We start from the raw sequence: 57,671 nt of genomic DNA on the forward strand, positions 1-57,671 counted from the left end.
ATGCTTTGGAAACTCACCTGGGTGATTCTTCTTTTTATGATCAAATGCTTTTCCTCGACCCACATTCAACACTTCCTTTCCTAATTTTTCATAGTGTTTGCTACGTACTGACAAATATTCGGCACAAATTAAAAGAATCAATGTGATTTTGTTCACAATTTATACATAGATTTAAAAGGAAAAACGTATTATAATAAGTATTGTTAAGACATTCACATAGAATGTTTAGAGCCCTCCCCTAAATTATAAAATAGAGCGAAAGAAAATAGTGCCCTTCCCCCAGAGGGTATTATTTTTTTTGCTTTTTTTAAAAAAAGTTTTAAATGACGATGAAAAAACTAAAGAAAGTTGAAATAAGGTCGAAATATACTATGTCGAATAAAATAAAATTGTACTCTTATATAATAGATTTATGAGATAGGTGATACATAGATGGATATAGCATCAGTAATTGGAGTTGTTTTAGGACTTATTGCGGTTGGAGTCGGAATGGTGTTAAAAGGAGTAGATACCACTGTTCTTATAAATCCAGCTGCGATATTAATTATCATTTTAGGAACAATTGCTTCTGTAACCATTGCATTTCCAATGTCTGAATTAAAAAGAGTACCTAAGCTGTTCAAAATTCTTTTTACTAACCCGAAAATGACAAATCCTGCCCAATTAATTGTATTATTTTCTGACTTAGCTCAATTAGCCCGTAAAGAGGGATTACTTGCCCTTGAAGCTCGTATTCATGATATTAAGGATCCTTTTTTAATAAATGGCTTAACATTAGCTGTTGATGGACAGAGTGCAGACTATATTCGTGATGTCCTATCTGAGGAAATTGAGGCTATGGAAGAACGACATCGAGCAGGTGCCCAAATATTTACTCAGGCTGGTACCTATGCTCCAACACTGGGAGTATTGGGGGCCGTGATCGGTTTAATCGCAGCACTTGGAGATATGAGCGATACGGTGACATTAGGTCAAGCAATTAGTGCTGCCTTTGTTGCAACGTTAATGGGAATCTTTACTGGTTATGTTCTTTGGCACCCCTTTGCAAACAAATTAAAGCAAAAGTCTCGGATCGAGGCACAATATAAATATATGATGATTGAAGGAATCTTATCGATTTTAGAAGGAGAAGCACCAAGAATAATTGAGCAAAAACTTGCTTCCTATCTTCCAACCAGTGAAAGGAAGAGAATTCTTGAAGGCAGTGTGAATAACAATGAGTAGGCGCCGAAAGAAAAGTAAACACGAAGAACATGTAGATGAATCATGGTTGCTTCCATACTCTGACTTATTAACCTTGCTGGTTGCTTTATTTATTGTTCTATTTGCTAGTAGTTCCATCGACATGCAAAAGTTTCAATCACTATCGAATGCTTTTAATGCAGAACTAACAGGTGGATCGGGATTTTTTCAATATCCAAGCCCGATTCCAGAAGGAACCCATGGAACGAGTGATGAAATGCCTGAGGCAGAAAAAACACAAAAAGAACATTATAAAAAAACTCCTGAATTAACGGCGGAGGAGAGACAAGAACAGGAAAAATTGTCCGAGATTCAAAACAATATTAATGCATATGTTCAAGAGAACGGATTGTCACAACAATTAAACACATCGTTAACAGTTGAAGGGTTATCATTAACGATTCGAGATAATATCTTATTCGACCCCGGGAGTGCAGAAGTACTTCCCGAAAATATCCAGGTAGCTCAAGAAATATCAAAGTTGTTAGAAATGGATATATCGCGAACAATTATTATAAGTGGACACACAGACAATGTGCCGATGCATAATGATGAATTTGCTTCTAATTGGGAGTTAAGTGTAATGAGAGCCATAAACTTTATGAAAATCTTACTCGAAAATCCAAATCTAAAGCCCGAATTATTTACTGCCAGGGGATCTGGGGAGTTCCAGCCGATTACATCGAATGAGACGGCAGAAGGAAGAGCAAAAAATAGACGGGTTGAAGTTTTAATTCAGCCTGTTATCGACGGGGGTCAAGAAGCAAGTAGGGAATAAACATTTCCTACTTGCTTTTTTTGAAGGAGATTCTTCGGTCTTTAAGAAGAACAAGTTTGTTTCCACGTAAGAGAGCCCGATTATGTATAATAGCCAGCCTTAAGTGGATTGATTTTATTGACTCTCCTTCCATTTCGTAAATTCTAGAAACTCTTTAAATTGATCCTTAGACACCCCAGAATCCATCGCTTCTTGAACTAATTTTATCCATTCAGAGTCTAGGTTCTCTTTGTTTGGTTGTTCATGAATAATATTATGAACAGGGACCCCTAATACGGCAGCAATCTTCTCTAGAAACTGAATGGAAGGGTTTGTTTGTAAATTCCGTTCAAGTGAACTTAAATATGACTTTGCTACTCCTGCTTTTTCGGCAAACTCCGATAATGATAACTTTTTTTCCTGGCGTAATTTTTTAACACGATTACCAATCATTGTTATTCACCACTTATATTTGAAATTTATAGATCCTATACTAAATTATTGATCTTAATTATTATTAAGAACTAAATATCCTTTTTCATAAAAGTACTGTATTATATTTAAAATACGATTACTAAGAAACTTGTTATTAAAAGGCCCAATTTATCAGGCTTACCGGGCAGTACCTCCACCCGAAGGTTCTGAGTACAATAAAAGAATATTGCTGGGGGCGACTGCCTGTAAAGCTTCGAAACTTGAACACAGACTAAAAACACCGACGGTAACGTCTGTGTGAATAGCATCCTTTGGCCCGGCTTTCATCAATAGGGCTGAAAGAAAACCCCACTGATGAAAGTTTTACTTTATCTCGGGCTTGAAAAAACATACAATCGGTATAAAATATAGGTTACTACCTTCAAAGAATAGAACTTAAGGTTCCGGCGGATACCCAGATTTATCGAGTGAGCTCGATAAATCTGGGCGCAAATTCGCTGAGGCGAATGTATAGAAGAGAGGCTCAGATGATGATTGTATTAAAATCAGCGAGAGAAATTGAACAAATGAAAGAAGCAGGGAAAATTTTGGCTTCTGTTCATAAGCAGTTGGTTAAAATGATCAAGCCAGGGGTGACAACCTGGGAGATAGAAGAATTTGTAGAATCTTATCTTAAAAAGAACGGGGCAACCCCTCAGCAAAAAGGATACAGGGGCTATAAATATGCTACTTGTGCTAGTGTGAATGATGAAATTTGCCACGGATTCCCAAGAAAACAAGCATTGAAAACAGGTGATATCGTGACAATTGATATGGTGGTGAATTATCAGGGAGCATTAGCTGATTCAGCTTGGTCTTATGGTGTCGGGCAAATATCAGATTCAGCCGAGGAATTACTCGATGTCACTAAAAAAGCTTTATATATCGGAATACAACAAGCTCAAATTGGAAATCGAATTGGCGATATTGGCCATGCGATTCAAACGTATGTAGAAGGTGAAGGATTTTCAGTTGTTCGTGACTTTATCGGACATGGGATTGGTACAGCGATTCATGAAAAACCTGATGTTCCCCATTATGGGCTTCCTGGAAAAGGGCCAAGAATAAAAGAAGGAATGGTCTTTACCATCGAGCCTATGGTAAATGTCGGAACCTACCGAATAAAAATGGATAATAACGCTTGGACAGCAAGAACAGAGGACGGAAAATTATCTGCTCAATATGAACATACGATTGCCATTACTAAAAGTGGCCCCATGATATTAACTGATCAAGATGAAATTTAAAAAAATGCAAGCAAGGCCTTTCTAGTTAGAAGGACTTTGCTTGCATTTTTTGTTCGTTATATCAGTCATATAGTTAAAACATATCGAATATATGATTATATAACAAAAAGTGGGGGATCAATTTATGGGAACTAAGTCTGTATCGGATAGATCTAAAGCATTAAATTTGCAACAAAATGGATCAAATTTTATGAATGAAACAATCAAAAGGATCCCTAATATTCAAAATACCTTTATGAGACCTAGAATTGTTGTCTTTATCCCAGCACATAATGAGGAACAATCCATTCGTGATTGTTTAGCAGGATTACAGGATCAATCTTTACCGAAAGAACTTGAAATGGATGTTATCGTCATTGCTGATAATTGCACCGATCAAACAGAAGAAAGAGCATTTGAAGCAGGGAAGGAGTTTGGATTAAATCTCGTTGTCCTTAAAACAGTGAAAAACAAGCAAAGAAAAGTAGGGGCCTTAAATACAGCGTGGAAACATATTTTTGGAGACCCTCTTGATATATACAACCGAAAACTCTCAACATACCAAGAACTTTATAAACAATCTATAAAAGGGATTCTCGGAATGGATGCAGATAGCAGGCTAGCGCCAGGGTCATTGAAGTACCTATGGGAAGGTTTGATGAGCTCTAGAAACATAGGTGGGGTGATGGCTAAATATACGATGCGGATACCGAAAAAGAAAAGTTTAATCTCAAAAAATGACCCCTATTACGAAGAAAAACTTGATAGCGGCGAATTTGGAGGACCGATTACGAGATGGTGGACACATCAACAAAAACAAGATATGGCAAGTTGGTTATTAAATCTCCAATATCATGGTGGAAGTACATATGTTCTTGGAGGTCAAGCAACTCTTTTCCGTCCAGAGGCCTTGCTGGATGTGGTTAATGTCAATAAATTGGATGGGCCATGGCAAGATGATAGTGACGTAGAGGATATGCTTTTGACTTGGCAACTCCAGCGGTCAAAGTGGAAAACATTGATCAGTCCTAAAGCAAGATGTTTTGTAGATGCGATGAGATCCTACCATACGTTCCGTCAACAACGAATTAAATGGCAGTCAGGTACTGTTGACTTATTAACGAACCGTGATATAGGTGTTGATACACGCCATAAAAGTAAAATATGGCGGTCTCAAATGAAAATGACAATGGATTTAGTGGTCCGAGTATTATTTTTAATATTAATTGCGATTGCTCTAGTTACAGATCAATTTTATTGGTCTTGGATTTGGATAACTCCTGTCATACTAGCCTCAGTTCTAAATACGATATTGGCTATAAAAACTCCTATGCACAGGTCAATTGATGTAGTGATGTCAGCTACATTAATTAGTCCTGAAATGTATCTATGGGTCAATATTATAACCCATTGTCAAGTCTGGTTAGAAAAACTCTCAGCAAATAAGAAAGATGGTTGGTCAAATCAGTATAATGCAGAGGCGGGAAAAACCAAAAGTAAGCTTGGCCTAGGTTTTCTAGTAGCTTTCCTCATAGTAGGCATTATTGTATACCTTTGTCTCATTTTCAGGGACTATTTGACAAGCTCTCCTGTGCAAATGGCCCTTGCCCCATATTTAATGAATGGGTGGATACTCTTAACGGTCTTAACGATTATTTCCTCTTTAATTATGCTCTACCAAATTTGGACTTTGCGCAGCAATAAATATAAGGCTTAAAGTTTTAAGGCACCTTTCAAAATGAACTGAAAGGTGCCTTAAACTTTTTAAATTTACTTTCTTAATGAGCCTAGTTCTTCTACAATTGCTTGCATTTCATTAGGGCTGAATACATCCTTTTTCATGACAAGTTCGTATATATCAGATAATTCTTCGTACATATTTTCATCAAAATGAGACGGCTTAATCGCTCCTAAGTTCATCACCTTTAATTTTTCTTTGATTTTTTCAATCATGAATTCAACATTTTCAACTGATTTTTGTGATAAGTCCATTGTCCCCACCCTTTGTTCTTCAATATTGTTTTTCCCATCTTTTCATGTCCAGTTTGAAAAGTCAATCTAATTTGATTATGTTTTAGATGATTGTTTTGTCTTCATGATCATTTTTCGATATGATGGAAATGAATTTGATTTATAGGAGGAATAATTGTGGTTTCTGTATTATTTGTATGTCTTGGAAATATTTGCCGTTCCCCGATGGCAGAGGCAATCTTTCGGGATCTTGTTAAAAAAGAAGGATTAGAAGGAAAAATTAAGATTGATTCGGCAGGAACAGGTGATTGGCATATTGGACACCCCCCACATCAAGGAACAAGAGATATATTAAAGAAATATCAAGTGTCAGATGAGGGAATTTTAGCGCGCCAAATTGTATCAGAAGACTTAGGCCAGTTTGATTACATAATTGGGATGGATGATCAAAATATTACAAACATCCAAAAACTGGGGGACATCCCTTCACATGTTAAAGTAAAACGTCTTATGGATTTTGTAGAGGACTCTACTCAAAAAGAGGTACCAGACCCTTATTATACAGGAAAATTCGATGAAGTATATGAGCTTGTGACAGCTGGTTGTTCACGACTTTTAGAAGAGATCAAAACAGAACTCAGTCATGAGGGGAAATAAGGATGAGTAAATCAAAATTCTGGAAAGGGGTTTTACTTGGTGCTCTTGCAGGTGGAGCCCTCAGTTTATTTGATCGTGAAACGAGGAAGGTAGTTGTGGGAAATTGTCAGAAGACTACTGACAAAATTACCTATTATGCGAGGCATCCACAAGAAGCTGTTGACCAATTAAAAGAGTCGACAAGTAAAATCCGCCAAACGATAGAAGAGGTAGGAGAAGAGGTTTCGTTTATTGCTGAAAAGATAGACGAGTTGAAATCGATGACCCCTCAAGTTACTGATTTTGTTAAAGAAACAAAGGAGACATTTATCGAGAAAGAGGTTTAAATGGATGTGGAATCAGGGTAAACAAATAGGGAAAATAAGTATATTTTTCATTTTTTAATCTAGGATAGGGGGTAGACGAATTTGACTAGGGGGGAAGCTGTGACATTTTTCAAGCATCTTTGGAAAAGGTTTAATGAAGATGATTATTCGGGAATTCCAGCTCAGTTAGCCTATTTTTTCCTATTATCACTGTTTCCGCTTCTAATCGTTATTGTCTCACTATTCCCATACTTGCCCATTACCTCAGAAGATTTATTAGTTACCGTTCGTGATTTTGCCCCAGCAGGTGCAATTGACCTTATTGAAAAAGGACTGGCAGAAATTTCGCAAAAGAATGGTACGTTGTTATCTTTAGGGATTATTGGTACCCTTTGGTCTGCGTCCAATGGAATTAATGCTATCGTAAAAGTGATTAACCGTTCATACAATATTGATGAAGACCGAACCTTTATTAGAAAACGGATCATGGCCATTTTATTAACGGTTGCAATGATTGTTGTAATCATTGTGGCATTAATTTTACCTGTTTTTGGAAAGCACATTGGCATTTTTTTGTTTTCACAGTTCGAATTGTCTTCTCAATTTCTTACGATTTGGAATGCGTTACGTTTTATCGTCAGTGCTGTAATTATTTTTCTAATTTTTATCGCCCTGTATTGGATGGCACCTAGTAAACGGTTTGCCTGTAGAACAGCCATTCCAGGAGCAGTGTTCGCTACTATTGGCTGGATAATCACTTCTTTTGCCTTTTCTTATTACGTAAGCAACTTTAGTAATTATTCTACAACTTATGGGAGTATTGGGGCAGTTATCGTTTTAATGATTTGGTTTTATATTTCCGGTGTAATTATGATTATTGGTGGAGATATAAATGCTTATTTTACCATTTATCGAAAAAAAGACTGTTGATTAGCCTAATATTTCCTCTATTATTTCCTCGGGTTTTGTGAAAAATAGGACTAGGGCGACAAAGCCCATAACATTACGGGGAGGATTCATCATGGCGAAACATACGAAAAAAGATGGCGGTACAAAACAGCAAAAAAATAAAAACCAGTCTAGTAAAAAAACGTCTAGTTCTGCTAACGGTTCAAACGGCTATCATTAAAAAAGGCTGTCTCCAAAGGTGTCAGGCATTAAGTCTGGCACCTTTTAATTGGAACAGCCCATAATCATGTTAAGACCGTAATAACCTCAGTCCGTTCAGGATCACTAAGATCGTACTTCCTTCATGTCCAATAACACCAAGCGGCAGGTCTACTATTTGTAGAAAGTTAGAGCAGATCAGAATGGTAATAACAGTAATGGAAAAAATAATATTTTGTTTAATAATTTTATTCATCCGTTGAGAAAGCTGAATCGCCTCAGATATTTTAGGTAAGTCATTTTTCATTAAAACCACATCTGCTGTCTCTAAGGCGACATCTGTTCCACCGCCCATTGCAATTCCAACATTGGCTGTAGCAAGTGCAGGTGCATCATTAATTCCGTCACCAACCATAGCAACCGTACCGTATTTTTGATTTAACGCTTTAAGGTGATCTACTTTATTTTCTGGCAAGCATTCAGCGATAAACTCATCTACATGACATTCAGCAGAGATGGCTTGAGCGGTTGTCGACGCGTCTCCTGTTAACATAATTGTGTAAATCCCTTGTGACTTTAATTGGTCAATTGCCAATTTCGTTTCTTCTCTTACTTGATCTTTAAGAGCAATAATCGCAACGACTTCTCCATTTTTTTGAACAAAAACAGTTGTTTTGCCTTCGTTTGCAAGCTTATGAACAGCTCCTTGTGCAAACTCCTTGGCTCCTTCTATTCCAACAAAGCTAGCTTTTCCAACCTTCCATTCATCAATGCCAATCATGGCTTTTACTCCCCAGCCAGCAACGTCTTTTATTCCTTCCGGGGCTAGGAGTTCGACCTCAAGTTTACCCTTCGCATATTGAACAATAGCATTTGCCAGTGGATGATTGGATTGATTTTCAATCGATGCAACATAAAGTAAAATTTCATTTTCATCTAAATGGTCTTCAACAACAACATCAGTTACTTCAGGCTTCCCTTTTGTTAATGTACCTGTTTTATCAAAGGCAATTGCTTTAATATGGTTCAAGTTTTCTAAGTGAATGCCACCTTTGAATAAGATCCCATGTTTCGCTCCATTTGAGATCGCTGATAATGTAGCAGGCATAATCGATGCAACAAGTGCGCAAGGTGAGGCTACAACGAGTAATACCATGGCCCGATAAAAGGTTTCTGTCCAGCTCCAACCTAGTAAATAATGAGGTAAGAACATCATAAGGACAACCGCTGCCAATACAAATTTGACATAATTGCCTTCGAAGCGCTCAATAAATAACTGGGAAGGAGATTTTTCACTTTGGGCAGACTGGACTAAATCAATAATTTTTTGAAACAGTGTATCATTAGACAGCTTTGTAATTTCAACCGTAATCGATCCGTTTAGATTGACGGTTCCCGCAAATACATCTTCTTCTAATCCTTTTGTTACAGGAATTGACTCTCCTGTAATGGCAGCTTCATCAATGGTAGTCATGCCTTTTACAATTTTTCCGTCTGAAGGGATTCTTTCACCTGGTTTAATAAGAATGAAATCTCCCTTATTAAGTTGGGAAACATGAACCAGTTTTTCTTTCCCATTGGTTAATAATAATGCTTCATGTGGTTGCATTTCCATTAGGGAAGAAATGGCCTTTGTACTTTTATTCATCGCATAAGTTTCCAAAGCACCACTTAATGAAAAGATAAAAATTAAAATCGCACCTTCTGTCCAATACCCAATAATTGCGGAGCCAATGGCTGCAAGAATCATGAGCATTTCAACATTTAATTGTTTGTTTTCAATCGTATCAATGATTCCTTCTTTTGCTTTTGCATAGCCTCCGATGATAAAAGCAAGAATATAAATCATAGTGGAAAGGGTCGTTTCCTCGTAATGGGCAAATAACCAACCTGATAAAATTAAAATTCCACAAATAATCGCAGCAACTAATTCCCCATTTGCCTTCAATTGTCCCAACAGAGTTTCTTTTTCTTGTGAAATTTCTTGAATTCTTTCTAATGCTTGGATTTCTGTATTCAATGTAACTCCCCCTTTTCTAACAATTCCGTAGTGGAATGTTCCTTAATTGAGAAATAGAATCATAATCATTACCCCTAAAAAACACGAAAGCTGCCACCAATACGGCGACAGCAAAAAATACATTTATTTATTTGCTTTAAAAGTACCATAAAAACATTAATTAGAAAAGATAATTGCTCTAATTATATGTTCTTTTTAAATGGTAGTAATCAATTTAATGGATAATCTTTACTAACTACGAAAACAATATATGTTGATGTTGAATTAAATCATGCATGTCATTTGAAAGGAGTTCAATATGAAGATTAAGGTCGTGTATTTACTCATTGGGCTTATGTTTATGGTAAGCTTTCTACCTTTAGCCCAAGCTGAAAAGAAACCAGAACATGAGGAGACGGTCCCTAAACAAACGACGATTACGGTTCCGGATTCAGTAATGAATATCGCTAAGGAAAATACATTTCCTAATACAACTAATGATATGCCAAGATTGGAACCGAGTGAACTAACAAAAGAATTAATTGATACGTCTAAAACGAAAATTGAAAATCCCGAACTTATCCGTATGCTCAACGAAACAACTGTGAATAGTACTCCTTTTGCGCTTGGTTATAAAGCCATTGTATACCTTGGACAATGGCCACTTAATTATGAATCAGTCGAAACAGCTCCAAACTGGGAATATCAAAAAGTTAATACGAATTATTATGATAACCGCAGTGGCACTGGGGCATATAAAATCCATTATGTACAAGAAGCTCAAAAAATAGTTCGCGGCGGTTTAACAGCAAAAGTTGCAAATGCTGACCAAGTAAAGGATATGATGCTAATGAAAGCGATGCAAAAATCAAATTTACCTTTAGCATTTGAAACGATTATTGGAGCGGGTACAAAGAAAGATCAGGTGTATAATGTCAATCCAAAAATGCTTGGCTATTTGCACGGCTATGCACCTGCAATTAATGAAAAAGGGAAAGTTACATATGGTGAAGTGTATCTCATGCTTAAAGGACGCAAGCGGTCAATTCTAGTCAAAAATGTAACCACCCAAGGAATCAGTGCTTGGATTCCGATCCAAGACCACGTGACTTTTAAGTTTAGTGCAAGTGAACAGCCACAATAAAATGTTTACTAAGTAGATGGTCATGAAATGACGTATTCGGAATTGGCATGAGAGAAGGTTAATATAAAGTCCGAATGAGGCTGTCATTCGGACAGGCCGGCGGGAAAAAGTTAAGGTAGAGTCCGAAACAGCCTGTCATTCGGACAATTCAGTGAGAAAAAGCCTAGGAAGAGTCCGAATGAGCCCGTTATTCGGCCAAGCCACTGAGAAAAAGCTAAGGTAGAGTCCGAATGAGCCTGCTATTCGGCCAAGCCAGTGAGAAAAATCCTAGGAAGAGTCCGAATGAGCCCGTTATTCGGACAAACCACTGAGAAAAGGCTAAGGTGGAGTCCGAATGAGGCTGTCATTCGGCCAGGACGGCGGGAAAAAGTTAAGATAGAGTCCGAAACAGCCTGTCATTCGGACAATTCAATGAGAAAAAGCCTAGGTAGAGTCCGAATGAGCCCGTTATTCGGCCAAGCCACTGAGAAAACTCCAAGGAAGAGTCCGAATGAGCCTGTTATTCGGCTAAGCCAGCGGGAAAACTCCAAGGAAGAGTCCGAATGAGCCTGTTATTCGGCCAAACTTCTGAGAAAAAGCAAAGGTGTGGTCCGAATGTGCCCGTCATTCGGCCAAGCCACTGAGAAAAATCTTAGGTAGAGTCCGAATGAGCCTGTTATTCGGCCAAGCTTCTGAGAAAAAGCTAGGGTGGGGTCCGAATGAGCCTGTTATTCGGCCAAGCCTTTGAGAAAAATCCAGGGTAGAGTCCGAATGGACCCGTTATTCGGACAGGCCAGAGGGAAAAATCCAAAATAGAGTCCGAATAGTCCCGTCATTCGGCCAACCATGGGTTCTTATAAAATGGATTGTTTTCCCTGAAAATCAATATCATCATAGTATCGATTTTTCACCAAAACATTCGGCCCTAGGCATTGGACGCTTGGGCAATGGCAATTTAAGGACCTCGCAAGCTTTGAACTCATCCATTTCTCATATACATCAACTAGACGATCGCTGACAATATTCCCAAGTGCCGGTGTATCACTGAAATCAGTCACAATGACCTCCCCTGAGAAAATATTTACATTTAAACGAGAGCGGCCATCAGGGTCATTACGAACAGTAACGTTTTTTGCATCCCTCAATTTTTTTATAAGTTCTAAATCCTCATCGTTTCCAATACAAGAATAGAAGGGAAGGGTCCCAAATAACATCCAAGTCTCCTCATCACGAATATCAAGCAGGTGATGAATACAAGCCCTTATTTCCTCCAAACTTAACGTTTCCAGTGATGAAGCAAAGTCTGAAGGGTACATTGGGTGAATCTCATGTCTCGTGCATTTCATTTCTTTAACAATTTGATTATGAATATGTTTAAGATGTGGTGCTGTTCGTTTGTTTAACATCGTTTCTGCAGACACCATCACCCCTCTATCCGCTATGGACCGACTATTTTCAATCATTTTATTAAATAGTTTTCTCCGTTGTTCCTGAGAAGGCTTTTTTGCCATTCTTGCAAAACCACCCTCAATAAAATCCTCCTCAGTTCCCCAATTATGTGAAATATGAAGTACATCTAAATAAGGAAGGATTGGTTCATACCGTTCTAAATCTAATGTTAAATTAGAATTTAGTTGTGTCCGAACACCTCGCTCATGAGCATACCTAAATAATGGCACAACATAATTTTCAACCGATTTTCTAGATAAGACCGGTTCTCCACCTGTAATACTTAATGTTCGTAAATGTGGAATCTCATCTAAGCGTGTAATTAGTGTATTTAATGGTAGAGCATCCGGATCTTTTGGTTGCAGTGTATAGCCAACCGCACAATGCTCACATCTCATATTACATAAATAAGTTGTTGTAAATTCAATATTAGATAACGTTAATTTTCCATGCTCCTGTACGTCCATATACGCTTCCCATGGGTCGTAACTCGGTGACAGTTTCGCTTTATCAGAAATCATGCTAATCTCCCTTCAAAAAAACGTACTTAATGATACTTATGTATGATTATCCCTTGTCATTATTCATTTAATAATTTGGCCTGTCAATGATAAAACTTTAACCAATGTGGTAAAGATAATAATGAGGAATGTGAACTGCTAAATGGTATTGCCTTCTTCTAAAATTTCCGATAGGATGGAATACGTATTGAAAGGAGAGAATGTTTTTTGGGAAGTCCGATTCTTGATAAACAGATGCAAGTGAGCTTTTTAAAACAACGATTAAATATGTTTCTTGAAACACTAGATTCAATTAATCCTGAAGACACTGATTTAGATGATATCGATCGATTAATTGCAATGGTTGATGACCTGGAAGCAAAAGTCCAAGAATTTAAATATCGTGAGTAGCAAAAGAGTCAATTTCGATTGACTCTTTTTTTATTGGGACCAAATTCTTTTAAAATAAAGATTTTCCAAGTATAATTAAACTGTCTAAATTATCGAAAAACTAACTTCATTCTGTCAATAGCCTTTCATTAGGTTTATGACAGTATACAAGTCCACTTCATTTAAAAGTGGTAGCTGAATGAAGTTAAGTCTCCAGCGGCTGCCTCGGATTTATATAGATAATTATATCGATATGGCCCGATAAAATCCGGGCACAATTTACCGGAGCGAATTTGATTAAGGGGAGGAGAAACACGGATGAACATTGAAAAATTTCAAGAAAGTATGTACAAGTTGATAGTAGAAACGTCCACACAACTGCCAAAAGATGTACGGAGAGCGATTAAAGCAGCAAAGGAAAACGAGAGCTTTGGCACAAGATCTGCGATGGCACTTGGAACAATAACGAATAATATTAAAATGGCAGATGACAATGTATCTCCCATTTGCCAAGATACGGGTCTTCCAACGTTTAAAATTAAAACACCAGTTGGGGTGAACCAAATCCAATTAAAAGAAGCGATCTATCAAGCAATCGCTGAAGCAACGAAAAATGGGAAGTTGCGACCGAATTCTGTAGATTCGTTAACAGGGGAAAATAGCGGAGATAACCTTGGTGGGGGTACACCGGTTATTAAATTTGAACAATGGGAAAAAGACAATATTGACGTTCGATTAATACTAAAAGGTGGCGGTTGTGAGAATAAAAATATTCAATATAGTCTTCCTTGTGAACTAGAAGGACTAGGTCGTGCAGGTCGTGATCTTGATGGAATACGTAAATGTATTATGCACTCGGTATACCAAGCCCAGGGACAAGGGTGTTCAGCTGGCTTTATTGGGGTGGGGATCGGCGGGGATCGTTCCTCTGGTTATGATTTAGCAAAAGAACAGCTTTTCCGTTCCGTCGAAGATGTGAATCCGAACGAAGACTTGCGTAATTTAGAAGAATATGTCATGGAAAATGCCAATAAATTAGGAATTGGGACAATGGGTTTTGGTGGGGAAACGACTCTACTCGGCTGTAAAGTTGGAGTAATGAATCGAATTCCAGCGAGCTTCTTTGTTTCTGTCGCCTATAATTGCTGGGCATTCCGTCGTCTAGGTGTTTCTGTCGATGCGAATACAGGTACGATTAAAGAATGGATGTACCAAGAAGGCGAAAAGATTGAATTTACCGAAGAACAAGCGCAAAAGGAAACAGCTGCAACCTCTGAAACGTCTGTGAATGTGGTTGAATTGCAAGCTCCAATTACAGAAGAACAAATCCGGCAATTAAAAGTAGGAGACGTTGTGAAGATCACTGGAAGAATGTATACAGGCCGTGATGCGATCCATAAATATTTATCTGAAAATGACTCCCCAGTAGACTTAAATGGACAAATTATTTATCACTGTGGCCCTGTTATGTTAAAGGATGATGACGACAAATGGCATGTTAAAGCTGCCGGCCCAACGACAAGTATACGTGAAGAGCCTTATCAAGGGGATATTATGAAGCGATTTGGCATTCGTGCTGTGATTGGAAAAGGCGGGATGGGCCCGAAAACTTTAGCAGCTCTCGAAGAACATGGCGGAGTTTACTTGAATGCGATTGGCGGAGCAGCCCAATATTATGCGGATTGCATCAAATCAGTCGATGGTGTTGATTTAATGCAGTTTGGTATTCCAGAAGCAATGTGGCATTTAACAGTAGAGGGATTTACAGCAGTTGTGACTATGGATTCTCATGGCAATAGTCTTCACAAAGATGTTGATAAATCTTCTCTGGAAAAATTAGCTCAATTTAAAGATCCTGTTTTTAAATAAATTCCCAAAAAATGTCCTTCATTTTTCGCTCATGAAGGACATTTTCATCCTATAATTGCCAATTGAAATCGCGCATTGAATTGTCTTCCGAAGTCACAATAAATATGAATAGAACGGAAGGAGACAAATCAATGAAGCTGCTTAAACAGATGGTGATTATAGGGTTGTTATTTTTATTAACAAGTTCTTTTGCTTTAGCAGAAACCTTCTCCAATCAACCGATTCATTGGGGAATCAAGCGAGCAACAGATGAAATTCCTCCCGATGCTGGACAAGCTTGGAATGGGATACTGAAGAAACATGGGGCCTTCTACAAAGGAGATCCTAATAAGAAAGACATTTATTTAACTTTTGACAATGGGTATGAGAATGGATATACCGCACAAATTTTAGAGGTATTAAAAAAAGAAAAGGTACCTGCAACCTTCTTTATCACGGGCCATTACTTAGAAACCGCACCTGAATTAGTGAAACGGATGGCTAAAGAGGGACACATTGTGGGGAATCATTCGTGGAGTCACCCTGATTTAACGCAAGTAAATGATGAAAAAGTAGTTGAAGAACTTGAAAAGGTCCGTAAAAGTACAGAAGAGCTCACAGGAATCAAAAAAATGAAGTATTTGCGACCACCGCGAGGGATTTTTAGTGAACGAACAATGGCGATTGCCAAACAACAGGGGTATACACATGCTTTTTGGTCCTTAGCGTATGTTGATTGGAATACAGATCAACAAAAAGGTGCTCAATATGCATATGATAATATTATGTCGCGTATTCATCCTGGGGCAATCCTTCTGTTACATACAGTTTCTAAAGACAATGCTGACGCTCTAGAAAGTGTAATCAAAGATTTGAAAAAGGAAGGTTATACATTTAAAAGTCTAGATGATCTAGAAATGAAATAGGACTGGAAAGGCTGACTCTATGGAGATAATTTCTGGATAAGAGTCAGCCATTTTTAAAACAGGGAACGTTAATTGATACGTATTATTACCTAATTGATTCTAGAGTATCATCCATTATTATTTGAGGGTTTAAACAAGTTGATATTTTTTATGAGATACGACGGTAATTGGGGTTTCAATATTCATAACTTTAGCGTCATTTTGGTTAACTGATACTAAGACACTTTCTTCTTTTACTTTCACCACTTCCCCTACAAACTCTCTTCCTTTCCGGTGAAAAATTACTTTATCCCCCGTATTAGCTAGTTTTTTTTCTTCCATACATTTCTCTCCTTATATGAAAAGATTAAATGGTACATGTTGAACCAATTATCACGATTAACCGACGTGAAATGGACTGAAACATGAAACTAGGGTCAAGTATGGCATTTATGTATATTAAGTGTCAAAGAATATGCTGACTTTTGGTTCATTATTCCAATATGTTATGATAATAATGAGGTGATCGTATGTCTGATCATGAAAATAAGCACTTGGTTGGAACATATCCATATATCCCAAAACAGGAAAGAGCGCAGCAAAAACGGAAATCCTTGCTTGAAAGTGGATTGCAATTATTTATTCATCATGGATACGAACATACAACAGCGAAGGAAATTGCCTTACATGCAGGTGTGGCAACGGGAACCTTTTATCGGTACTTTTCAGATAAACGTCAACTGCTCCTTTCTCTATTGGAAGATAAATTAGAGCACTTATTGCCGCCTGAACCAAATTGGATTCATTCAAACCCAGAAGTACTAGCAAAGCTTCTAGCACAACACTATGAACAAATTGAGGGATTCCAATTGTTTCGCGTATTACCTGAGTTAGTCATTAGAGATCTAGAATTAGCGCATGTATTAGATGAATTAAGGCTAAACTGGCATAACCGAATTTTTATTGGCCTGCAAAACGCGAAGCAACAAGGTTTAACATGGGATGATCTTGATCTTAATTTGGTGGCTTGGTCGATATTGGTTTTATTAGAAAATATCCCTAAATACCAGCATGGAAAGGATCAAGTAGATTACTATGAATTAGCAAAGGTAATTTGCCGTTTAGTCTTTCCGCCAGAGGACCATGAATGAAAGAGAAGGATGACCGCTTTGCGCATATAACAAGGGAATGAAGCTAGCAAAGCGGTAAATGTCTATAAATTTAAGATGAGCGGGTGAATGACTTGAAAACGATACAAATTAATGGACCCTACAATTTTGACTTTGTCTTAGATCGACTTACCCGTGATCCACTTCATATTGTAAATCTTCAAGAGAGGATGGTAAAAGTTCCTCTTAACTTCAATGAAACTCCACATGTAGCCGTTGTTCGGGCCATCGAAACAACGGAAAACCCAACTTTTGAAATAACAGGCACAAATGATCACGGAATCGCTAAATTAAACAAGATTTTTCAATGGGAAACAGACTTAAACGAAATTTATTGTCATTTTCAACATACAACGTTAAAATCAATATTCCAAGCACACTATGGTACGGCACTTGTCTTAGAATTTAGTCCCTATCGATGCTTACTAAAGTGCATTATTCATCAACAATTGAATACTTCTTTTGCCCACACATTGACAGAGCGCTTTGTAAAAAAATATGGCTATGAGATTGATAATGTATGGTTTTACCCATCACCCGATCAAGTAGCAAATCTAACAGTAGACGAGCTTCGAGAGTTGCAATTTAGTGGACGAAAGGCAGAATATGTCATTGGAATTGGTGAAAAAGTATCAGAAGGGGAACTTGATTTTGATACAATGGAAAATCAATCAGAACAAGATATATATAATGAATTAATCAAAATCCGAGGTGTGGGTCCATGGACTGTTCAAAACTTCCTGATGTTTGGTTTAGGACGTCCAAATTTATTCCCAATGGCTGATATTGGGATTCAAAACGCATTGAAGAGACATTTTGAACTAGACGAAAAACCGAGTAAAGCAGACATGGAAGAATACAAAAAGGATTGGGAACCTTATTTAAGTTATGCTTCCCTTTATTTATGGAGAAGTATTGAAAAGGAGTAATAGAGAATAATGCAAAAAGAACAAATAACGAAAGTGCAGCAGGGACAAACCTTTCCATTAACAATAAAAAGATTGGGGATTAATGGAGAAGGGGTCGGTTATTTTAAAAAACAAGTCGTTTTTGTCCCAGGAGCATTACCAGGTGAAGAAGTGGTTGTGGAGGCAACAAAGGTTCAGCCTAAATATGCGGAGGCACGGATCAAAAAAATACGTAAGAAATCAGAATATCGTATTGAGCCACAGTGTCCGGTATATCAGGAGTGTGGGGGCTGCCAGCTTCAGCACCTTAGCTATGATGGACAGCTAAAAGAAAAACGTGATATTGTCATTCAATCATTTGAACGTCATACGAAACTGCCAACCGAACAGTTAGACATTCGGGAAACAATTGGAATGGAAGACCCATGGAATTATCGTAATAAAAGCCAGTTTCAAGTCGGACAGAAGGACGGAAAAATATTAGCTGGCCTTTACGGCATGAACTCGCATCATTTAATTAACATTGACCAATGTATGGTTCAACATCCGAAAACAAATAAAGCAGTGGGAACGGTCAAGAAAATACTACAAAAGCTTCAAATCCCAATTTATAATGAAAAAACAAGAAAAGGGATTGTTCGCACGATTGTTGCAAGGGTTGGAGTTGGAACAGGTGAGCTGCAAATTGTCTTAATTACAGCAAAAAGGGAATTGCCGAAAAAAGAGCAGCTAGTGGAAGAAGTCAGGAAAAGATTGCCTGAAGTAAAGTCCATTATGCAGAATATAAACGGTCAAAAAACTTCACTTATTTTTGGTGAAGAAACGGTTCATTTAGCTGGGAAAGACTTTATCCAGGAAACATTGGGAGACTTAAGTTTTGAGCTTTCGGCAAGAACCTTTTTTCAACTAAATCCGGAGCAAACCGTCAAGCTATATAATGAGGTAAAAAAGGCAGCAAACCTTACAGGGAAGGAAAAAGTCGTTGATGCATACTGTGGTGTCGGAACGATTGGGCTCTGGGTTGCAGACCAGGCAGTTGAAGTGCGCGGCATGGATGTGATTAAGGAATCGATCCAAGATGCGAAGAAAAATGCCAATCGCCATGGAATTAAACATGCCAAATATGTTATCGGCAAAGCGGAGGTGGTTTTACCAAAATGGGCAAAGGAAGGCTGGGTGCCTGATGTTGTCATTGTAGATCCACCAAGAACCGGAATGGACGAGCAGCTTTTGAATACACTTTTAAAAGTAAAACCGAAAAAAATCGTTTATGTATCATGTAATCCGTCCACATTGGCAAAGGATATTAGCGTGTTGTCGAAAAAGTATAAAGTGGAGTATATTCAACCTCTTGATATGTTTCCGCAAACCTCCAATGTAGAAGTAGTTACGAAGTTGGAGCTTAAAGTGTAAACACAATCTGACCCTGATTTTCACCAAGTTTTTCTGTGAAGTCAGGGTCTTAAATTTGGCTAACTTCTATTATTACGATCCATTCAAAAATGGAGAAAGTTGTTTCTCGAGTTCAGCCAATTTTTTTGCATGGTGATCACACATATTTTTAGCTTCATTCGATTGGGCCTTTAGAGCGAACAGCTCTAAATCAGCTTGGCATTTTTTAATCATAGCCATTAATAATGGTCGACTTTGAACGGATGGGACTTTTATTTGATCATCATACAAGTCAACCGTTAATTCCCCGTATGAATCTACTTGTCCTATGAAAACATTATCTAATGATACCTCAAGTTTATCTAATTCGGTATTAAGCCAATTTCGGTCCTTCCCAGCTGCTGCCATGGCATCATTAATGATCACCCCGTCCATGATAACTGTTTGCGGTACTTTTTCACTCGCTGTCTTTAAATGGATATCTTTCGGGGTCAGTGGTCTATTTTCTTTTTTTAATAGAACACTTATATCTCCCTTTGGTTCAAGAAAGGCAAACTCTACGTCCGCTAGATTAAAAACATTTTTCTGCCGGAGAAGGGATTCCACCTCTGGTATGGAGTATTTTTCTTTTTTTAAATTCTCCTCCATGACCTTTCCATCTTTAATGATAACAGTTGCCTTTCCTTCAATTAAATTTCTAAACTGTGGGCTTTTTAATGCAAAATAGTCAACAAATAGAGTAATAAGCGCAAAAATAACAATGGCAAGGATTCCGTGACCAATATTCCTTTCTAAACCCATGATGACCTCACCAGCAATACTACCAATAGTAATACCAGACACATATTCAAAAAAGCTAATTTCTGATATTTGTTTTTTGCCGAGTAATCTGGTCATTACCATTAACACAACAATAAAAATAATTGACCGTATAAAAATATCGAACCACTCAGACATTAATTCACCCCTAGGTTGTTATATTATGGTTTTTCCTTTTGGATCTCAACTAGCCACTTGTAAAGATCTTTCTGGATTTCTTCTACTGTTAACATTGATTCATGAAAGGCTTTTTGCGCCACCTCGTCTTGGAATTGTATAGCTAGTGTAGATAATTGGGCTTGAATCCCATTGAGTGTAGCAATACATTGTTTTACATTTAAAGGATTAGTCATTTTTATCAACATCCTTTTATCCCTTTTTAGATGTAAAATAAACCGGTTCACATAGTGTAACCGGTTTTGGAGGCGTTAATGTTTATTTCTTGTAAAGGGATCATCATGTAAGGTTCCACTTTCTTATTAGATTCATAATCCAACTGATATTATTAACCTTCTGATTAAAATTATGTATTGATTTGTTGAGTTAGTTAATTCTTTTTAATATGTTATCTTGAAAGTATGATCATCGATAAATAAAATAGGAAGAGACCGAATCCATTTTATGGTTCAGTCTATTTCTGTATTACTAAAGTGTAAGGATTATAAATCCCTTGTTGTTACTGCTTTGTTATTGATTATACGAATAATAGCTATGATTGACCGACAAATTAAAAATTTACCCGCCATAGCAAAAAAAGAATGATACCATGACCAACCCCTTCGCCAGTGTATTAGATTTGTTTTTTTGGCAGCCATTGTTTCAAAAATGATTTGGGGAATAATAAATGGAAATAATTTTAATAAAATTCCTTTTAAATTACTATTTAAAGTCCATTGATTATAGTAGAGCAGCGCTAACGGATAATGAACTAAATCAAAGGGCAGATGGATTGAAAAAATTTTCGGCATAGGTCTGATTTTGTACTTCAAATATCCTCTAGTAACAAGATAATGATCAGCCAATGAGTTACCAAGTACGCTAACTAAATAGACAATGATCCAGTCTTTAAAGGAACGCTTAACTATGGCAAAGGGTAACAAAAGAATTCCGATTAAAGTAATTATCAATAAAAATGTTTTATCCCCTTTTTGACTACGCATAATGTTCACCTCTATTTAAATTATTCATGATCTAACTCCATAGGTATCTAACTGGAGCACAATGAGTATTTCCTGTTCAATCATAAACACAAAAAAGAAAATTAAATTATCAGCAGTTATAGAAGGTCAGTACCAGCCGCTGTATCCGGCCGGTGCCTGGACTTTTCTAAAACATGCTTAAACGATACTTTTTGGATAGTAGTTCCAATAATTTAATTCCTGCAATGCTGTTTCCTTTTTCATCTAGAGCGGGTCCAAATATGCCTATCCCAAATTTTCCTGGCACTGCTCCCATAATACCTCCCGATACTCCGCTTTTTGCTGGAATCCCAATTTTTATGGCAAACTCCCCAGATGCATCATACATGCCACATGTAACCATAAATGTTTTACAAATCCTGGCAACATCTACGGGTATTATAACCTTGCCACTTGAGGGATCGACTCCGTCCATCGCAAGTACTAATCCAATTCTAGCTAAATCTAGGCAGTTCATTTCAATCGCGCACTGCCTAGTATAAAGGCCGAGTAATTGTTCGATATCCTCATTAATTAGTCCATGTTGTTTTAAAAAATATCCTAAAGACCTGTTCAAATAAGCCGTTTCGAATTCAGATTGGGCTACATTTGTACTGTATCCAATCTTACGGTTATCAGCGATGTCATGAATAAAATTTAGCAGGCGCTGAAACCTTTCTTCTACGTTATTTCCCTTAATCATATGGGTCACCACCAAGGCTCCAGCATTAATCATCGGATTTAAGGGCTTGGCCACATTTGCCCTTTCCAATCTGGCAATTGAATTAAAGGGATCGCCTGTGGGCTCCATTCCAACACGATCAAATACATATTGGTAACCTCTATCCATTAGTACTAAAGCCAAACTTATGACCTTTGAAACACTTTGCAAAGTAATTTTACGTTCGACATCTCCTGCAGAAATGCAGTTACCATCAGGATAATGAATGGCAATAGATAAATCATTGCCATTTGCCTTGCCGAGTTCAGGGATATAATCTGCTACCTTACCGAGCGAAGCCACTTTCCTTGCATCATTTACGAGAGTATCCAACTCCTCATTTGATTTACAAAACATATACATCACCATTATTAGTATGGATCAAACAAGGTTTCTTGCCTCATACCATTTTATGGGAGGTCCCCCCTCCCTAATTTTTAGAGGCATCTGACATCTGCCATTTTATGGAGAATAAACCTTGACATCTTATAAAAAAATAATTGCATTATGCTATAGTAAAAAAGTGTTACTGAAAGGAGATACATTTATAGTGGAAAACTCAATAGTGAAGAAAAAATCTCTATATAATTATGTGCTTATTATTGGAATTATTTTTGTGGCATTTAATTTAAGGCCTGCAATTACCTCAATTGGTCCGGTCGTTGGGCTTATTCAAGAAGATATGGGTTTAGCACATTGGAGTGTGAGTTTGTTAACGAGTTTGCCGCTGATCGCCTTTGCGGTCATTTCTCCGATAACTCCTAAAATGGCCACATGGTTATCAAATGAGAGAACTTTATTAGTTGGATTGATCTTAATTCTAATTGGGATTGTGATTCGCACGGCTACATCCATTTATATCCTTTTCTTTGGGACATTTTTAATCGGAAGTGGCATTGCAATTTGTAATGTTTTATTACCTGTTGTTATTAAAGACAAATTTCCCTTGAAATTCGGATTAATGACAAGTGTATACTCGACAGCAATGGGTTTAATGGCATCAGTTGCCTCAGGGGTAACGGTTCCCTTAATTAGCGGAATGAACGTTGGCTGGCAAACAGCACTGCTCGTTTGGGGAATTCCTGCGATCTTAGCTGTTTTACTTTGGGGTTATTTATCGAAAAATAACAAGAAGCAGTCCTTTGAAGTTAAGAGAATTCCACCAGTGACGAACATTTGGCGCTCACTCCTTGCTTGGCAAATCGCTCTTTTTATGGGATGTCAGTCGTTATTATTTTATGTCACGATTACATGGCTTCCAGAAATCTTGCGAAATCTTGGGGCTAGCTTAGCAACTGCTGGGTGGCTGCTATCTTTTACACAGCTAATAGGATTGCCGATCGGATTTATCGTACCTGTTCTTGCTAGCCGCTTTCGAGAGCAAAAAGGACTTGCGATTATTTTAGGCCTCTCAAGTGTTTCTGGTTTTAGTGGTTTATTGTTATTTGGGACTAATGATTTTCTAATGATGGTTAGTATCGTTTTAATTGGTATAGGCTTAGGTGGAACATTCCCGCTAGGATTGGCTTTTTTAGGATTACGAAGTCAAAATGCAAGGCAAGCAGCTCAATTATCAGGAATGGCCCAATCTATAGGGTATATTTTAGCGGCAGTTGGTCCGATTTTAATTGGATCAATATATGATTTTACTCAAACATGGACAGTCCCACTGATTACATTAGTCATTGTCGGTTTTATAATCATTTTATTTGGGGTTGGAGCTGGACGAAATCGTTTTGTATAGACAATCTTCAACTCTATTATTATATTTTCTGTTAAGTATACGATCATTTTGCCGATATAAAGAATAAGCGAATGATCGTATAAAGGGCGTGTGGATAATGATCGAAAGAATTCATAATCAAAATTTTAATCATTTGGCAAAAGTAACAGAAGTAGAGAAAGTAACCCGGTCGAAAAAGGTGGAGGAAGTATTAACTAAGCCTGACCAGCCAACTCCCCAAGAAGCCGCTAAATTTGATAAGGAAAAAATACAAGAAGTTGTTAAAGGGATCAATGACTTTTTATCTCCTATTAATACTTCAATTAAATTTGTTTTGCATGAAAAATTAAATGATTATTACATAAAGGTCATAGACGAAAAAACGAATGAGGTTATTAAAGAAATCCCTTCCAAAAAGCTATTGGATATGTATGCAAATATGATGGATTATGTTGGGTTGCTTGTAGATAAAAAGATTTAAGCGAAAGAAAAGAGAACTTAAAGACTAGCAAAAACAATGATTTCGAAATTCATTGTACTGTCAACTAGTTTATCGCCACCTTCTTATTTGTCAATAATTCGACATATTTTGAAAAGTTTTGATGATTTAGCAGGAGAATTGAGGGGTAAAATAGAAATGTAAAGATATAGGATTTTAAGATAAACAACGGGAAATAAGTTAAATGGCAAAGGGTAAATAACCTTATCCAAACACTTGTATCTCGTTTGAACAAAGAAAAGGAGGAGTTCACTTATGAACTACAACATTCGTGGTGAAAACATTGAGGTAACTCCAGCAATTAGAGAGTATGTTGAGAAAAAGATCAGCAAGTTAGCGCGATACTTCACAGAAACTCCAAATGCTAGTGTTAATGTCAATTTAAAAGTTTACAACGATAAAAAAGCGAAAGTTGAAGTAACAATTCCAATACCGCAATTAGTTTTACGTGCTGAGGAAACTCACAATGATATGTATGCAGCAATCGATTTGATTACAGATAAATTAGAACGTCAAATCCGTAAGTACAAAACAAAAGTAAACCGCAAAGCTCGCGAAAAAGGTAGAATCAGTGAACTATTTGTAAATAATGTTCCTGAACATCCAGAGGATCCGGTTGTGGAAGAAGAAACGGATTTAGAAGTTGTCCGTCAAAAAAGCTTTGATTTAAAGCCGATGGACAGTGAAGAAGCGATCCTACAAATGAATATGTTAGGTCACAATTTCTACGTATATACTAACGCTGAAACGAACCGTACAAATGTAGTTTACAAACGTAAAGATGGACGTTACGGTCTAATTGAAACACAGTAAGTATTTAACATATGAACGCAGCTCTTTAATAGGGCTGCGTTTTACACATTATTTTTAATAACGAGTTCAAAAATCATCGTTTTTGATTAAAGTCTCCAATAAGCTTAATAACATACCTCCTTATCATTAAAATCTCCTCAAGGCCTCACTTTAACAAGTTGTCACTGATTTATGGAAGTGTTATGATTATAAAGGAAAAAATGTGATAAACTATCAAGTATTTGAAGCAGAAAAAGTATCTCTTTGTATGAATTGTAGAACGTTAACATTTAAGTGAAAATAGATCTTGATTCAAAATAAAGGAGCGTTTGTATGGCAGGGATTTTAAGTAAAGTGTTTGATCCAAATAAGCGGGAGATTAAACGCTTAGCGAAAATGGCAGAGCAAATCGATGCACTTGCCTCCGATATGGAGAGACTTTCCGATGATGAATTAAGAGGGAAAACGGAAGAATTTAAGTCTCGTTATCAAAAGGGTGAAACGGTTGATGACTTATTAATTGAAGCTTTTGCTGTTGTTCGTGAAGGCGCAAAACGGGTATTAGGCATGTATCCATATCCTGTTCAATTAATGGGAGGCATTTCCTTGCACGAAGGGAATATATCCGAAATGAAAACGGGGGAAGGGAAAACCTTAACCTCAACGATGCCCGTTTATTTAAATGCATTAACTGGCAAAGGTGTTCATGTAGTAACCGTCAATGAATACCTAGCTAGCCGTGATGCCAGTGAAATGGGGCAACTCTATACATTCCTTGGTTTAACCGTTGGACTGAATGTAAACAGTTTGACAAAAGAAGAAAAACAAGAAGCATATGCATGTGATGTTACATATAGCACAAATAATGAGCTGGGATTCGATTACTTACGAGATAACATGGTTCTTTACAATGAACAAAAGGTCCAACGTCCATTGTACTATGCTGTAATCGATGAGGTTGACTCCATTTTAATTGATGAGGCTCGTACACCGTTGATCATATCCGGTTCAGCACAAAAGTCTACACAACTCTATATTCAGGCTAACGCTTTTGTCAATACGTTAAAAAGGGAAGAAGATTATACGTATGATGAAAAGACAAAAGGAGTTCAATTAACTGAATCCGGCATGACGAAAGCAGAACGTGCTTTTGGAATTGATAATCTTTTTGATCTCAGCCATGTAACCTTGAATCATCATATTATTCAAGCGTTAAAAGCACATGCAAGTATGCATCGCGATGTGGATTACGTTGTACAAGATGGGGAAATTGTAATTGTTGACCAATTTACAGGGCGTTTAATGAAAGGCCGTCGATACAGTGAAGGATTGCACCAGGCAATTGAAGCAAAGGAAGCTTTAGAAATCCAGAATGAAAGCATGACTCTTGCAACAATAACGTTTCAAAACTATTTCCGGATGTATGAGAAATTAGCAGGAATGACAGGTACAGCAAAAACAGAAGAAGAAGAATTTCGCAATATTTATAATATGAATGTCGTTATGATTCCAACGAATAAACCGATTATTCGTGACGACCGCCCAGATTTAATCTATGCGACAATGGATGGTAAATTCAGGGCAGTAGTTGAAGATATTGCCGAACGAAATAAAAAAGGGCAGCCCATATTAGTCGGTACGGTTGCGATTGAAACATCGGAAATTATTTCTAAATATTTAACGAAGAAAGGCATTCGCCACAATGTTTTGAATGCAAAAAACCATGAACGTGAAGCTGAAATCATTGCAGAAGCAGGTCAACAGGGATCTGTCACCATTGCGACGAATATGGCTGGACGTGGTACTGACATCAAGCTTGGTCAAGGTGTAAAAGAAGTTGGTGGTCTTGCAGTAATTGGAACGGAGCGCCATGAAAGTAGACGGATTGATAACCAGTTGCGTGGACGTTCTGGACGACAAGGGGATCCAGGGGTGACACAATTCTATCTTTCCATGGAAGACGAGTTAATGCGCCGATTTGGTTCTGATAATATGAAAAATATGATGTCCAAGCTCGGGATGGATGATACGCAGCCAATCCAAAGTAAAATGGTCTCCAGAGCCGTTGAATCTGCACAAAAACGTGTAGAAGGCAATAACTTTGATGCACGAAAACGTTTATTGGAATATGATGATGTGCTTCGTCAACAACGTGAAATCATTTATGCCCAGCGTAATGACGTTTTAGAATCAGAGAATTTACGCGGTATTGTTGAATCGATGTTGCTTTCTTCTGTACAGCGTAATGTTACTGCACATATGGCCGGAGATACAGAGCAAAGGGATTACCTAAGCCTTATCGATTATATTCAAGGAAATCTTCTTCAGGAAGGGGAAATAACTGTAGAAGATATTCGTGGAAAAGATGCTGAAGGAATTACCGATACCATCATGGCAAAGGTAATGGAGCACTATAATACGAAAGAAGAACAACTAAGCGAAGAACAAATGCGGGAATTTGAAAAAGTAATTGTCTTACGTGCGGTTGATTCCAAATGGATGGATCACATTGATATGATGGATCAACTTCGTCAAGGAATCCATTTGCGGGCTTATGGTCAAATTAATCCCCTACGTGAATACCAGCAAGAAGGATTCGCTATGTTTGAGGCAATGGTTGAAGCTATTGAAGATGATGTAGCAAAATACATTATGAAAGCAGAAATTCGCCAGAATCTTCAACGTGAAGAAGTGGCAAAAGGCCAGGCTGTGAATCCTAAAGAGGATGGCGGTCAAGTGAAGAAAAAACCAGTTGTAAAGCAAGTTCAAATTGGACGTAATGATCCATGCCCGTGCGGAAGTGGAAAAAAGTATAAAAATTGCCACGGGGCAGCAGGTAATTAACGGATTAATGAAAAGGACAAAATAAAATGGTTTTGTCCTTTTCAGCGCCAGAAAAATAAATTTACGTTCTTAGAAAATACTAATATTATTATAGTAGTAATAAGAAGATTCTATGATAAGGGTTCTAAAATTTATATATATGAAGGGGAATGAGTATGGAATTAGCAGAAGTCCGAAATGAGTTAGAAACTACAGCTAAAAAGTTAGCTGAATTTAGGGGGTCCCTTTGACTTAGACAACAAAGAAGCCCGAATTGCTGAGCTTGATGAAGAAATGCTTCAACCAGAGTTTTGGAATGATCAGCAGAAGGCACAAGGTGTTATTAATGAATCGAATGCTCTAAAAGATCAAGTGAATGAGTTCAAAGAGCTGTTCGATATCTTTGAAAACTTGGAGATCACTTATGAATTAGTAAAAGAAGAAGACGATCAAGATTTGCGAAATGATCTTGAAGCCGAGCTTGAGGAATTGACTGGTCGCTTAAGTCAATTTGAACTACAACTTCTTTTAAGTGATCCTTACGATAAAAATGATGCCATTTTGGAATTGCATCCAGGTGCTGGAGGTACTGAATCACAAGACTTTGGTTCCATCTTGCTGCGAATGTACACACGATGGGCAGAGAAGAAAGGTTTTAAAATAGAGACATTGGATTATTTACCTGGGGAAGAGGCCGGGGTTAAAAGTGTAACCCTTGCGATTAGAGGTCATAATGCCTATGGTTATTTGAAAGCCGAAAAAGGAGTACATCGACTTGTTCGGATCTCACCGTTTGATTCATCGGGACGCCGTCATACATCCTTTGTTTCCTGTGATGTCATGCCAGAATTTAATGATGACATCGATATAGAAGTGCGCACAGAAGACATAAAGGTTGATACGTACCGTGCAAGCGGTGCAGGGGGACAGCATATCAATAAAACAGAGTCAGCAGTTCGGATTACTCATATCCCAACAGGAGTAGTCGTTGCCTGTCAATCCGAACGTTCCCAGATCAAAAACCGGGAAACAGCTATGAAGATGTTAAAGTCAAAGCTTTACCAATTAGAGGTTGAGAAGAAAGAAGAACAACTGGCGGAAATTCGTGGGGAGCAAAAGGAGATTGGCTGGGGAAGTCAAATCCGTTCCTATGTTTTTCATCCCTATTCCATGGTCAAAGACCATCGTACCAATGTGGAATCAGGAAACGTTAATGCCGTAGTAGATGGAGAAATCGACGAATTCATCGATGCTTATCTACGTTCACGTATCTCATAAAACAGCAAGAGTGCCAAGGACTTTCTATTTTGAAAGGTTCCTGGCACTCTTTGTGATATTTTGGAATATTAAAAACGATCTTAATATTATTATTATGGTATAATGTAGCTAGTAAAGAAAGTACTGTTGAAAGGGGGAGACTTTATGCGGGGGAAATTAGTTAGTTTGCTAATGGGAGCATCACTCGTATTGGCTGCTTGCGGAGGGAACGAAGAGACATCAGGAGATACCGTCTCAGCTGGAGATCCAGAGAAAATTTACACTCAAAAATGCTCTTCTTGCCATGGCGTAGAACTAAAAGGACAAGGACATTTTCCGGACATTAGTACAGTAGGAGCTAGATTTTCTCAGGAGGAGATTGAGAATGTCATTCTAGAAGGTAAAGGGGCAATGCCGCCTCGGTTAATCAAAGGAGAAGAAGCGTCCGCTGTAGCAGAATGGTTAGCAAGTAAAAAATAATTAAGAATCTGACTCACTATGCTAGTTACTAATATGCCTATAAAGGTAACGCTCTATTCGGTGAGTCAGTTAAAATCAAACCTTACTTTAATATTATCTATCATTATTTAAAACTTCATTTAATTTCCTCTATACTACAAATCTTTATTATTTTCCACCAATTCAGCAATAATTGCCAAACTTACTATTTTTCATAGAAAAAGCGGTATATTTCACTATTATTACGGATTTATTGATTTCAGTAACTTGTTTTTAGCGAAATTGAAAAGAAACTGTAATATATTATGGGGTATTCATAGCAAAATATGATGTTATAATGGGAAGTGTGGAAAATAGCAAAGTTTTTGCTGGTTTTTGTCGAGGCTGACAATCTATTAATTTCCAAAAACACAAAAAACATTGGGTGATAACATGATTGAAATGCAAGATGTTTATAAGAAATACCCGAATGGTGTTGTTGCTGTTAATGGCATCACTGTACACATCAAGCAGGGAGAATTCGTCTATGTCGTCGGCCCAAGTGGTGCCGGAAAATCCACTTTTATTAAGATGATTTATCGTGAGGAATCGCCGACAAAAGGCGTTGTTAAAATAAATGGGGTTGACTTAACTACATTGAAGGAAAAGAAAGTACCTTTATTAAGGCGTCAAATTGGCGTTATTTTCCAAGACTTTAAGTTACTTCCTTCACTAACAGTTTTCGAAAATGTCGCTTTTGCCCTAGAGGTAATTGAAGAGCATCCCGACCAAATCAAAAAGAAGGTCATGCAAACACTCGAGCTAGTGGGGATAAAGCATAAAGCACGTATGTTTCCTGATGAACTTTCAGGAGGAGAGCAACAGCGTGTATCCATTGCGAGATCCATCGTTAATTCACCAAAGGTAGTAATTGCGGATGAGCCAACAGGTAACCTTGACCCTGATACATCATGGGATATAATGAATATCTTTGAGGAAATCAACACAAGAGGGACAACCGTTGTAATGGCGACTCACAATAAACAGATCGTGGACACGATCAAACACCGAGTAATTGCCATTGAATCGGGCCAGATTGTCCGTGACGAACAGAGGGGTGATTACGGGTATGAAGGCTAGAACTCTTAGGCGGCATGTAAGGGAAAGTTTTAAAAGTTTAGGAAGAAATGGATGGATGACATTTGCATCCGTAAGTGCGGTTACGATCACACTCCTTTTAGTAGGCGTATTTTTGGTGATTATGATGAATTTAAATCATATGGCAAATAACATTGAAAATGATGTTGAAATCCGTGTTCATATTGATGTTGCGGCGACAGATGAGGAACAAAAAGCACTAGCTGCTCAGATTGGGAATTTGGATCGTGTTGATTCAGTTGCCTATTCACCGAAAGAAGACGAGTTAAATCAGTTAATGTCCAGCATGGGAGAAGAGGGTGAAGCTTTTGCCATGTTCGAACAGGACAACCCTCTGAACGACGTATTAGTAGTTAAAACAATCGAACCACAGGACATTGCTTCGGTTTCCGAGCAAATTGAAAAGATGGACTTTGCTTCTAAAGTTAAATATGGGCAAGGTAGCGTTGAGAAAATATTCGAAGCAACAAATACAGGACGTATCATTGGAGCTATTTTAATTATTGGACTCTTATTCACAGCGATGTTTCTAATTTCTAATACTATCAAAATTACAATTTTTGCTAGAAGAAAAGAAATTGAGATTATGAAACTTGTTGGTGCTACAAATGGATTTATTAGATGGCCATTTTTCTTAGAAGGTCTAACACTTGGTATACTAGGATCAATCATACCAATTGTTACCGTCGGTGTTACGTACTATTACTCACATGATTTGATATCACAAAAGCTTGCTGGGGATTTCCTGCAACTACTTCCATTTAATCCAGTTGTTTATCAAGTATCGGTTGTATTAATTTTAATGGGTGCTGTTATTGGAGTATGGGGAAGCTTAATGTCCGTACGTAAGTTTTTAAAAATATAAAAAAAGAATAGATTTGGCACCAATGAGTGGTTTATATCATTGGTGCTCAGCTTTATTTGGAACATTATTTAACCAGGATACATAGAAATTTAAGTTGGTATTTTCAGATTTTTATAGATATCATCTATGAAAAAGAAGAGCTAGCTAGGGATTTACAGACAGGAGGAACAATTTTTGAAGAAAACATTTGTTACATTGTCTATGGTGGCTACAATTGGCTTAGGAACGATATTTACAGGTGCACCTGCTTCGGCAGACACACTAGGCGAGTTAAATCGACAAAATAATGAAATTCAAGGGCAGAAATCGCAAGTAAATCAGCAGTTAAATCAAACAACAGAAAAAATTGGCGAGATTCAGGCAGAGCAAAATCTAATAACTAATGAGATAAAACGAATTGAATCAGAAATAAATGATACGAATGCCCAAATTGCTGAAAAAAATCAGCAAATTGAAGATAAAAATAGAGAAATAGAACAATTAAAAATAGAAATAGAAGAACTCAAGAATCGTATTGAGGCTCGTAATGAGGTGTTAAAAGACAGGGCTCGTGCTTATCAAGAAGGTGGCGGGTTTGTTAATTACCTTGAGGTTATCGTCGGTGCTCAAAGCTTTAGTGACTTTATCGACCGTATGAGTGCGGTAGCGACAATTGTAGAGGCTGATCAAACCATTTTAAGAGAGCATAATAATGATAAGCTTGAGCTAGAAGAAAAGCAGGCAGCTGTTGAACAAGACTTAGCTCAATTGACGAAAATGCAGCAGGAATTAGAATCCTTAAAATCTACTTTGAGCGGCCAACAGGAAGAACAAGAGAATTTAATGGCATTGCTTGAACAAGAAAAAGCAGAAGCGATTGATATGCAAATTAGTTTAGAAGATGAAAGAGCAGCTCTAGTAAACCAAGAAGCAGCCATTCAAAAGGCGATTGAATTAGAAAAGCAAAAACAGGCAGAGTTGAAAAGACAACAGGAAGAAGCAGAGCGAAAGCAGCGAGAAGAAGCGGCTAGAAAGCAACAAGAGGAAGCTGCTAGACAACAACAAGAGGAAGCTGCTAGACAACAACAGCAGCAACAGCAAACTCAACAGCAACAACCAAAACAGGAACAACCAAAACAGGAACAACCAAAACAATCACCACAACCTACAACAACTACTAAGGCAGCAGAATCGAATAATCGAAGCAGTGAAAATACGGCTGTGAAGGTTTCATCAAGAAACTTTATTCATCCTGCGCAAGGGTATGTTTCATCTGGTTTTGGCTATCGTACTCATCCAGTTACAGGTCAGCGTTCATCATTTCATTATGGAATAGACATTGCTAAAGCAGGTAATGTTCCTATCGTAGCAGCTGCTGATGGTGTAGTTACTTATGCTGGCTCAATGGGTAGTTATGGAAATGTGATTATCATTACCCATTCAATTAACGGGAAAACATATGAAACGCTCTATGCTCATTTAAGAAGCATTGGTGTAGGTTCATTACAAACCGTTTCTCAAGGACAATTTATTGGGTATATGGGAACAACTGGTAGATCTACTGGGCAGCATTTACATTTTGAAGTGCACAACGGAAAGTGGAATGGCAGCAGATCAAATGCGATAAATCCATTGAGTGTTCTGTAATTACAGAGATAGGTTTATAGGACGGTTTAAAAAGGAAGAGTGCGACTCTTCCTTTTTTTTGCGTCTTTTTCCAATAATAAAATCCTCATAACTCGTCCATCATCGCATATATTGAACTAGGGGAAATGTGGACAAGTGCTTATAAAAGTTAGAAAACATAGTTAACCTCAACAGGCAAATGGGATGTGCTTTTGGAAATGTGGGAAATCTCGATGTAAATTCTCTGGTTAGACTTTTGGTACGATCTTTTACAAAAGTCTAATCACCTACAAATACGGACAGGTTCATAGCAAATAGAGAGGAAGATGAGGATGAACCGAAAATGGATAGCACTGCTCATGACTGGTTCCCTGCTAACAGGAGCAGGAGGTACATATGCAGTGACAACATGGTTACCAGATAAACAAGAAGATGTAGTTGAAAATGAACAAGCAACTCCTGGAACAGATCGTTCTTTAAATGAGAATAATCTCGAAAAAATGGCTAAAGCCTTTCAATTGATTAAAGGAAATTATGTGGAAGAAGTAGAGGATGAGCAGTTGGTTGAAGGGGCAATTCAAGGGATGCTTACCACATTAGACGATCCTTACTCAGTATATATGAATAAGGAAAAGGCTGAGCAGTTTAATCAAGCATTAGACTCTTCATTTGAAGGAATTGGGGCCGAAATTAGTGTAGTAGAGGGAAAAATAGTTATTGTCTCTCCATTCAAAGAATCTCCAGCAGAAAAGGCAGGAATAAAGCCAAATGATCAAATTGTAAAAATAAATGGGGAAAGTATAGAGGGGTTGGATTTATATGAAACAACGGTAAAAATTCGTGGGAAAAAAGGGACAATTGTTAAGTTAGAACTATTGAGACAAGGAGTTAAAGATCCAATTACAGTCAATGTCAAACGTGATGAAATTCCACAAGTCACGGTCTATTCAAACGTAAAAGAAGAATATGGCAAGCCAATTGGCTATATCGAAATTACTTCTTTTTCAAAAGAAACGGCTTCAGAGTTTAAAAAGCAATTGAAAGAACTAGAAAAGAAGGAGGTTGAGGGGCTAGTTATTGATGTACGAGGAAATCCTGGAGGGCTGTTAGAAAGTGTTGAAGATATTCTAAAAGAATTTGTATCAAAGGATAAGCCTTATTTACAAATTGAAAAGCGAAATGGAGAGCGGGACCCATTTTATACTACATTAGACAAAGAAAAACCTTATCCGGTTGCAGTTTTAATTGATAAAGGGAGTGCTTCCGCCTCGGAAATTTTGGCAGGGGCTATGCAAGAGGCGGAGGGGTATACATTAATCGGTGAGTCTACTTTTGGAAAAGGAACTGTGCAACAGGCGGTACCAATGGGGGATGGCAGTAATATAAAGTTAACCTTATTCAAATGGCTCACACCAAATGGAAATTGGATCCATCAAAAAGGAATCAAACCAGATGTCGTTGTGAAGCAGACGGATCTTTTCCATACCCATCCGATACAGCTGACAGACCCATTAGAAAAGGATATGAATAATGAGCAAGTTAAAAACGCTCAAGAAATTTTAAAAGGCCTCGGTTATGAGCCTGGCAGAACGGATGGCTATTTCAGTGAAAGCACTGAAACAACGGTCAAGGCATTCCAGCAGGAAGAGGGTTTGAATGTAAACGGAAAAATTGATGAAAAAACGGCAGCTAAACTTGAACAAGCCGTTATCGATGAACTCAAAAAGGAAAGGAACGACATTCAACTTCAAGCAGCAATAAAATATATTGCTCAACAAAAATAAGAGTGAGAGGCACCTTCCAACTTTTGAAAGGTGCTTCTCACTCTTTTCCTTCATTTACTGTATACTATTAATTTGGTAGAATAATCTTAATAGATTATTGAAATAGTAGATTGAATTTTGAAGGATAGAGGTTGGTGGCAGGCTTGGCTCTTGAAGGGGTTTTTGCGTTATTAAGAGGATTGGGAAAAATATTTCTTAATCCAGTGTTTTATTATATATTTATTCTTGCTATTGTACTTGGAATTTCACGGGTAAAGAGAGAACGAAGTGAGTTCCATGTTCGAGCAGAAAATGCTTTTTATGAATTTAAGCAGGTCATTCCGTTAGGTTTGGTCATAGGGCTCGTTCTATCCATAATCATGGTGATCATTGGAGTCGTGATTCCGATTGAGTTTATTATATTTGTTGCCCTGTTTACGTTTATCCTAAGCTTTATTGGGCATACACGCTGGCTTACTTCGGTTTACACTGTTGGTTTAGCCTTTTTCGCCACGTTGTTTCTTTTAAGTAAAGATTGGGAGTTACCTCTTATAAGAAGTCAGACACCAGAATGGAATGCGAGTCTTCTAGCACCTATGGCTATTGTCGTTTGCTTATTGGTGATTGCGGAGGGCATTCTTATATTTAAAAATGGGAAGAACGGAACGTCTCCTAAAATGATAAAAAGCAAAAGGGGATTAAGGGTCGGGATTCATGAGGTAAAAAGAATTTGGATGCTTCCCCTGTTATTATTTATTCCAGGAGAATCTATCACTCCTCCATTTGAATGGTGGCCGGTTTTTTCGATTGGGAGTGAAACGTATTCGTTTATCCTTGTTCCATTTGCAATAGGTTTTTATCAGCAAATCCATAGTATGCTGCCAGAATCATTAGTTGAGTTGTTTGGTAAAAAAGTAATTAAACTTGGAATGATACTAACCGTTCTATCAGTGGTCGTATATTGGTATCCACTCTTTTCAATTATTGTAGTCGCTCTTGCTATTATTGGTAGGGAATGGTTGTCATTAGTTCACCGCCTTGGAGAAGAAAATCGCCCGCTTTATTTTTCAAGAAAGCAACATGGCGTAATGATTCTTGGAATTATCCCACACTCTCCTGCCGAAAGAATGGGGCTTAAAACAGGTGAGCTCATAATGAAGGTTAATGGGATTGGGGTTAATAGTGAAGCTACTTTCTATGATGCATTAGAGAAAAATCGTGCTCATTGTAAATTGGAAGTTCTAGATGTGAATGATCAAATTCGTTATGTCCAAAAAGCCCTTTATGAAGGGGACCCATTTAAATTAGGGATTATCTTTGTATTAGATGATAAGATGGCAAAAGAATAATCATTTTGTAAAAAAGGCGAATCTAATTTCGCCTTTTTTACATGCCTAAACCATTATGGTAATGCAATTGTATAGTTCTCTTTTGAACAATGTAATATTGTGACTGATTCCTAGATGATTTAAAAAGATGGAATATTAAAAGTATTCATGTTACATTATTTTCAATGCATGAACCAATTTTACATTAAAGGGGACAAAATTTTGAAAGAAATATCTTTTAATCGTAGAGTAATAGTCGGTGTTTTATTGGCGGCCGCCTTTGTAGCTTTATTGAATCAAACCCTGTTGATTGTTGCGATTCCGCCAATTATGGGGGAATTTGGGATTGACCCGAATCAAGCTCAATGGGTGACGACTGGGTTTATGTTAATGAATGGAATCATGATACCGATCACAGCATTTCTGATCGAAAAATTTAGTAGTAAAGCTCTTTTAATTTTCGCCATTGCGATTTTCAGTCTTGGCACATTCATGGGAGCGGTAGCACCTAACTTTGGTATTCTGTTAACTGCCAGAATCATCCAGGCCATGGGAGCAGGGATTCTAATGCCTCTTATGCAAACTGTAATGATGACAGTTTATCCGCCAGAGAAGCGGGGAGCTGCTATGGGAATGGGTGGGTTAGTCATTGGTTTTGCACCAGCTATTGGACCCACTTTATCTGGATGGATCATTGATCACTTTACTTGGAGACATTTATTTTACACCGTATTGCCCTTTACGATAATTGTGCTTGTTTTAGCAATCTTTTTAATGAAAAATGTTACTCAACAGAAAGTGGTAAAGGTTGATATTCTTTCAGTGGTTTTATCGTCTTTTGGCTGGGGAGGATTACTGTATGGCTTCAGTATGGTTGGTTCCGCAGGTTGGGAAAGTCCATTTGTAATTGCTTCCATCCTTATTGGAGGAGTCACCCTTACTTTATTTATTAGAAGACAGAACCAGTTAGAAAATCCAATGCTTAACTTTAAGGTGTTTCAATATAGAGAGTTTACGATCACAACCATTTTAGGTGCTCTTATGTTTGCACTATTAATAGGTATAGAAACACTCTTACCTTTGTATATACAAAATGTAAGAGAGGGATCGGCATTACAGTCGGGAATGATCCTGTTACCTGGTGCGATTATAACCGGGGCAATGTCACCGATAGCGGGTAGAATGTATGATAGATTTGGAGCCAGAGGGATGGCGATTATTGGATTTTCTGCTACGTTAGCGGCAACAATTTTATATATGAATATTGCTATCGAAACGAGTATTCCATTTATTGCGGTTATTTTCGCGTTAAAAATGTTAGGGTTTTCACTGCTCATGACTCCGTTAATGACGTCGGGCATTAATGCTTTGCCATTTGGATTGATTGCCCATGGAACCGCAATGAATAATACGATTCGTATGATTGGGGGATCCATTGGAACCGCACTCCTCATTTCTGTCATGAGTATGTCTAGTAAAGTTTCTGCTTCGGCAGATGAGGCGCTTTCGATGTTAGATGGCATCCAAACGGCTTTTATTGTTGCAGCAATGATGGCTTTAACAGGATTAATCATTTCGTTTTTTCTTACAAAAAAATCGAATCAATTGAGTTCGCGTGATGTTGTTGATGGAAATCTTGAGGTTGATTCGGACATAACCTAAGTTAACGTCCTCAAGTTAGGTATGATTAATGAAAGGATTATGACCTAACTTGAGTGAATGTTAATGAGGTGGTGTAAAAAATGTTTCCTTGGAGAAACATTTTTGTATTTAGGTAAATTAGTTCCCTGCAGGTAAAAAGGTTTCTCTAGACCCACTAGAGCTTCATATACCATAATAAAGGTGAGAGAGGGAAAAGTGGGGATATAAAATGGAAGAGCGAGCATATCTAGATTTAAAAAGGGGAGAACGTGGAGCGATTATAAGTATTGTCGCTTATATTTGTTTATCTATTCTGAAGTTAATTGTAGGAGTTCTTACAGACTCTGAAGCATTAAAAGCGGATGGTTTAAATAATGCCACAGATATTATTTCCTCTGTAGCGGTATTAGTCGGATTAAGATTATCCCAGCGACCTGCTGATGATGATCATCCGTATGGTCATTGGAAGGCAGAAAACGTTGCCTCATTGATTGCATCTTTTATAATGATGGTTGTGGGGATTCAAGTTGTTTTAGATGCGGTTACAAATATTTTTGCTAGAAGCCATGAAATACCAGATATTGTCGCTGCTTGGACCGGTCTTTTTAGTGCGTTCATTATGTATTTTGTTTATCGATATAATAAAAAACTAGCAAGTGAAATTAATAGTCAATCAGTCATGGCTGCAGCAAAGGATAATTTATCAGATGCTTGGGTCAGTATTGGTGCAACAGTCGGAATTATTGGGGCGCAATTTCAATTACCATGGATTGATCCGTTGGCAGCAATGATTGTTGGCTTTATGATATGTAAAACGGCATGGGACATCTTTCGCGAGGCTACCCATTCGCTAACGGATGGATTTGATGAAAAAGAAATCCAAGCCTATAAAGAAACGATAGAGAGAACATATGGAGTGAAAGGAATTAAAGACATCAAGGCAAGAAGTTATGGAAACAATGTTGTCGTTGACGTTGTTATTCTAGTCAATTCTAATTTAGACTTAAAAACTGCCCATGATATTGCAACCAAAGTCGAAGATGACCTTATAAAAGAATATAAGGTGTATGATGTTCATGTTCATGTTGAACCTAATTGAAAAATGTTCTCAATATAAAAAAGTCTGGTAACATTTAAGGATTCTCCATTTAATCCTTGAACAATACCAGACTTTTTTATATAATTTTAGCTTAACAACCTTTGTTTCGTTTCTGACTGTACAATTGCTTTTATGGTTATGAGTCTATTACTGCATTTACAAATTAAACTATGTTTGAGCTTTTTTATTTGTGAACCGCATTTTTGGCAGATCTTTTTTTTCATGCTTAAAAACTCCTTATTTTTATAAATCGTTGAAAAAGCTTAAGATGAGTGCAATATAATAATATTTATAAAAATAAAATCTATACTTATTTATAATTATTATAAAATAAAAACCTGACTATGTCAAAGCCAATTTTAGAAATAATCGAGAAATGACAAGATAAAGATTAAACAAAAAGAGATTAACAATGATATTGGATTATCAATTGTTAATCTCTTTATATATTCTTGAAAGTTAGATTATGACCTTAAGGAAATGAATTTTTAAGAATCAACTCTACCGGCTCTAGTAATAATATGGAAATGGAAAAATAAATGGAAATGCAAACACTGTAAATGGGTAGCGCCTGCGGAGGAATCTACGGTATCTTCTTCTTCTTCCATAACCACCATAACCGTAAAGTCTTTCATCACCATCCACATCTTCGGGGACTAACATTGTCACACCATCATCATCGACATCCTCAATGATCCCTTCAACTTGAGTTCCATCGGCCATTTGTCCAATAACATGATAATTCATATACTGCCAACATTTGTTTTGCATGTCATTAGGATTAAATCCCGGTTGATCTCCTGAATTTGGTGGAAAATGATTATTCATATGGATCCCTCCCTTTACAAATTATGTTTTGCAAAGGAGAATATTCCCAGAAATAGGGGAGGATGAAATATAAAACGAATCCTTAAAAATCAGTTTAATGCAATTGTGGCTCTATATGAATATGGGAATGATTGATTTGATGGGTTTCAGACAGGCGTTCCTCCACATGCTCAGCAATTTGGTGCCCCTCAATCACTGTTAACGTTGGTTCAACAAAGATGGTGGCATCGACAATCGGCTGGTTTCCATGTAATCGGGCTTTAATGTCCTTTACCAATTTTACACCTGGTGTTGAACGAATAGTTTCCTCAATATCCTTTAACTTTTCAACTTCAAATGCATCGGTTAAATCAAGAGCCGCATCTCTAAAAATTCCCCACGCTGTTTTACAAATCATAAAACCTACAATAAAGGCAGCTAATGGGTCTAACCAGCCAATTCCAAAATAAGCCCCGATAATTCCAATCATGGCGCCAATACTAACTAGAGCGTCTGAACGATTATCTTGGGCAGCAGAATAAAGAGACTTACTGTTAATTTTTCTAGCTAACTTTACGTTAAAAAGGTAGACCCCATACATAAAGAGCGCTGAAAATAGAGCAACAAATGCAGTGATAATACTTGGACTTGTCTCGCTTGGATTTAATACAGATTGTACGGAACCAATAATCACTTGAATACCTACAGAGATCATAATAAAAGCAGCCACAAGTGATGCAATTGTTTCTGCCCTCGAATGACCATAACGGTGATTTTCATCAGGCGGCTTTTGTGAAATTTTTAGTCCAATCAAAACAGCCACTGAGGCAATAATATCGGTTAAATTATTTAATCCGTCTGCGCGTAATGCTTCAGAATTTCCTATGTAACTTACGAAAATCTTAACTCCTGATAAAATAATATAAGCTGATATACTTAGCCAAGCACCACGTTCGGCTTTTTTATATTGGGAGTTGTTCATATGTCCCTCCTAGATGCTTAACAATCTTTCACTTCCTTATTATTTATTGCGAAAATGGAAATATACCTTGGGGAAAATTGGTAGAATAGCAAAAGAAAGATTCGTTCTAGAAAAGGAAAAAATATAAAAGTAAAAATAGTACAAGCCATGATCGTTTTTCATTGAACTTTATTACCCTATCCCTCATAATATATATGAATATCCATTCATATTTACCTCAATAAAGTTATCGACAGGTACAGAAGATCTAGATTTTAATAATATGGAATAAAATATAAAATTAAGAAAGTAGGGGTCATTATGGGGCACCATCACCACGGACATCATCATGGACATTCACACGGTCATTCCGCAAATAAAAAAGCACTCCTCTTGTCTTTTCTGTTAATTTCAACCTTTATGGTTATCGAAGTGATCGGAGGTTTACTCACAAATAGTTTGGCTTTACTTGCGGACGCTGGGCATATGTTAAGTGATGCTGCCTCTTTAGGACTAAGTTTTTTCGCTCTTAAGCTCGGTGAAAAAGCTGCATCACACTCGAAAACTTTTGGGTATAAACGGTTTGAAATTATTGCTGCTGCTATTAATGGGATGACATTAATTCTAATTTCACTGTTTATTTTAGTCGAAGCCGTTCAGCGTTTTTCAAATCCGCCCGAAATTCAAAGCACAGGGATGTTGATTATTTCTGTTATTGGTCTTGTAGTCAATATTATAGCCGCCTGGATTTTAATGAGTGGCGATAAAGAGGATAATTTAAATGTTAGAAGTGCTTTTCTACATGTAATCGGCGATATGTTGGGATCTGTAGGGGCAATAACAGCGGCCTTACTGATGATTTTCTTTGGATGGGGATGGGCGGACCCGGTAGCCAGCTTAATTGTCGCTGTTCTTATTAGTATTAGTGGCTATCGAGTAACAAAGGATTCATTCCATATTTTAATGGAAGGAACACCACATCATATTCAGTTAAATGAAGTGAAGGCGACACTAGGAAAAATCGAACATGTTGAAGAAGTCCATGATCTTCATATTTGGTCAATTACATCAGGAGTGTTCATGCTGAGTTGTCACCTATCGATTAATGAAAAGGGCCTTCATGATCAAGTGCTGGAGCAGGCGCAAAAAGTTCTCCATGATGATTTTGGGATTGAGCATAGTACCCTCCAAGTAGAAAGGTATGACATCGGCTGTCCAAACCCACATTTAGGATGTAATTAATGGCGGGCATGTTCGATGGTTTGTTTTAAAATATCCATTACATGTTCGTCATCACAAGTATAGAAGACAGTTGTACCTTCACGTCTAAATTTAACAAGCCGAAGATTTTTCAAAAATCGAAGTTGGTGGGAAACGGTTGACTGTAGTAACCCAAGGCTTTCGGCAATATCATTCACTGAATGCTCACCTGAAAATAATAAATGGAGAATTCGTATTCGAGTTGGTTCCGATAAGGCTTTAAACGTTTGTGAAACAATAAAGAGAGTCTCTTCATCTAAATCATTAGAAGGAGATTCTTTATCTTTTTCCATTTGACACACCCCCTTGCCCTTCATTATAGCTAATTTTAGTAAAAATAAAAATCATCGGCTACCCGTAACAGCCCGTGATTTTTTGTTTTTTAAAGCGTTTTTGGTTAAACTCTTTCTTTTGTAATTGTAGAGGATTACACTATAATATACGGTATAATATTCTATAAATGATTGTAATTTTATTAAAGAGGGTGGGAATTAGTGTTTACCAAGTTTGTATTGGCCCTAATTTTACCGGGATTATTAGTTGTGTTTTTTTCAAGAGTAACCTATAGTCGGATCCTTGCTCTCATACTATCGGTTGCTTTAATTGCAGCGTCAGCATATAAAGGGTATACTGACACGTTTCTATTAATTATTGTTGATGCCTTATCTTTAACCGTTGGATTTTGGTACGCTACAAGAATGAAACAAAAAATGAACAAAATAGAAAACCTGTCCTAGGCATAAATATGACAGGTTTTTTAAATTTTATATAAAGTGAAACTTCGGTCAGTCGGGGTCTTACTGCCAGTTAAGCCTGATAAAATGAACTCGTATTATAAGGTAGTTACTTTATGCTCAGTACCTTTATCAACTTTTTCCAACTTTATCCAAATAATTAACAAAAAGGAATGTTTGTTCGATTTTTTGTGGTTAGTATAGAACCAATTGTGGTAGAATGAGGATATTAAATGGACGGCTTATGATTCATACAAAAATTGATGCTAGTCAAAATGGGAGGCATTCATTTTGGACAATAAATTTCAATTAGTTTCTAAGTATTCACCTCAAGGGGATCAACCGAAAGCGATTGAAAAACTCGTAGAAGGTATTAATAGTGGGAAGAAACATCAAACTTTGCTAGGGGCAACAGGAACAGGAAAAACATTTACGGTGTCAAATGTCATTCAACAAGTGAACAAACCGACTCTCGTTCTAGCTCATAACAAAACACTTGCTGGACAATTATATAGTGAATTTAAAGAGTTTTTTCCAAATAATGCGGTCGAATACTTTGTTAGTTATTATGATTACTTTCAACCAGAGGCTTATGTTCCTCAAACCGATACGTTTATTGAAAAAGATGCCAGTATTAACGATGAAATTGATAAATTGCGGCACTCGGCAACATCTGCTCTATTTGAGCGAAATGACGTCATTATTATTGCTTCCGTATCTTGTATTTATGGGTTAGGTTCCCCAGAAGAATATCGTGATCTTGTTCTATCCTTAAGAGTGGGAATGGAAGTGGAGCGTAATCAGCTATTAAGGAAGCTAGTTGATATCCAATATAATCGAAATGATTTGAATTTCATCCGCGGAACTTTCCGTGTGCGCGGTGATGTCGTTGAAATTTTTCCGGCTTCAAGGGATGAACACTGTATTAGAGTAGAGTTCTTTGGCGATGAAATTGATCGGATTAGAGAAGTGGACGCTATCACAGGAGAAATTCTTGGGGAGCGGGAACATGTTGCGATTTACCCAGCATCCCACTTCGTTACACGTGAGGAAAAGATGAGAATAGCAATTGAAAATATTGAAAAGGAACTTGTAGAAAGGTTAGCCCAACTAAAGGCTGAAGATAAACTCTTAGAAGCCCAACGTCTTGAACAACGGACACGTTACGACCTAGAAATGATGCGTGAAATGGGTTTTTGCTCGGGGATTGAAAACTATTCCCGTCATCTTACATTGCGGCCACCTGGTTCGACTCCCTATACATTACTAGATTATTTTCCAGAAGACTTCTTATTAATTGTTGACGAATCTCATGTTTCAATTCCGCAGGTTCGTGGAATGTATAATGGGGACCAAGCGAGAAAACAAGTGCTGGTTGATCATGGCTTTCGGCTGCCGTCTGCTTTGGACAACCGCCCATTAAAGTTTTCAGAGTTTGAAAATCATATTAAACAAATTATCTATGTTTCAGCAACCCCAGGACTATACGAATTGGAGCATGCACCAGACGCGATTGAACAAATTATCCGTCCAACTGGACTTTTAGATCCGATTATTGACATACGACCAATCGAAGGGCAAATTGATGATTTAATCGGAGAAATCAATGAACGAATTGAGAAAAATGAGCGTGTGCTTGTTACAACATTAACGAAGAAAATGTCAGAAGACTTAACGGACTACTTAAAGGAAATTGGCATAAAGGTTCAGTATTTACATTCTGAAGTGAAAACATTAGAACGAACTGAAATTATTCGTGATCTGCGACTAGGAAAATATGACGTTTTAATTGGAATCAACTTGTTGCGGGAGGGACTGGACATTCCAGAAGTCTCACTTGTAGCGATTCTTGATGCAGATAAAGAGGGCTTCTTGCGTTCTGAACGCTCATTAATTCAAACGAGTGGTCGGGCAGCGCGGAATGCGAACGGAAAAGTGATTATGTATGCTGATAAAATGACCCGCTCGATGGAAGTGGCCATTAATGAAACAAAACGACGTAGAGCCATTCAGGAAGAATACAATGAAAAGCATGGCATTATACCAAAAACCATTCAAAAAGATATTCGTGATTTAATCAGGGCAACCCATGCGGCAGAAGACCAAGAGGAATACAACGTTGCGGATCAATTAACGAAATTGTCGAAGCAGGAACGTGAAAAAGTCATTGCTGATATGGAAAAGGAAATGAAGGAAGCGGCCAAGGCGCTGAATTTCGAGCGTGCCGCAGAACTTCGTGATATATTATTTGAATTGAAAGCGGAAGGGTGACGGCCAAATGGCGATGGATAAACTAGTAATTAAGGGTGCCAGAGCCCATAATTTAAAAAATGTTGATATCACGATTCCGAGAGATAAGCTTGTTGTAATAACAGGACTTTCCGGTTCAGGGAAGTCCTCCCTTGCGTTTGATACGATTTATGCAGAAGGACAGCGAAGATATGTAGAATCCCTTTCTGCCTATGCACGCCAATTTCTTGGACAAATGGACAAGCCGGATGTTGATCTAATTGAAGGGTTATCACCAGCCATTGCAATTGATCAAAAAACAACCAGCAATAATCCACGCTCAACAGTTGGAACCGTGACAGAAATTTACGATTATTTACGCCTGCTACTTTCGAGGGTTGGACATCCGATTTGCCCGACACATGGAATTGAAATAACCTCACAAACGATTGAGCAAATGGTTGATCGTATCATGGAGTACCCTGAACGTACGAGGATTCAAGTACTTTCTCCGATTGTCTCTGGAAAGAAAGGAGCCCATGTCAAATTACTTGAAGATATAAAAAAACAAGGATATGTCCGTGTCCGAGTTGATGGGGACATGTTTGATCTAGGCGAGGATATTGAACTTGACAAGAATAAGAAGCATTCGATTGAGGTCGTGATTGACCGTATTGTCGTAAAAGAGGGGATAGAACCAAGACTTGCTGATTCACTTGAATCTGCTTTAAAACTAGGTGGAGGACGAGTACTAATAGATGTCATGGATCAAGAAGAACTTCTTTTCAGTGAACATCATTCTTGTCCAATTTGTGGTTTTGCAATAGACTCTCTAGAACCGCGGATGTTTTCTTTCAATAATCCATTCGGAGCTTGTTCGGAATGTGATGGATTAGGAGCTATGAAAGAAGTTGACGTCAATCTGGTTATTCCGGATAAGTCGCTTACTTTAAGACAAAATGCCATTGTTCCATGGGAAGGCAAGATGTCAAAATACTATCCGCAATTACTAGAATGTATATGTACGCATTATGGAATTGATATGGATATCCCTGTTGAGGAGATACCCCAACATCAGATGGATAAAATTTTACATGGTTCAGATGGAGAAAAGATTTTATTCCACTATGAAAATGACTATGGCCAGGTACGAGAAAACTTTATTGAATTTGAGGGAGTTCTTCGTAATATTGAACGACGGTATCGGGATTCAAGCTCAGATATGATCCGTGAGCAGATGGAAAAGTATATGGCTGAACGTTCCTGTAAAACTTGTAAAGGCTATCGACTAAGTAAGGCATCATTGGCAGTTAAGATTGAAGGACGGCATATAGGCGAAATTACTGAGCTTTCAATCGAACAAGCATTATCTTTCTTTAACAACCTGATTTTATCGGAAAAAGAAGCGCAAATTGCCAAATTGATTCTGCGTGAGATTGATCAACGTCTACGTTTTCTAACTAATGTGGGGCTTGATTATATCCATTTAAGTCGATCTGCAGGAACATTGTCTGGTGGTGAAGCCCAGCGGATCCGTTTAGCCACTCAAATTGGTTCTCGTTTAACAGGTGTTCTTTATATTTTAGATGAGCCATCGATCGGACTGCATCAACGTGATAATGACCTATTGATTGGGTCGTTACAAAGTATGCGTGATATTGGTAATACCCTTATCGTTGTTGAACATGATGAAGATACAATGATGGCCGCTGACTATTTAATAGATATTGGTCCAGGTGCAGGCGTTCATGGCGGTCAAATTATGGCATCTGGGACACCAGAAGAGGTCATGACTAATCCGAATTCATTAACAGGTCAATATTTATCGGGGAAAAAGTTTATCCCCCTTCCAGTTGAGAGGAAAAAACCGGATGGACGTTTCATTGAAATTAAAGGGGCAAAGGAAAATAACTTAAAAAATATCAATGTTAAATTTCCACTAGGTATGTTTTTAGCTGTAACAGGAGTATCGGGTTCAGGTAAAAGTACCTTAGTAAATGAAATTTTACAAAAGACATTGGCAAATAAGTTAAACCGTGCACGAATTCAACCTGGTGCTTACCGTTCAATTTCAGGATTAGAGCATTTAGAAAAGGTTATTGATATTGACCAAACCCCTATAGGAAGAACGCCAAGGTCAAATCCTGCAACTTACACAGGAGTATTTGATGATATCCGTGATGTTTTCTCCCAAACAAACGAAGCGAAAGTACGTGGCTACCAAAAAGGCCGTTTTAGCTTTAATGTAAAAGGAGGCCGCTGTGAGGCCTGTCGTGGAGATGGGATTATTAAAATTGAGATGCACTTTTTACCAGATGTTTATGTACCATGTGAAATTTGTCATGGTAAAAGGTACAACCGCGAGACCCTTGAGGTCAGATATAAAGGTAAAAATATTTCTGAGATTTTAGATATGACAGTTGAAGATGCTCTTGTCTTCTTTGAAAATATCCCAAGAATTAAACGTAAATTACAGACTTTATATGATGTTGGTCTTGGTTACGTCAAACTTGGGCAACCAGCTACGACACTATCAGGCGGAGAGGCACAACGTGTCAAATTAGCCTCAGAGCTTCAACGCCGTTCAAATGGAAAAACCTTCTATATATTAGATGAGCCAACTACAGGATTACACGCGGATGATATTTCAAGATTATTAGTTGTTTTACAGCGATTGGTTGAAAATGGGGATACGGTACTAGTCATTGAGCATAATTTAGATGTAATCAAAACAGCAGATTATATTGTGGATCTAGGACCAGAAGGTGGGGAAAGAGGGGGTTCGATTGTCGCAACCGGAACTCCTGAAGAGGTTGCTGAAACGCCTGGTTCCTACACTGGAAAATACTTAAAACGAATCTTAGAACGTGACAACAACCGCATGAAACAACAAATAACGGTAGACTAACTATGCGTGGGGCAATACGCCCCAAAGCACTTTATAATCGTAACTGCACATTTCTTAATCTCTCGTTAAATAAGTTTTTTTCGTCCCCCGAATTGTCTTAATTGGATAATTTTTTTGAAACATAAATCTAGTCTTAATCGTATAGTTCTTTTGAAAAGACATTTCCCCTAGGAGGAATGAAGAATGAAGGAAGAACGTAAACGAATACTGAAAATGGTTGAAGAAGGTAGATTAACGGTTGACGAGGCTCTTACATTAATAGAAGAATTAGATAAATCATCCCAAGTGAAACAAGAAAAGCAAGAGAAATTAGTGACAGAACTTTCGACTGTTGTTAAATCTAATGATCAACAGCAAAGGTATGAAAGAAAAGCGCATGAGACCTTTCAAACGACAAAAGATAAGATTTTTGACTTTGTTGATAGTGCGGTTAAGAAGATTAAAGAGTTTGATCTCGATTTAAATTTTGGAAAGCATTGGGAAGTAGCACATATTTTTCAGCAAAGCGATGAAAATATTAAATATATGGATATAGATATTGCTAATGGTCATGTTTCTGTCATTCCATGGGATCAAACAGACATCCGTATCGAATGCGAAGCGCAAGTCTATAAAGGGGAATCTCAGGACGAAGCAAGAAATAATCTATTAAAAGATGTTACTTTTGAAGTCCGCGGACAGCGTTTATTTTTTACAACTAACCAAAAGTGGATAAAATTAAAAGCGAAAGTTTATATTCCCCAAATCGAATATAGTCAAATCGACATTCGGATGTTTAATGGATCAGTTGAGGGAAAAGATTTACATGTGAATCAATTTAAAGTCAAAACCGCAAACGGAAAAATCAATATGGGCGGAATCAATGGTAAGGAAGTCGAAGTAGAAACCGCAAATGGTGGGATTGTATTTACAAATTCCAATGTAGCGAAATTGGAAGCTGAAACGTTAAATGGCGGGATTGAAGTGGAGGGAGATTACCGTAAGATTGAGGTGCAATCATTTAATGGGGATATTAAGGCCCAATTGCAGGGGAGTGCATGTGAGTGGTTAGAAGCAAGTACAACAACCGGTTCAATTGAGTGTCTGATTCCTCAACAATATTCAGTCAATGGTGATTTGAAATCAAATTTGGGCAATTTTACGGTAGATTTAGAAGGAATTCAAATCGTTGAGGAGAAAAGTGAGCTTATCCAAAAAAATCTCAGCTTTAAATCAATTCAAGAGTCTTCACACCCATTGCGATTATTTGCTGACACAAAAACAGGTTCTATTGCAATCCGAAAAGCATAAGGTATACGAAAAAGCAGTCATATTCCTTTTGAAAGAATGGGAGGTGTTAAGATGAAATGGTTCCTGGGGATTGTGATTAATGCCGTTCTATTTATGGCACTAGCCGGCTTTTTTCAAAACTCTATCTATATTGAAGGAATTTGGGCTGCGTTAGGAGCTAGTTTTGTTCTGTCAGTACTCAATATTTTTGTCAAACCCATCCTAATCATTTTAACATTACCTGTTACCGTTCTTTCATTAGGATTGTTTTTATTTGTCATTAATGCACTGACATTGTTATTAACTGATAATATTATGGGGAGTGCTTTTGAAATTGAAAGCTTTGGAATGGCATTTTTAGTAGCTGTCATCATGTCCATTGTAAATATAATTATTCAAAACCAATTTACATCTAGAAAAATAGAGAAAAAATAAAATCTCGGCTTTAGGAAAGGCATCTGGTATCCACTGGGGAAAGTGGAACTAGATGCCTTTTTGTTAGGCTTACCGGCAGTAAGATCCCTACCTAAATAAAGGAAGATAGAGGGGGGGATCAATAGCCCGTAAAGCTCCGGGAGTTTGAACACAGACTAAATACGCCTCTGGAAACGTCTGTGTGACCAGCAAGCTGCGGCCTAAAGCTTTCCATCAGTGGAAGATGAAAGAAGCTCCACTGATGGAAGTTTCACTTTATTGCCAATATCTTTATGTTTAGAAATAAAAGTGTATGAGAGTATAACTTACTTAGAAAAAGTGATAAAATAAAACTCGAACTTTATTATTACGATTAATGAAATTTTTTATATAAGGCCTACACCTTACTGGATGTAAAAGGAGGAGCAACGTGGTTAAAGTACGCACAAAGGATATCATTGAAAAGTTCGGCCTTGAGTTAATAAGTGGGGAAGAAGGCATCAATCGCCCAATCACTATGAGTGATATATCACGACCTGGTATTGAAATTGCAGGATACTTTGATTTTTATCCTGCAGATCGAATTCAATTAATTGGAAAAACAGAGCTTACCTTCGCGTCTAAATTGTCAGAATCTGAACGAGCTTCCCGTATGGAACAACTTTGTACGGATGTAACGCCAGGAATTGTTATTTCGAGAGATATGCCTGTTCCAGAGGAGCTCATTGAGCCATCAGAAAGAGAATCTGTACCGATTATGCGGACAAAGCAAAACACAACGAAGTTTTCAGGGATGCTGACTAATTTTCTAGAAAGTAAGTTAGCACCGACAACAGCCATTCATGGTGTGCTTGTTGATATCTATGGTGTCGGTGTACTTATTATGGGACAAAGTGGGGTCGGAAAAAGCGAAACCGCTCTCGAACTTGTTAAACGTGGTCACCGCCTTGTGGCAGACGATTGTGTGGAAATTCGCCAAGAAGATGAGAATAACTTAATTGGAACTGCACCTGAACTTATCGAGCATTTATTAGAAATTCGTGGACTTGGGATTATTGACGTGATGACGTTATTTGGGGCAGGGGCCGTGCTTCCTAGTAAAAAAATCTCTCTAGTCATTAATCTAGAAACTTGGGATCAACATAAACAGTACGATCGACTTGGATTGGATGAAGAGAAGATTAAAATCATTGATACGGATGTAACAAAGATTACAATCCCCGTACGACCAGGCCGAAATCTAGCGGTTATTATTGAAGTGGCAGCAATGAACTTCCGTTTAAAACGGATGGGGATGAACGCAGCAGAAAGTTTTACGGAAAGGTTGAATAATGTCATTGTTGAAAATGGTCAAGAAGAATCAGAAAGTTAACGTGAGAAGTAATAAGCCTTTTTCTTTAAGAATTGATTTACATCAAGCCTATATTTGGAATAATCAATTATAGTCTATAAGGTGTAAATCATTAATATAAGGAGTTGTTTTAATTGGAGGAAAGTATTCAACCGCTTGACCCCATTGCCCTTTCCCTTGGCCCGATCCAAATCCACTGGTATGGTGTTATTATTGGAGCGGCCATTGCATTGGGTCTATATTTAGCGATAAAGGAATCAGATAAACGCGGACTTGAAAAGGATTTATTTATAGATATGATTTTGTGGGCTGCTCCCATAGCGATTCTTTCTGCACGTGCTTATTATGTTATCTTCGAATGGGATTATTACTCGCAGAACCCCAGCCAAATTATTGCCATTTGGAAAGGTGGATTAGCCATCCATGGTGCCTTAATTGGTTCGATCATCACAGCCTATGTTTTTACCAAAAAGAGGGGGACTTCCTTCTGGAAAGTAGCTGACATTGCTGCACCCAGTCTCATTTTAGGTCAGGCGATAGGTCGGTGGGGAAATTTTATGAACCAGGAAGCACATGGGGGAGAGGTTACCCGTGAATTTCTAGAAGGTTTATTATTGCCAGACTGGATTATTAACCAAATGTATATCAATGGTGCCTATTACCATCCAACATTTTTATATGAATCGCTTTGGAATTTAGCTGGATTTATTTTGTTAATTTTATTAAGAAGAGTGAACTTACGTCGAGGAGAACTATTTCTAACTTATTTAATTTGGTACTCCATTGGTCGTTACTTTGTCGAAGGCTTAAGAACAGATAGTCTAATGCTTACGGAAGGAATCCGGATGGCACAATTGATATCCATTATTCTTATTGTTGGAGCGATTGTTGTTTTAATTTATCGTCGGGTAAAGGGATATGCAAATATCGGTTATTTAGACCAAGAAGCACCGAAAAAGACAGCGAAGAAAAAGAAGCGTAAATAGGATTAACTTCATTTAACAAATGCTTTTTGTACCCAACTTCCGATAGGTACAGAAAGCCTTTATTTCTATAAGAGGAATTGAAATGTTATAGATTTTCTGATTCAGTAGGGCTACCTTGTTTGAATAATGTTAGGCCTCCGGGCGAAAATTCAGCGGGATGAAGTTGATTTTAGCTACCAATCAGATGTATAAAGGGGCAATCTATTTTTGTAAAGGGAGAGTTTCATGATTCATTCAATCAAAAAGGGTCTTTTAGTTGGGCTTAATGTAACTTGGTTACTAGGGAAAGTGATTTTTCCGATCACTTTAATTTTGGCTATATTACAGCACACTCCTGTTTTACCATGGCTCTTTGATCTCATTGCGCCATTTATGAGTATATTTGGATTATCGGGTGAGGCAGCAATCCCACTCGTACTTGGGAATGTGTTAACTTTATACGCTGGGATAGGGGCAATTTTATCGTTAGATTTAACAGTAAAAGAAGTCTTTACGATCGCGTTAATGCTTGGGTTTGCCCACAGTATGTTTATTGAGAGTGCAGTTGTCATGAAGGTTGGTATTAAATTATGGGTGGTTCTCCTCGTCCGATACGGATTAGCTATTCTATCTGGAATTATGGTGAACTTGTTTTGGCAAGGTGGTTCACAGACTGCACAGTTCGGGTTGTTGTCTAACACGTCACAAACAGAAACAGTGACAGGCTGGCTGCCCATTACTTTAGATGCCTTGCAACAAGCATTTATCGGGGTCTTCCAATTAATGCTAATTGTTATTCCCCTTATGATTGTTATTCAAATTCTCAAAGACAACCGTTTTATTGATGTTTTTTCGAAAAAAATGGCACCCATTACTCGTACATTAGGCATGAGTGAAAATACATCTACAACCTTAACAGCAGGTTTACTTTTTGGCTTATCATATGGTGCAGGGGTTATGATTCAAGCGTCAAGAGAAGAAGGCGTTTCGAAAAAAGACTTGACGATTGCGTTTATTTTCCTAGGTGCTTGTCATGCAGTTATTGAGGATACTCTTATATTTGTACCGCTAGGAATCCCTGTTCTCCCACTATTATTGATTCGTGTAGGTATTGCGATTCTGCTAACTGTAATTGTTGCGATCCTATGGAAGAAAGCTGAGAGCGCAAGGAGAAAGGAAGTTACTTATGGACAAAAAAATCACAACTCTACTATTTGATTTAGATGGTACATTAATTGATACAAATGAATTAATTATTACATCTTTTCTTCATACGTTAGAAAAATATTTTCCACGCCAATATCAACGGGAGGATGTATTGCCGTTCTTGGGGCCGACCCTCGATGATACGTTTTCAAAATTAAATCCCGAAAAAGTAGACGAGATGTGTGATGTGTATCGTACCTTTAATAAGGAGACGCATGATTCATTAGTTGAAGAGTTTCCAGGTGTATATGAAACGATGAAGCTTTTAAAGGAATCGGGCTTTAAGATGGGAATTGTTACATCGAAAATGTCTGATGTTGCTATGATGGGGATGAAATTAACGAAAATTGATCGGTTTTTCGATGTCCTTATCGCGTATGATCATATTGAAAATCCTAAACCAGATCCAGAATCTCTTTATAAGGCACTTGACGTACTTGGTTCAAGGCCAGATGAAGCAATCATGATTGGTGATAATGGTTCAGATATTTTAGCTGGTAAAAATGCAGGGATGATAACGATCGGAGTAGCATGGTCAATTAAAGGCAGAGAGTATGTAAACTCATTTGAGCCAAATTATATGTTAGAACATATTACCGACATCTTACCAATTGTTGGTGTTAAACAAAAATGAGAAAAACAGAACGTTTTCCGGTAGAAGGGGCCAATTCTTTATGGCATGTCTATAAAACCGTACCTTTTTGGAAGGTAATTAAGAATTTTATTGTGATTCAGTTGGCACGATACAGTCCATCTCTGGGTTTCAAAAACTGGCTTTACCGGCATTTATTAAAAATGAAAGTGGGCGAGCAAACCTCGTTTGGCTTAATGGTGATGTTAGATATTATGTTTCCAGAAAAGATTAGTGTTGGACGTAATACCGTTATTGGCTATAACACAACAATATTGGCTCATGAATATTTAATTAAAGAATACCGTCTCGGTGACGTCGTAATTGGCAATGAAGTCATGATTGGGGCCAATTCAACGATCCTTCCGGGTGTAACAATTGGCGACGGAGCAGTTGTCTCGGCTGGGACACTTGTCAACCGAGATGTTCCACCAGGTGCTTTCGTCGGCGGGAATCCGATGGTCTTCATTCGGAAATGAAAAAAGAGTGCTAGGAGCTTTCCACTTTATGGAAGGTGCCTAGCACTCTTTTTTGAATATAATAGCGAATAGAATCCCATTTACATATGAAAGGTGATTGGCTATTTTTTCCTTGACAAAGCAATTGATGAGCGATACAATAACTTCAACTTACTACCATATTAGCGAACTAAAGTAAAATGTGAACAGAGGTGGTCTACCGGATGAGTCGTTTATTCATGTTTGAAAAACCATTAGGAATGAGAGATACGTTGCCAGAGTTGTATGAGGCCAAACATCGTACTCGTTCATTTATTAGTGAAGAAATGAAAAAGTGGGGTTACCAATTTATTGAAACTCCTGCACTAGAATACTATGAAACGGTTGGGACGGCTTCAGCCATTTTAGACGGACAACTTTTTAAATTATTGGATCAACAAGGACATACCCTTGTACTTAGACCTGATATGACCTCCCCAATTGCAAGGGTAGCAGCTTCTAAGTTATTAAAGGAAGATTTGCCACTTCGTCTTGCTTATTCTGCAAATGTTTACCGTGCGCAACAACGAGAAGGCGGTCGCCCAGCTGAATTTGAACAAATTGGTGTTGAATGTATTGGCGATAGTACAATGAGTGCAGATGGTGAAGGGATAGCTTTACTGATTTCTTCCCTTGAGAAGGCAGGACTACAACATTTTCAATTATCTGTAGGCCATATTGGGTTTATTCGGGAGTTTTTCATTGATATATTAGGTACGGAAGAACGTGTTAAAACATTAACGACCTTTTTATATGAAAAAAATTATGTTGGGTATCGAGAGCATGTAAAGCAGCTCCCCCTTTCATCAATTGATAAACAGCGATTAATTGATTTCTTAAGCTTAAGAGGTGGAGAGGAAGTTATCGAAGCTGCTATAAATCTGCTTGAGAACAATAAGGGAATAGAAGCCATTCAAGACTTAAAAGCATTATGGGATATTCTTAAAGATTATGGTGAAGTGGGCAAACGTGTTAAGTTCGACTTAACCTTAGTTAGCCATATGACTTATTATACAGGGATTTTATTTGAAGTATATGCAGACCAAGTAGGGTTCCCAATTGCTAGTGGCGGACGCTATGATCGTCTCTTAAGCCAATTTGGAAAAGAAACGGGTGCAACCGGATTTGCCATTCGACTTGACCGTCTTCTTGAGGCACTAGATAACTTTGAGAAACGTGAACCGGTGAAATGCATTATTTTCAGTGGAGAGCGGCGTAAGGAAGCGTTTCAATTAGCAGCTGAAAAGAGAAATGAGGGAATGAAAGTCATTTTACAAGATATCAATGGGGTTAAGAATATTGATGCTTGTACGGAGCTATATGAGGAAATCATAATGTTAGTTGGAAAAGCAGGGAAGGAGTCAGCACGATGAATGAGCCTTTAACGATTGCAATGCCAAAAGGACGAATTTTTGAGGAAGCAGCCGAATTGCTTCGAGAAGCGGGCTTTCAACTGCCACCAGAGTTCGATGATTCAAGAAAATTAATTATTGATGTGGAAGAAGAGAATTTCCGGTTTATCCTTGCAAAGCCAATGGACGTACCTACCTATGTAGAACATGGTGTTGCAGACCTTGGAATTGCGGGGAAAGACGTAATGCTTGAAGAAGAACGTGACGTTTACGAAGTATTGGACTTGAAAATTAGTGAATGCCATTTGGCGGTTGCAGGATTACCTAACACTAAAATGAACGACATTGCCCCAAAAATTGCAACAAAATATCCAAATGTGGCTTCCACGTACTTCCGTGAGCAAGGAGAACAAGTTGAAATAATTAAATTAAATGGTTCAATTGAGCTTGCCCCGATTATTGGTCTTGCCGACCGGATTGTGGACATTGTATCAACAGGCCGGACGTTAGTTGAAAATGGATTAGTTGAATATGAGCGGATTGTCGATATCACATCCCGTTTAATTGTAAATCCAGTTAGCTATCGGATGAAGGACGAGCGTATTAGTGAAATTGTTGAACGAATTGCAAAAGTTTTAGAGGCAAAGGCTGCCATTGCTTAAGGAGTTCGAAAGGGGGTTCTGAAACATTCGGAATGGTTAAATTCCTTTCGGAAGGACCTTTCGGACGATTCAGAACCTCATTCCCATGATATAAAGAATTTACATAAGTTAGGATGAGTCCGGTGAAGATCATAAAAGTAAATGATGATATTTCAATAAAAAGATCGGTAGATAGTGGTACAGAAGAGCAACAAGTTATTGTTAAGGATATCATTGAAAAGGTTAGGGAACAGGGCGATGCGGCACTTAAAGATTATACAGCCAAATTCGATGGAGTCACACTACAATCGTTAGCTGTTACAGAAAATGAAATCAAGGAAGCATACAACCTTGTATCATCTGAAATGATAGAGATAATTAAGGAAGCAGCCGTTAATATTCGATATTTCCATGAGAAACAATTACAAGATTCTTGGATAACAACTGATCGAAATGGTACGATTTTAGGACAAAAGGTTACTCCGCTTGACTCAGCAGGTGTATATGTACCAGGCGGAACTGCCGCGTACCCATCATCCGTTTTGATGAATGTCATTCCTGCTCAAGTTGCTGGGGTAGAGCGTATTGTCATGGTTTCCCCTCCAGGAAAAGATGGGAAGTTACCAGCAGGGGTGTTGGTTGCGGCGAAAGAAGCAGGAGTGAAAGAAATTTATAAAGTTGGTGGTGCCCAGGCCATTGCGGCGCTTGCTTATGGAACCGAGTCCATTCAATCTGTTGATAAAATAACAGGACCAGGCAACATTTTCGTTGCATTAGCAAAGCGGGAAGTATTCGGTGATGTGGATATTGATATGATTGCAGGACCTAGTGAGATTGCTGTATTAGCAGATGATAGTGCAAGAGCGAATGAAGTTGCAGCTGATCTACTATCACAAGCTGAACATGATGCCCGTGCTTGCAGTGTCCTTGTAACACCTTCAATGGCTTTAGCAGAAGCGGTTGCGGCTGAAGTTAAAAAACAGCTTGAGACCTTACCTCGTCGTGAAATTGCTGCACAATCTATTTCAGATTATGGGGCTATTTATGTAACCGAAGATATTGATGAAGCCATTGAAACTGTGAACAAGTTAGCACCTGAACATCTTGAGGTGATGGTGGAAAATGCAATGGAAAAGGTTGGACGGATCCGCCATGCTGGTGCAATTTTTATTGGACGGTACAGCTCAGAACCAGTTGGTGATTACTTTGCAGGACCTAATCATGTACTACCGACAAATGGAACTGCACGCTTTTCAAGCCCATTAAGTGTAGATGACTTTCAAAAGAAATCAAGTCTTATCATGTATAGCGAACA

The 57,671-nt window shown here is 37.8% G+C and carries 54 protein-coding genes (2 of these 54 cut by a window edge); 41 read left to right on the forward strand and 13 right to left on the reverse strand.

Features of this window, described 5'->3' with window-relative positions; genetic code table 11:
- Nucleotides 1-114, reverse strand: partial view of a hypothetical protein gene (locus tag R4Z10_RS03090; protein WP_338471773.1) — the 5' portion only. 96 nt of this gene lie to the left of the window's left edge; 114 of the gene's 210 nt are visible here — the first part of the coding sequence; the start codon lies at nt 112-114; its stop codon lies off the left edge, out of view.
- A 318-nt stretch (nt 115-432) separates the two neighbouring features.
- On the opposite strand from R4Z10_RS03090, the gene motA reads away from it, so the two are divergent.
- Together motA and motB are read left to right on the forward strand one after the other, a co-directional pair.
- On the forward strand, nt 433-1,224 hold the full coding sequence (gene motA / locus R4Z10_RS03095; RefSeq protein WP_338471774.1) for a flagellar motor stator protein MotA: 792 nt from the start codon (nt 433-435) through the stop codon (nt 1,222-1,224).
- A complete protein-coding gene (gene motB / locus R4Z10_RS03100; protein WP_338471775.1) occupies nt 1,217-2,020 on the forward strand; it encodes a flagellar motor protein MotB in 804 nt (267 codons plus the stop codon). Before motA ends, motB begins: the two co-directional genes overlap by 8 nt.
- 114 nt (nt 2,021-2,134) lie before the next feature.
- Here motB and R4Z10_RS03105 read toward each other — a convergent pair whose 3' ends face one another.
- On the reverse strand, nt 2,135-2,452 hold the full coding sequence (locus R4Z10_RS03105; protein ID WP_338471776.1) for a helix-turn-helix domain-containing protein: 318 nt from the start codon (nt 2,450-2,452) through the stop codon (nt 2,135-2,137).
- A 512-nt stretch (nt 2,453-2,964) separates the two neighbouring features.
- On the opposite strand from R4Z10_RS03105, the gene map reads away from it, so the two are divergent.
- Both map and R4Z10_RS03115 read left to right on the forward strand, forming a co-directional pair.
- Complete coding sequence (map, locus tag R4Z10_RS03110; RefSeq protein ID WP_338471777.1) at nt 2,965-3,720, forward strand: type I methionyl aminopeptidase; 756 nt, start codon at nt 2,965-2,967, stop codon at nt 3,718-3,720.
- Nucleotides 3,721-3,910: 190 nt separating this feature from the next.
- Entirely contained in the window at nt 3,911-5,416 is a 1,506-nt protein-coding gene (locus tag R4Z10_RS03115; protein WP_338473149.1) for a glycosyltransferase family 2 protein, read from the forward strand.
- Nucleotides 5,417-5,469: 53 nt separating this feature from the next.
- Here R4Z10_RS03115 and R4Z10_RS03120 read toward each other — a convergent pair whose 3' ends face one another.
- Nucleotides 5,470-5,691 carry a DUF1128 domain-containing protein gene (locus R4Z10_RS03120; protein ID WP_338471778.1) on the reverse strand — a complete coding sequence of 74 codons (222 nt, stop codon included), beginning with the start codon at nt 5,689-5,691 and terminating at the stop codon, nt 5,470-5,472.
- Nucleotides 5,692-5,847: 156 nt separating this feature from the next.
- Between R4Z10_RS03120 and R4Z10_RS03125 the strand changes: the two genes are divergently transcribed.
- The 3 genes from R4Z10_RS03125 (at nt 5,848) to R4Z10_RS03135 (ending at nt 7,562) form a co-directional block, all read left to right on the forward strand.
- Nucleotides 5,848-6,327: a low molecular weight protein-tyrosine-phosphatase gene (locus R4Z10_RS03125; RefSeq protein WP_338471779.1), complete on the forward strand. Its 480-nt coding sequence runs from the start codon at nt 5,848-5,850 to the stop codon at nt 6,325-6,327.
- A gap of 2 nt (nt 6,328-6,329) precedes the next feature.
- Nucleotides 6,330-6,653: a YtxH domain-containing protein gene (locus R4Z10_RS03130; RefSeq protein ID WP_338471780.1), complete on the forward strand. Its 324-nt coding sequence runs from the start codon at nt 6,330-6,332 to the stop codon at nt 6,651-6,653.
- Between the two features lie 99 nt (nt 6,654-6,752).
- Nucleotides 6,753-7,562, forward strand: a complete 810-nt coding sequence (locus tag R4Z10_RS03135) for a YihY/virulence factor BrkB family protein (RefSeq protein ID WP_338471781.1) — start codon at nt 6,753-6,755, stop codon at nt 7,560-7,562.
- A 268-nt stretch (nt 7,563-7,830) separates the two neighbouring features.
- On the opposite strand, the gene R4Z10_RS03140 is transcribed toward R4Z10_RS03135, so the two are convergent.
- A complete protein-coding gene (locus R4Z10_RS03140) occupies nt 7,831-9,759 on the reverse strand; it encodes a heavy metal translocating P-type ATPase (protein WP_338471782.1) in 1,929 nt (642 codons plus the stop codon).
- A 298-nt stretch (nt 9,760-10,057) separates the two neighbouring features.
- Between R4Z10_RS03140 and R4Z10_RS03145 the strand changes: the two genes are divergently transcribed.
- Nucleotides 10,058-10,882 carry a YfkD family protein gene (locus R4Z10_RS03145; RefSeq protein ID WP_338471783.1) on the forward strand — a complete coding sequence of 275 codons (825 nt, stop codon included), beginning with the start codon at nt 10,058-10,060 and terminating at the stop codon, nt 10,880-10,882.
- An 833-nt stretch (nt 10,883-11,715) separates the two neighbouring features.
- Here R4Z10_RS03145 and yfkAB read toward each other — a convergent pair.
- A complete protein-coding gene (gene yfkAB / locus R4Z10_RS03150) occupies nt 11,716-12,831 on the reverse strand; it encodes a radical SAM/CxCxxxxC motif protein YfkAB (protein ID WP_338471784.1) in 1,116 nt (371 codons plus the stop codon).
- A 207-nt stretch (nt 12,832-13,038) separates the two neighbouring features.
- Between yfkAB and R4Z10_RS03155 the strand changes: the two genes are divergently transcribed.
- From R4Z10_RS03155 to pdaA, 3 genes are all read left to right on the forward strand, one after another.
- Nucleotides 13,039-13,221: an SE1561 family protein gene (locus R4Z10_RS03155; protein ID WP_338471785.1), complete on the forward strand. Its 183-nt coding sequence runs from the start codon at nt 13,039-13,041 to the stop codon at nt 13,219-13,221.
- A 297-nt stretch (nt 13,222-13,518) separates the two neighbouring features.
- Nucleotides 13,519-15,069: a fumarate hydratase gene (locus R4Z10_RS03160; protein WP_338471786.1), complete on the forward strand. Its 1,551-nt coding sequence runs from the start codon at nt 13,519-13,521 to the stop codon at nt 15,067-15,069.
- A gap of 149 nt (nt 15,070-15,218) precedes the next feature.
- A complete protein-coding gene (pdaA, locus tag R4Z10_RS03165) occupies nt 15,219-15,974 on the forward strand; it encodes a delta-lactam-biosynthetic de-N-acetylase (protein WP_338473150.1) in 756 nt (251 codons plus the stop codon).
- A 129-nt stretch (nt 15,975-16,103) separates the two neighbouring features.
- Here the strand turns inward: pdaA and R4Z10_RS03170 are convergent, their stop codons facing one another.
- Nucleotides 16,104-16,295, reverse strand: coding sequence for a DUF2187 family protein (locus R4Z10_RS03170; RefSeq protein WP_338471787.1), 192 nt, complete (start codon nt 16,293-16,295; stop codon nt 16,104-16,106).
- A 188-nt stretch (nt 16,296-16,483) separates the two neighbouring features.
- Here R4Z10_RS03170 and R4Z10_RS03175 point away from each other — a divergent pair, with 188 nt between their 5' ends.
- From R4Z10_RS03175 to rlmD, 3 genes are all read left to right on the forward strand, one after another.
- On the forward strand, nt 16,484-17,104 hold the full coding sequence (locus R4Z10_RS03175; RefSeq protein WP_338471788.1) for a TetR/AcrR family transcriptional regulator: 621 nt from the start codon (nt 16,484-16,486) through the stop codon (nt 17,102-17,104).
- 92 nt (nt 17,105-17,196) lie between these two features.
- A complete protein-coding gene (locus tag R4Z10_RS03180; protein ID WP_338471789.1) occupies nt 17,197-18,051 on the forward strand; it encodes a DNA-3-methyladenine glycosylase in 855 nt (284 codons plus the stop codon).
- A gap of 9 nt (nt 18,052-18,060) precedes the next feature.
- Complete coding sequence (gene rlmD / locus R4Z10_RS03185) at nt 18,061-19,443, forward strand: 23S rRNA (uracil(1939)-C(5))-methyltransferase RlmD (protein ID WP_338471790.1); 1,383 nt, start codon at nt 18,061-18,063, stop codon at nt 19,441-19,443.
- 72 nt (nt 19,444-19,515) lie between these two features.
- Here rlmD and R4Z10_RS03190 read toward each other — a convergent pair whose 3' ends face one another.
- The 4 genes from R4Z10_RS03190 to glsA form a co-directional block, all read right to left on the reverse strand.
- The gene (locus R4Z10_RS03190; RefSeq protein WP_338471791.1) at nt 19,516-20,379 is read right to left on the reverse strand and encodes a DUF421 domain-containing protein; all 864 of its coding nucleotides are present in this window, start codon (nt 20,377-20,379) and stop codon (nt 19,516-19,518) included.
- Between the two features lie 23 nt (nt 20,380-20,402).
- Nucleotides 20,403-20,594: a DUF1657 domain-containing protein gene (locus R4Z10_RS03195; RefSeq protein WP_338471792.1), complete on the reverse strand. Its 192-nt coding sequence runs from the start codon at nt 20,592-20,594 to the stop codon at nt 20,403-20,405.
- A 306-nt stretch (nt 20,595-20,900) separates the two neighbouring features.
- The gene (locus R4Z10_RS03200) at nt 20,901-21,401 is read right to left on the reverse strand and encodes a CBO0543 family protein (protein ID WP_338471793.1); all 501 of its coding nucleotides are present in this window, start codon (nt 21,399-21,401) and stop codon (nt 20,901-20,903) included.
- A 166-nt stretch (nt 21,402-21,567) separates the two neighbouring features.
- The gene (gene glsA, locus R4Z10_RS03205; protein ID WP_338473151.1) at nt 21,568-22,497 is read right to left on the reverse strand and encodes a glutaminase A; all 930 of its coding nucleotides are present in this window, start codon (nt 22,495-22,497) and stop codon (nt 21,568-21,570) included.
- 193 nt (nt 22,498-22,690) lie between these two features.
- On the opposite strand from glsA, the gene R4Z10_RS03210 reads away from it, so the two are divergent.
- The 13 genes from R4Z10_RS03210 (at nt 22,691) to R4Z10_RS03270 (ending at nt 39,131) form a co-directional block, all read left to right on the forward strand.
- On the forward strand, nt 22,691-23,884 hold the full coding sequence (locus R4Z10_RS03210) for an MFS transporter (protein ID WP_338471794.1): 1,194 nt from the start codon (nt 22,691-22,693) through the stop codon (nt 23,882-23,884).
- Nucleotides 23,885-23,981: 97 nt separating this feature from the next.
- Nucleotides 23,982-24,344 (forward strand): flagellar protein FlaG, encoded by a 363-nt coding sequence (gene flaG / locus R4Z10_RS03215; RefSeq protein ID WP_338471795.1) that lies wholly within the window; start codon nt 23,982-23,984, stop codon nt 24,342-24,344.
- Nucleotides 24,345-24,617: 273 nt separating this feature from the next.
- The gene (gene raiA / locus R4Z10_RS03220) at nt 24,618-25,175 is read left to right on the forward strand and encodes a ribosome-associated translation inhibitor RaiA (protein WP_338471796.1); all 558 of its coding nucleotides are present in this window, start codon (nt 24,618-24,620) and stop codon (nt 25,173-25,175) included.
- A gap of 312 nt (nt 25,176-25,487) precedes the next feature.
- On the forward strand, nt 25,488-27,998 hold the full coding sequence (gene secA, locus R4Z10_RS03225; protein ID WP_338471797.1) for a preprotein translocase subunit SecA: 2,511 nt from the start codon (nt 25,488-25,490) through the stop codon (nt 27,996-27,998).
- 155 nt (nt 27,999-28,153) lie between these two features.
- Nucleotides 28,154-29,255 (forward strand): peptide chain release factor 2 gene (prfB, locus tag R4Z10_RS03230; protein ID WP_338471798.1). Its coding sequence is split into 2 segments (ribosomal slippage): nt 28,154-28,225 and nt 28,227-29,255, totalling 1,101 coding nucleotides; the frame shifts between segments, so codons are not numbered across the junction.
- Nucleotides 29,256-29,399: 144 nt separating this feature from the next.
- Complete coding sequence (gene cccB, locus R4Z10_RS03235; RefSeq protein WP_338471799.1) at nt 29,400-29,714, forward strand: cytochrome c551; 315 nt, start codon at nt 29,400-29,402, stop codon at nt 29,712-29,714.
- A gap of 411 nt (nt 29,715-30,125) precedes the next feature.
- Nucleotides 30,126-30,812: a cell division ATP-binding protein FtsE gene (ftsE, locus tag R4Z10_RS03240; protein WP_338471800.1), complete on the forward strand. Its 687-nt coding sequence runs from the start codon at nt 30,126-30,128 to the stop codon at nt 30,810-30,812.
- Nucleotides 30,802-31,695 (forward strand): permease-like cell division protein FtsX, encoded by an 894-nt coding sequence (gene ftsX / locus R4Z10_RS03245; protein WP_338471801.1) that lies wholly within the window; start codon nt 30,802-30,804, stop codon nt 31,693-31,695. The genes ftsE and ftsX overlap by 11 nt, the downstream gene beginning before the upstream one ends.
- 174 nt (nt 31,696-31,869) lie before the next feature.
- Nucleotides 31,870-33,321 (forward strand): peptidoglycan DD-metalloendopeptidase family protein, encoded by a 1,452-nt coding sequence (locus R4Z10_RS03250; RefSeq protein ID WP_338471802.1) that lies wholly within the window; start codon nt 31,870-31,872, stop codon nt 33,319-33,321.
- A 311-nt stretch (nt 33,322-33,632) separates the two neighbouring features.
- The gene (locus R4Z10_RS03255; RefSeq protein ID WP_338471803.1) at nt 33,633-35,084 is read left to right on the forward strand and encodes a S41 family peptidase; all 1,452 of its coding nucleotides are present in this window, start codon (nt 33,633-33,635) and stop codon (nt 35,082-35,084) included.
- Between the two features lie 134 nt (nt 35,085-35,218).
- Nucleotides 35,219-36,412 carry a PDZ domain-containing protein gene (locus tag R4Z10_RS03260; protein WP_338473152.1) on the forward strand — a complete coding sequence of 398 codons (1,194 nt, stop codon included), beginning with the start codon at nt 35,219-35,221 and terminating at the stop codon, nt 36,410-36,412.
- A gap of 168 nt (nt 36,413-36,580) precedes the next feature.
- Nucleotides 36,581-38,053, forward strand: a complete 1,473-nt coding sequence (locus R4Z10_RS03265) for an MDR family MFS transporter (protein ID WP_338471804.1) — start codon at nt 36,581-36,583, stop codon at nt 38,051-38,053.
- 208 nt (nt 38,054-38,261) lie between these two features.
- Nucleotides 38,262-39,131, forward strand: coding sequence for a cation diffusion facilitator family transporter (locus tag R4Z10_RS03270; RefSeq protein ID WP_338471805.1), 870 nt, complete (start codon nt 38,262-38,264; stop codon nt 39,129-39,131).
- A gap of 510 nt (nt 39,132-39,641) precedes the next feature.
- Here R4Z10_RS03270 and R4Z10_RS03275 read toward each other — a convergent pair.
- The gene (locus R4Z10_RS03275; RefSeq protein ID WP_338471806.1) at nt 39,642-39,959 is read right to left on the reverse strand and encodes a hypothetical protein; all 318 of its coding nucleotides are present in this window, start codon (nt 39,957-39,959) and stop codon (nt 39,642-39,644) included.
- Between the two features lie 94 nt (nt 39,960-40,053).
- Complete coding sequence (locus tag R4Z10_RS03280) at nt 40,054-40,920, reverse strand: cation diffusion facilitator family transporter (protein WP_338471807.1); 867 nt, start codon at nt 40,918-40,920, stop codon at nt 40,054-40,056.
- Between the two features lie 300 nt (nt 40,921-41,220).
- Here R4Z10_RS03280 and R4Z10_RS03285 point away from each other — a divergent pair, with 300 nt between their 5' ends.
- Complete coding sequence (locus R4Z10_RS03285) at nt 41,221-42,141, forward strand: cation diffusion facilitator family transporter (protein WP_338471808.1); 921 nt, start codon at nt 41,221-41,223, stop codon at nt 42,139-42,141.
- Here the strand turns inward: R4Z10_RS03285 and R4Z10_RS03290 are convergent.
- Complete coding sequence (locus R4Z10_RS03290; RefSeq protein WP_338471809.1) at nt 42,138-42,452, reverse strand: metalloregulator ArsR/SmtB family transcription factor; 315 nt, start codon at nt 42,450-42,452, stop codon at nt 42,138-42,140. The genes R4Z10_RS03285 and R4Z10_RS03290 overlap by 4 nt on opposite strands.
- 201 nt (nt 42,453-42,653) lie before the next feature.
- Between R4Z10_RS03290 and R4Z10_RS03295 the strand changes: the two genes are divergently transcribed.
- The 13 genes from R4Z10_RS03295 to hisD form a co-directional block, all read left to right on the forward strand.
- A complete protein-coding gene (locus R4Z10_RS03295; protein ID WP_338471810.1) occupies nt 42,654-42,896 on the forward strand; it encodes a CsbA family protein in 243 nt (80 codons plus the stop codon).
- Between the two features lie 288 nt (nt 42,897-43,184).
- Nucleotides 43,185-45,164 carry an excinuclease ABC subunit UvrB gene (uvrB, locus tag R4Z10_RS03300; RefSeq protein WP_338471811.1) on the forward strand — a complete coding sequence of 660 codons (1,980 nt, stop codon included), beginning with the start codon at nt 43,185-43,187 and terminating at the stop codon, nt 45,162-45,164.
- A 7-nt stretch (nt 45,165-45,171) separates the two neighbouring features.
- The gene (gene uvrA / locus R4Z10_RS03305) at nt 45,172-48,030 is read left to right on the forward strand and encodes an excinuclease ABC subunit UvrA (protein WP_338471812.1); all 2,859 of its coding nucleotides are present in this window, start codon (nt 45,172-45,174) and stop codon (nt 48,028-48,030) included.
- 183 nt (nt 48,031-48,213) lie between these two features.
- Nucleotides 48,214-49,320, forward strand: coding sequence for a DUF4097 domain-containing protein (locus tag R4Z10_RS03310; protein WP_338471813.1), 1,107 nt, complete (start codon nt 48,214-48,216; stop codon nt 49,318-49,320).
- Nucleotides 49,321-49,371: 51 nt separating this feature from the next.
- Nucleotides 49,372-49,734 (forward strand): phage holin family protein, encoded by a 363-nt coding sequence (locus R4Z10_RS03315; RefSeq protein ID WP_338471814.1) that lies wholly within the window; start codon nt 49,372-49,374, stop codon nt 49,732-49,734.
- Nucleotides 49,735-50,143: 409 nt separating this feature from the next.
- Nucleotides 50,144-51,085 (forward strand): HPr(Ser) kinase/phosphatase, encoded by a 942-nt coding sequence (gene hprK, locus R4Z10_RS03320; RefSeq protein ID WP_338471815.1) that lies wholly within the window; start codon nt 50,144-50,146, stop codon nt 51,083-51,085.
- Between the two features lie 113 nt (nt 51,086-51,198).
- Nucleotides 51,199-52,050, forward strand: a complete 852-nt coding sequence (gene lgt / locus R4Z10_RS03325) for a prolipoprotein diacylglyceryl transferase (RefSeq protein WP_338471816.1) — start codon at nt 51,199-51,201, stop codon at nt 52,048-52,050.
- A 225-nt stretch (nt 52,051-52,275) separates the two neighbouring features.
- Nucleotides 52,276-53,247: a nucleoside recognition domain-containing protein gene (locus tag R4Z10_RS03330; protein WP_338471817.1), complete on the forward strand. Its 972-nt coding sequence runs from the start codon at nt 52,276-52,278 to the stop codon at nt 53,245-53,247.
- A complete protein-coding gene (gene ppaX, locus R4Z10_RS03335; protein WP_338471818.1) occupies nt 53,216-53,869 on the forward strand; it encodes a pyrophosphatase PpaX in 654 nt (217 codons plus the stop codon). Before R4Z10_RS03330 ends, ppaX begins: the two co-directional genes overlap by 32 nt.
- Nucleotides 53,866-54,345 (forward strand): acyltransferase, encoded by a 480-nt coding sequence (locus R4Z10_RS03340; RefSeq protein WP_338471819.1) that lies wholly within the window; start codon nt 53,866-53,868, stop codon nt 54,343-54,345. The genes ppaX and R4Z10_RS03340 overlap by 4 nt, the downstream gene beginning before the upstream one ends.
- Nucleotides 54,346-54,548: 203 nt before the next feature.
- Nucleotides 54,549-55,736: an ATP phosphoribosyltransferase regulatory subunit gene (locus R4Z10_RS03345; protein WP_338471820.1), complete on the forward strand. Its 1,188-nt coding sequence runs from the start codon at nt 54,549-54,551 to the stop codon at nt 55,734-55,736.
- Complete coding sequence (gene hisG / locus R4Z10_RS03350; RefSeq protein WP_338471821.1) at nt 55,733-56,377, forward strand: ATP phosphoribosyltransferase; 645 nt, start codon at nt 55,733-55,735, stop codon at nt 56,375-56,377. Before R4Z10_RS03345 ends, hisG begins: the two co-directional genes overlap by 4 nt.
- 122 nt (nt 56,378-56,499) lie before the next feature.
- On the forward strand, nt 56,500-57,671 hold the 5' portion of the coding sequence (hisD, locus tag R4Z10_RS03355; protein WP_338471822.1) for a histidinol dehydrogenase. It continues 100 nt past the right edge of the window; only the first 1,172 of its 1,272 coding nucleotides appear in the window; it begins with the start codon at nt 56,500-56,502; its stop codon lies off the right edge, out of view.

The organism is Niallia sp. XMNu-256 (assembly GCF_036670015.1).
GTDB lineage: Bacteria > Bacillota > Bacilli > Bacillales > Cytobacillaceae > Bacillus_BD.

What these genes read in the sequence shown, in the direction of transcription:
- R4Z10_RS03275 (WP_338471806.1), bottom strand. Translation starts at nt 39,959, where the DNA reads ATGAATAATCATTTTCCACCAAATTCAGGAGATCAACCGGGATTTAAT.
- R4Z10_RS03345 (WP_338471820.1), top strand. Translation starts at nt 54,549, where the DNA reads ATGAGTCGTTTATTCATGTTTGAAAAACCATTAGGAATGAGAGATACG.
- R4Z10_RS03190 (WP_338471791.1), bottom strand. Translation starts at nt 20,379, where the DNA reads ATGTCTGAGTGGTTCGATATTTTTATACGGTCAATTATTTTTATTGTT.
- R4Z10_RS03265 (WP_338471804.1), top strand. Translation starts at nt 36,581, where the DNA reads ATGAACCAATTTTACATTAAAGGGGACAAAATTTTGAAAGAAATATCT.
- R4Z10_RS03340 (WP_338471819.1), top strand. Translation starts at nt 53,866, where the DNA reads ATGAGAAAAACAGAACGTTTTCCGGTAGAAGGGGCCAATTCTTTATGG.
- R4Z10_RS03310 (WP_338471813.1), top strand. Translation starts at nt 48,214, where the DNA reads ATGAAGGAAGAACGTAAACGAATACTGAAAATGGTTGAAGAAGGTAGA.
- ftsX (WP_338471801.1), top strand. Translation starts at nt 30,802, where the DNA reads ATGAAGGCTAGAACTCTTAGGCGGCATGTAAGGGAAAGTTTTAAAAGT.
- R4Z10_RS03105 (WP_338471776.1), bottom strand. Translation starts at nt 2,452, where the DNA reads ATGATTGGTAATCGTGTTAAAAAATTACGCCAGGAAAAAAAGTTATCA.
- secA (WP_338471797.1), top strand. Translation starts at nt 25,488, where the DNA reads ATGGCAGGGATTTTAAGTAAAGTGTTTGATCCAAATAAGCGGGAGATT.
- pdaA (WP_338473150.1), top strand. Translation starts at nt 15,219, where the DNA reads ATGGTGATTATAGGGTTGTTATTTTTATTAACAAGTTCTTTTGCTTTA.
- glsA (WP_338473151.1), bottom strand. Translation starts at nt 22,497, where the DNA reads ATGTTTTGTAAATCAAATGAGGAGTTGGATACTCTCGTAAATGATGCA.
- rlmD (WP_338471790.1), top strand. Translation starts at nt 18,061, where the DNA reads ATGCAAAAAGAACAAATAACGAAAGTGCAGCAGGGACAAACCTTTCCA.
- uvrA (WP_338471812.1), top strand. Translation starts at nt 45,172, where the DNA reads ATGGCGATGGATAAACTAGTAATTAAGGGTGCCAGAGCCCATAATTTA.
- ftsE (WP_338471800.1), top strand. Translation starts at nt 30,126, where the DNA reads ATGATTGAAATGCAAGATGTTTATAAGAAATACCCGAATGGTGTTGTT.
- R4Z10_RS03270 (WP_338471805.1), top strand. Translation starts at nt 38,262, where the DNA reads ATGGAAGAGCGAGCATATCTAGATTTAAAAAGGGGAGAACGTGGAGCG.
- R4Z10_RS03170 (WP_338471787.1), bottom strand. Translation starts at nt 16,295, where the DNA reads ATGGAAGAAAAAAAACTAGCTAATACGGGGGATAAAGTAATTTTTCAC.
- motB (WP_338471775.1), top strand. Translation starts at nt 1,217, where the DNA reads ATGAGTAGGCGCCGAAAGAAAAGTAAACACGAAGAACATGTAGATGAA.
- motA (WP_338471774.1), top strand. Translation starts at nt 433, where the DNA reads ATGGATATAGCATCAGTAATTGGAGTTGTTTTAGGACTTATTGCGGTT.
- flaG (WP_338471795.1), top strand. Translation starts at nt 23,982, where the DNA reads ATGATCGAAAGAATTCATAATCAAAATTTTAATCATTTGGCAAAAGTA.
- R4Z10_RS03285 (WP_338471808.1), top strand. Translation starts at nt 41,221, where the DNA reads ATGGGGCACCATCACCACGGACATCATCATGGACATTCACACGGTCAT.
- R4Z10_RS03145 (WP_338471783.1), top strand. Translation starts at nt 10,058, where the DNA reads ATGAAGATTAAGGTCGTGTATTTACTCATTGGGCTTATGTTTATGGTA.
- R4Z10_RS03115 (WP_338473149.1), top strand. Translation starts at nt 3,911, where the DNA reads ATGAATGAAACAATCAAAAGGATCCCTAATATTCAAAATACCTTTATG.
- R4Z10_RS03160 (WP_338471786.1), top strand. Translation starts at nt 13,519, where the DNA reads ATGAACATTGAAAAATTTCAAGAAAGTATGTACAAGTTGATAGTAGAA.
- R4Z10_RS03130 (WP_338471780.1), top strand. Translation starts at nt 6,330, where the DNA reads ATGAGTAAATCAAAATTCTGGAAAGGGGTTTTACTTGGTGCTCTTGCA.
- ppaX (WP_338471818.1), top strand. Translation starts at nt 53,216, where the DNA reads ATGGACAAAAAAATCACAACTCTACTATTTGATTTAGATGGTACATTA.
- R4Z10_RS03290 (WP_338471809.1), bottom strand. Translation starts at nt 42,452, where the DNA reads ATGGAAAAAGATAAAGAATCTCCTTCTAATGATTTAGATGAAGAGACT.
- R4Z10_RS03330 (WP_338471817.1), top strand. Translation starts at nt 52,276, where the DNA reads ATGATTCATTCAATCAAAAAGGGTCTTTTAGTTGGGCTTAATGTAACT.
- R4Z10_RS03280 (WP_338471807.1), bottom strand. Translation starts at nt 40,920, where the DNA reads ATGAACAACTCCCAATATAAAAAAGCCGAACGTGGTGCTTGGCTAAGT.
- R4Z10_RS03315 (WP_338471814.1), top strand. Translation starts at nt 49,372, where the DNA reads ATGAAATGGTTCCTGGGGATTGTGATTAATGCCGTTCTATTTATGGCA.
- R4Z10_RS03120 (WP_338471778.1), bottom strand. Translation starts at nt 5,691, where the DNA reads ATGGACTTATCACAAAAATCAGTTGAAAATGTTGAATTCATGATTGAA.
- raiA (WP_338471796.1), top strand. Translation starts at nt 24,618, where the DNA reads ATGAACTACAACATTCGTGGTGAAAACATTGAGGTAACTCCAGCAATT.
- yfkAB (WP_338471784.1), bottom strand. Translation starts at nt 12,831, where the DNA reads ATGATTTCTGATAAAGCGAAACTGTCACCGAGTTACGACCCATGGGAA.
- cccB (WP_338471799.1), top strand. Translation starts at nt 29,400, where the DNA reads ATGCGGGGGAAATTAGTTAGTTTGCTAATGGGAGCATCACTCGTATTG.
- R4Z10_RS03175 (WP_338471788.1), top strand. Translation starts at nt 16,484, where the DNA reads ATGTCTGATCATGAAAATAAGCACTTGGTTGGAACATATCCATATATC.
- R4Z10_RS03200 (WP_338471793.1), bottom strand. Translation starts at nt 21,401, where the DNA reads ATGCGTAGTCAAAAAGGGGATAAAACATTTTTATTGATAATTACTTTA.
- R4Z10_RS03195 (WP_338471792.1), bottom strand. Translation starts at nt 20,594, where the DNA reads ATGACTAATCCTTTAAATGTAAAACAATGTATTGCTACACTCAATGGG.
- map (WP_338471777.1), top strand. Translation starts at nt 2,965, where the DNA reads ATGATTGTATTAAAATCAGCGAGAGAAATTGAACAAATGAAAGAAGCA.
- hisG (WP_338471821.1), top strand. Translation starts at nt 55,733, where the DNA reads ATGAATGAGCCTTTAACGATTGCAATGCCAAAAGGACGAATTTTTGAG.
- R4Z10_RS03255 (WP_338471803.1), top strand. Translation starts at nt 33,633, where the DNA reads ATGAACCGAAAATGGATAGCACTGCTCATGACTGGTTCCCTGCTAACA.